Annotated in this window: 63 protein-coding genes, 1 tRNA gene and 1 riboswitch (2 of these 65 only partly in view); of the genes, 16 read left to right on the top strand and 48 right to left on the bottom strand. The window is 40.0% G+C overall.

The window, feature by feature from the left end; all coding sequences use genetic code 11:
* The 5 genes from ASC42_RS05760 to ASC42_RS05780 form a co-directional block, all read right to left on the bottom strand.
* Window positions 1–616 carry the 5' portion of a patatin-like phospholipase family protein gene (locus ASC42_RS05760; RefSeq protein WP_055440946.1) on the bottom strand. It extends 263 nt beyond the left edge of the window, so the window shows 616 of its 879 coding nt (coding positions 1–616); it begins with the start codon at window positions 614–616; the stop codon falls past the left edge of the window.
* 75 nt (window positions 617–691) lie between these two features.
* A complete protein-coding gene (gene mntR / locus ASC42_RS05765) occupies window positions 692–1,120 on the bottom strand; it encodes a transcriptional regulator MntR (RefSeq protein ID WP_004889573.1) in 429 nt (142 codons plus the stop codon).
* 69 nt (window positions 1,121–1,189) lie between these two features.
* A complete protein-coding gene (splB, locus tag ASC42_RS05770) occupies window positions 1,190–2,215 on the bottom strand; it encodes a spore photoproduct lyase (protein ID WP_055440947.1) in 1,026 nt (341 codons plus the stop codon).
* Window positions 2,216–2,321: 106 nt separating this feature from the next.
* A complete protein-coding gene (locus tag ASC42_RS05775) occupies window positions 2,322–4,883 on the bottom strand; it encodes a vitamin B12-dependent ribonucleotide reductase (protein ID WP_055440948.1) in 2,562 nt (853 codons plus the stop codon).
* Window positions 4,884–5,042: 159 nt separating this feature from the next.
* Window positions 5,043–5,879 carry a lipoate--protein ligase family protein gene (locus ASC42_RS05780; RefSeq protein ID WP_055440949.1) on the bottom strand — a complete coding sequence of 279 codons (837 nt, stop codon included), beginning with the start codon at window positions 5,877–5,879 and terminating at the stop codon, window positions 5,043–5,045.
* A 126-nt stretch (window positions 5,880–6,005) separates the two neighbouring features.
* On the opposite strand from ASC42_RS05780, the gene ASC42_RS05785 reads away from it, so the two are divergent.
* Entirely contained in the window at window positions 6,006–6,377 is a 372-nt protein-coding gene (locus tag ASC42_RS05785; RefSeq protein WP_032100032.1) for a rhodanese-like domain-containing protein, read from the top strand.
* 26 nt (window positions 6,378–6,403) lie between these two features.
* Here ASC42_RS05785 and gcvPB read toward each other — a convergent pair whose 3' ends face one another.
* The 3 genes from gcvPB to gcvT are packed head-to-tail and all read right to left on the bottom strand — an operon-like array spanning window position 6,404 to window position 10,309.
* A complete protein-coding gene (gene gcvPB, locus ASC42_RS05790; RefSeq protein ID WP_055440950.1) occupies window positions 6,404–7,858 on the bottom strand; it encodes an aminomethyl-transferring glycine dehydrogenase subunit GcvPB in 1,455 nt (484 codons plus the stop codon).
* Complete coding sequence (gene gcvPA, locus ASC42_RS05795) at window positions 7,851–9,197, bottom strand: aminomethyl-transferring glycine dehydrogenase subunit GcvPA (protein ID WP_055440951.1); 1,347 nt, start codon at window positions 9,195–9,197, stop codon at window positions 7,851–7,853. Before gcvPA ends, gcvPB begins: the two co-directional genes overlap by 8 nt.
* Before the next feature lie 17 nt (window positions 9,198–9,214).
* Window positions 9,215–10,309: a glycine cleavage system aminomethyltransferase GcvT gene (gene gcvT, locus ASC42_RS05800; RefSeq protein ID WP_055440952.1), complete on the bottom strand. Its 1,095-nt coding sequence runs from the start codon at window positions 10,307–10,309 to the stop codon at window positions 9,215–9,217.
* A gap of 143 nt (window positions 10,310–10,452) precedes the next feature.
* A riboswitch (glycine riboswitch) is annotated at window positions 10,453–10,541 on the bottom strand.
* Window positions 10,542–10,727: 186 nt separating this feature from the next.
* On the opposite strand from gcvT, the gene ASC42_RS05805 reads away from it, so the two are divergent.
* Window positions 10,728–12,371 (top strand): DEAD/DEAH box helicase, encoded by a 1,644-nt coding sequence (locus tag ASC42_RS05805; RefSeq protein WP_055440953.1) that lies wholly within the window; start codon window positions 10,728–10,730, stop codon window positions 12,369–12,371.
* A complete protein-coding gene (locus tag ASC42_RS05810; RefSeq protein ID WP_055440954.1) occupies window positions 12,358–13,128 on the top strand; it encodes a YqhG family protein in 771 nt (256 codons plus the stop codon). Before ASC42_RS05805 ends, ASC42_RS05810 begins: the two co-directional genes overlap by 14 nt.
* Window positions 13,129–13,142: 14 nt before the next feature.
* Here the strand turns inward: ASC42_RS05810 and ASC42_RS05815 are convergent, their stop codons facing one another.
* The 10 genes from ASC42_RS05815 to ASC42_RS05860 all read right to left on the bottom strand — a co-directional run bounded on the left by ASC42_RS05815 (window position 13,143) and on the right by ASC42_RS05860 (window position 18,283).
* The gene (locus tag ASC42_RS05815; RefSeq protein WP_055440955.1) at window positions 13,143–13,331 is read right to left on the bottom strand and encodes a YqzE family protein; all 189 of its coding nucleotides are present in this window, start codon (window positions 13,329–13,331) and stop codon (window positions 13,143–13,145) included.
* Window positions 13,332–13,357: 26 nt separating this feature from the next.
* Window positions 13,358–13,864: a shikimate kinase gene (locus ASC42_RS05820; protein ID WP_055440956.1), complete on the bottom strand. Its 507-nt coding sequence runs from the start codon at window positions 13,862–13,864 to the stop codon at window positions 13,358–13,360.
* A gap of 14 nt (window positions 13,865–13,878) precedes the next feature.
* Window positions 13,879–14,295, bottom strand: coding sequence for a competence type IV pilus minor pilin ComGG (comGG, locus tag ASC42_RS05825; protein WP_055440957.1), 417 nt, complete (start codon window positions 14,293–14,295; stop codon window positions 13,879–13,881).
* A complete protein-coding gene (comGF, locus tag ASC42_RS05830) occupies window positions 14,267–14,689 on the bottom strand; it encodes a competence type IV pilus minor pilin ComGF (protein WP_032100039.1) in 423 nt (140 codons plus the stop codon). Before comGF ends, comGG begins: the two co-directional genes overlap by 29 nt.
* The gene (gene comGE / locus ASC42_RS05835; protein WP_055440958.1) at window positions 14,686–14,994 is read right to left on the bottom strand and encodes a competence type IV pilus minor pilin ComGE; all 309 of its coding nucleotides are present in this window, start codon (window positions 14,992–14,994) and stop codon (window positions 14,686–14,688) included. The genes comGF and comGE overlap by 4 nt, the downstream gene beginning before the upstream one ends.
* A complete protein-coding gene (gene comGD / locus ASC42_RS05840; protein ID WP_032100040.1) occupies window positions 14,978–15,415 on the bottom strand; it encodes a competence type IV pilus minor pilin ComGD in 438 nt (145 codons plus the stop codon). Before comGD ends, comGE begins: the two co-directional genes overlap by 17 nt.
* The gene (comGC, locus tag ASC42_RS05845; protein ID WP_167338095.1) at window positions 15,408–15,710 is read right to left on the bottom strand and encodes a competence type IV pilus major pilin ComGC; all 303 of its coding nucleotides are present in this window, start codon (window positions 15,708–15,710) and stop codon (window positions 15,408–15,410) included. The genes comGD and comGC overlap by 8 nt, the downstream gene beginning before the upstream one ends.
* A 6-nt stretch (window positions 15,711–15,716) precedes the next feature.
* Window positions 15,717–16,748, bottom strand: coding sequence for a competence type IV pilus assembly protein ComGB (gene comGB / locus ASC42_RS05850; RefSeq protein WP_055440959.1), 1,032 nt, complete (start codon window positions 16,746–16,748; stop codon window positions 15,717–15,719).
* On the bottom strand, window positions 16,732–17,802 hold the full coding sequence (gene comGA, locus ASC42_RS05855) for a competence type IV pilus ATPase ComGA (protein ID WP_082435697.1): 1,071 nt from the start codon (window positions 17,800–17,802) through the stop codon (window positions 16,732–16,734). Before comGA ends, comGB begins: the two co-directional genes overlap by 17 nt.
* 109 nt (window positions 17,803–17,911) lie before the next feature.
* Window positions 17,912–18,283: a Spx/MgsR family RNA polymerase-binding regulatory protein gene (locus tag ASC42_RS05860; RefSeq protein ID WP_055440961.1), complete on the bottom strand. Its 372-nt coding sequence runs from the start codon at window positions 18,281–18,283 to the stop codon at window positions 17,912–17,914.
* 189 nt (window positions 18,284–18,472) lie between these two features.
* On the opposite strand from ASC42_RS05860, the gene ASC42_RS05865 reads away from it, so the two are divergent.
* Window positions 18,473–19,171, top strand: a complete 699-nt coding sequence (locus ASC42_RS05865) for a helix-turn-helix transcriptional regulator (RefSeq protein WP_055440962.1) — start codon at window positions 18,473–18,475, stop codon at window positions 19,169–19,171.
* A 69-nt stretch (window positions 19,172–19,240) separates the two neighbouring features.
* Complete coding sequence (locus ASC42_RS05870) at window positions 19,241–19,483, top strand: DUF2626 domain-containing protein (protein ID WP_004889537.1); 243 nt, start codon at window positions 19,241–19,243, stop codon at window positions 19,481–19,483.
* A gap of 30 nt (window positions 19,484–19,513) precedes the next feature.
* On the opposite strand, the gene ASC42_RS05875 is transcribed toward ASC42_RS05870, so the two are convergent.
* Window positions 19,514–20,617 (bottom strand): class I SAM-dependent methyltransferase, encoded by a 1,104-nt coding sequence (locus tag ASC42_RS05875; protein WP_055440963.1) that lies wholly within the window; start codon window positions 20,615–20,617, stop codon window positions 19,514–19,516.
* Window positions 20,618–20,731: 114 nt separating this feature from the next.
* A complete protein-coding gene (locus ASC42_RS05880; RefSeq protein WP_055440964.1) occupies window positions 20,732–21,364 on the bottom strand; it encodes an MBL fold metallo-hydrolase in 633 nt (210 codons plus the stop codon).
* 132 nt (window positions 21,365–21,496) lie between these two features.
* Between ASC42_RS05880 and ASC42_RS05885 the strand changes: the two genes are divergently transcribed.
* Window positions 21,497–21,682 (top strand): DUF2759 domain-containing protein, encoded by a 186-nt coding sequence (locus ASC42_RS05885; RefSeq protein WP_032100047.1) that lies wholly within the window; start codon window positions 21,497–21,499, stop codon window positions 21,680–21,682.
* Window positions 21,683–21,708: 26 nt separating this feature from the next.
* Here ASC42_RS05885 and ASC42_RS05890 read toward each other — a convergent pair whose 3' ends face one another.
* From ASC42_RS05890 to ASC42_RS05910, 5 genes are all read right to left on the bottom strand, one after another.
* Window positions 21,709–22,578 (bottom strand): M14 family metallopeptidase, encoded by an 870-nt coding sequence (locus ASC42_RS05890; RefSeq protein ID WP_055440965.1) that lies wholly within the window; start codon window positions 22,576–22,578, stop codon window positions 21,709–21,711.
* Between the two features lie 118 nt (window positions 22,579–22,696).
* The gene (locus tag ASC42_RS05895) at window positions 22,697–24,559 is read right to left on the bottom strand and encodes an LTA synthase family protein (protein WP_055440966.1); all 1,863 of its coding nucleotides are present in this window, start codon (window positions 24,557–24,559) and stop codon (window positions 22,697–22,699) included.
* 267 nt (window positions 24,560–24,826) lie between these two features.
* The gene (locus ASC42_RS05900; protein ID WP_055440967.1) at window positions 24,827–25,792 is read right to left on the bottom strand and encodes an ROK family glucokinase; all 966 of its coding nucleotides are present in this window, start codon (window positions 25,790–25,792) and stop codon (window positions 24,827–24,829) included.
* Between the two features lie 7 nt (window positions 25,793–25,799).
* Window positions 25,800–26,009 (bottom strand): YqgQ family protein, encoded by a 210-nt coding sequence (locus ASC42_RS05905; RefSeq protein ID WP_055440968.1) that lies wholly within the window; start codon window positions 26,007–26,009, stop codon window positions 25,800–25,802.
* A gap of 110 nt (window positions 26,010–26,119) precedes the next feature.
* The gene (locus ASC42_RS05910; RefSeq protein ID WP_055440969.1) at window positions 26,120–27,565 is read right to left on the bottom strand and encodes a spore germination protein; all 1,446 of its coding nucleotides are present in this window, start codon (window positions 27,563–27,565) and stop codon (window positions 26,120–26,122) included.
* Between the two features lie 121 nt (window positions 27,566–27,686).
* On the opposite strand from ASC42_RS05910, the gene ASC42_RS05915 reads away from it, so the two are divergent.
* Complete coding sequence (locus ASC42_RS05915) at window positions 27,687–28,547, top strand: hypothetical protein (protein WP_055440970.1); 861 nt, start codon at window positions 27,687–27,689, stop codon at window positions 28,545–28,547.
* On the opposite strand, the gene ASC42_RS05920 is transcribed toward ASC42_RS05915, so the two are convergent.
* The 6 genes from ASC42_RS05920 to ASC42_RS05945 form a co-directional block, all read right to left on the bottom strand.
* Complete coding sequence (locus tag ASC42_RS05920) at window positions 28,518–30,047, bottom strand: rhomboid family protein (RefSeq protein WP_072242676.1); 1,530 nt, start codon at window positions 30,045–30,047, stop codon at window positions 28,518–28,520. The two genes, ASC42_RS05915 and ASC42_RS05920, sit on opposite strands and share 30 nt — an antisense overlap.
* A gap of 59 nt (window positions 30,048–30,106) precedes the next feature.
* On the bottom strand, window positions 30,107–30,292 hold the full coding sequence (locus tag ASC42_RS05925) for a hypothetical protein (protein ID WP_055440972.1): 186 nt from the start codon (window positions 30,290–30,292) through the stop codon (window positions 30,107–30,109).
* 76 nt (window positions 30,293–30,368) lie between these two features.
* The gene (locus ASC42_RS05930; protein ID WP_055440973.1) at window positions 30,369–31,319 is read right to left on the bottom strand and encodes an L-lactate dehydrogenase; all 951 of its coding nucleotides are present in this window, start codon (window positions 31,317–31,319) and stop codon (window positions 30,369–30,371) included.
* Between the two features lie 157 nt (window positions 31,320–31,476).
* Window positions 31,477–32,049, bottom strand: a complete 573-nt coding sequence (locus tag ASC42_RS05935; protein ID WP_055440974.1) for a 5-formyltetrahydrofolate cyclo-ligase — start codon at window positions 32,047–32,049, stop codon at window positions 31,477–31,479.
* 54 nt (window positions 32,050–32,103) lie between these two features.
* Window positions 32,104–32,253, bottom strand: coding sequence for a 50S ribosomal protein L33 (gene rpmG / locus ASC42_RS05940; RefSeq protein ID WP_004889517.1), 150 nt, complete (start codon window positions 32,251–32,253; stop codon window positions 32,104–32,106).
* An 80-nt stretch (window positions 32,254–32,333) separates the two neighbouring features.
* Window positions 32,334–34,718 carry a sugar phosphate nucleotidyltransferase gene (locus ASC42_RS05945; RefSeq protein WP_055440975.1) on the bottom strand — a complete coding sequence of 795 codons (2,385 nt, stop codon included), beginning with the start codon at window positions 34,716–34,718 and terminating at the stop codon, window positions 32,334–32,336.
* 144 nt (window positions 34,719–34,862) lie between these two features.
* Here ASC42_RS05945 and ASC42_RS05950 point away from each other — a divergent pair, with 144 nt between their 5' ends.
* Both ASC42_RS05950 and ASC42_RS05955 read left to right on the top strand, forming a co-directional pair.
* Window positions 34,863–35,180 (top strand): hypothetical protein, encoded by a 318-nt coding sequence (locus ASC42_RS05950; protein WP_072242678.1) that lies wholly within the window; start codon window positions 34,863–34,865, stop codon window positions 35,178–35,180.
* A complete protein-coding gene (locus ASC42_RS05955) occupies window positions 35,177–35,593 on the top strand; it encodes an endolytic transglycosylase MltG (RefSeq protein ID WP_055440977.1) in 417 nt (138 codons plus the stop codon). Before ASC42_RS05950 ends, ASC42_RS05955 begins: the two co-directional genes overlap by 4 nt.
* Before the next feature lie 29 nt (window positions 35,594–35,622).
* Here ASC42_RS05955 and phoU read toward each other — a convergent pair whose 3' ends face one another.
* From phoU to ASC42_RS06000, 9 genes are all read right to left on the bottom strand, one after another.
* Window positions 35,623–36,282, bottom strand: a complete 660-nt coding sequence (gene phoU / locus ASC42_RS05960; RefSeq protein ID WP_055440978.1) for a phosphate signaling complex protein PhoU — start codon at window positions 36,280–36,282, stop codon at window positions 35,623–35,625.
* Between the two features lie 59 nt (window positions 36,283–36,341).
* Window positions 36,342–37,154, bottom strand: a complete 813-nt coding sequence (gene pstB, locus ASC42_RS05965) for a phosphate ABC transporter ATP-binding protein PstB (RefSeq protein WP_032100059.1) — start codon at window positions 37,152–37,154, stop codon at window positions 36,342–36,344.
* Between the two features lie 26 nt (window positions 37,155–37,180).
* Window positions 37,181–38,062 (bottom strand): phosphate ABC transporter permease PstA, encoded by an 882-nt coding sequence (gene pstA / locus ASC42_RS05970; RefSeq protein WP_055440979.1) that lies wholly within the window; start codon window positions 38,060–38,062, stop codon window positions 37,181–37,183.
* 2 nt (window positions 38,063–38,064) lie between these two features.
* A complete protein-coding gene (pstC, locus tag ASC42_RS05975; RefSeq protein WP_055440980.1) occupies window positions 38,065–39,015 on the bottom strand; it encodes a phosphate ABC transporter permease subunit PstC in 951 nt (316 codons plus the stop codon).
* 77 nt (window positions 39,016–39,092) lie between these two features.
* Complete coding sequence (locus ASC42_RS05980) at window positions 39,093–40,055, bottom strand: PstS family phosphate ABC transporter substrate-binding protein (RefSeq protein ID WP_055440981.1); 963 nt, start codon at window positions 40,053–40,055, stop codon at window positions 39,093–39,095.
* 115 nt (window positions 40,056–40,170) lie between these two features.
* Window positions 40,171–42,324, bottom strand: a complete 2,154-nt coding sequence (locus ASC42_RS05985; RefSeq protein WP_055440982.1) for a peptidoglycan D,D-transpeptidase FtsI family protein — start codon at window positions 42,322–42,324, stop codon at window positions 40,171–40,173.
* A 61-nt stretch (window positions 42,325–42,385) separates the two neighbouring features.
* Entirely contained in the window at window positions 42,386–43,600 is a 1,215-nt protein-coding gene (locus ASC42_RS05990) for an MFS transporter (RefSeq protein ID WP_055440983.1), read from the bottom strand.
* Between the two features lie 91 nt (window positions 43,601–43,691).
* Entirely contained in the window at window positions 43,692–44,300 is a 609-nt protein-coding gene (gene sodA, locus ASC42_RS05995) for a superoxide dismutase SodA (protein ID WP_055440984.1), read from the bottom strand.
* 167 nt (window positions 44,301–44,467) lie between these two features.
* Window positions 44,468–44,541: transfer RNA gene (locus tag ASC42_RS06000), tRNA-Ile, on the bottom strand.
* A gap of 129 nt (window positions 44,542–44,670) precedes the next feature.
* Here ASC42_RS06000 and ASC42_RS06005 point away from each other — a divergent pair.
* Window positions 44,671–45,444 carry a DUF1189 domain-containing protein gene (locus ASC42_RS06005; protein ID WP_055440985.1) on the top strand — a complete coding sequence of 258 codons (774 nt, stop codon included), beginning with the start codon at window positions 44,671–44,673 and terminating at the stop codon, window positions 45,442–45,444.
* 12 nt (window positions 45,445–45,456) lie between these two features.
* On the opposite strand, the gene ASC42_RS06010 is transcribed toward ASC42_RS06005, so the two are convergent.
* Window positions 45,457–47,199 (bottom strand): methyl-accepting chemotaxis protein, encoded by a 1,743-nt coding sequence (locus ASC42_RS06010; protein WP_055440986.1) that lies wholly within the window; start codon window positions 47,197–47,199, stop codon window positions 45,457–45,459.
* 162 nt (window positions 47,200–47,361) lie between these two features.
* On the opposite strand from ASC42_RS06010, the gene ASC42_RS06015 reads away from it, so the two are divergent.
* A complete protein-coding gene (locus ASC42_RS06015; protein WP_032100066.1) occupies window positions 47,362–47,673 on the top strand; it encodes a LysM peptidoglycan-binding domain-containing protein in 312 nt (103 codons plus the stop codon).
* A gap of 79 nt (window positions 47,674–47,752) precedes the next feature.
* A complete protein-coding gene (ispG, locus tag ASC42_RS06020) occupies window positions 47,753–48,847 on the top strand; it encodes a flavodoxin-dependent (E)-4-hydroxy-3-methylbut-2-enyl-diphosphate synthase (RefSeq protein ID WP_055440987.1) in 1,095 nt (364 codons plus the stop codon).
* Between the two features lie 22 nt (window positions 48,848–48,869).
* Here ispG and ASC42_RS06025 read toward each other — a convergent pair whose 3' ends face one another.
* Window positions 48,870–49,208 carry a hypothetical protein gene (locus ASC42_RS06025; protein ID WP_055440988.1) on the bottom strand — a complete coding sequence of 113 codons (339 nt, stop codon included), beginning with the start codon at window positions 49,206–49,208 and terminating at the stop codon, window positions 48,870–48,872.
* Window positions 49,209–49,338: 130 nt separating this feature from the next.
* Here ASC42_RS06025 and ASC42_RS06030 point away from each other — a divergent pair, with 130 nt between their 5' ends.
* Complete coding sequence (locus tag ASC42_RS06030) at window positions 49,339–49,914, top strand: hypothetical protein (RefSeq protein ID WP_055440989.1); 576 nt, start codon at window positions 49,339–49,341, stop codon at window positions 49,912–49,914.
* A 2-nt stretch (window positions 49,915–49,916) separates the two neighbouring features.
* Here the strand turns inward: ASC42_RS06030 and ASC42_RS06035 are convergent, their stop codons facing one another.
* Genes ASC42_RS06035 through ASC42_RS06050 form a run of 4 tightly spaced genes read right to left on the bottom strand, consistent with a single transcriptional unit; the run spans window position 49,917 to window position 52,904 of the window.
* Window positions 49,917–50,342 carry a Fur family transcriptional regulator gene (locus tag ASC42_RS06035; protein ID WP_032100070.1) on the bottom strand — a complete coding sequence of 142 codons (426 nt, stop codon included), beginning with the start codon at window positions 50,340–50,342 and terminating at the stop codon, window positions 49,917–49,919.
* 6 nt (window positions 50,343–50,348) lie between these two features.
* Window positions 50,349–51,182, bottom strand: a complete 834-nt coding sequence (locus tag ASC42_RS06040; RefSeq protein WP_055440990.1) for a metal ABC transporter permease — start codon at window positions 51,180–51,182, stop codon at window positions 50,349–50,351.
* A 14-nt stretch (window positions 51,183–51,196) separates the two neighbouring features.
* Window positions 51,197–51,952 (bottom strand): metal ABC transporter ATP-binding protein, encoded by a 756-nt coding sequence (locus ASC42_RS06045; RefSeq protein ID WP_055440991.1) that lies wholly within the window; start codon window positions 51,950–51,952, stop codon window positions 51,197–51,199.
* 58 nt (window positions 51,953–52,010) lie between these two features.
* Entirely contained in the window at window positions 52,011–52,904 is an 894-nt protein-coding gene (locus ASC42_RS06050; RefSeq protein ID WP_055440992.1) for a YitT family protein, read from the bottom strand.
* 66 nt (window positions 52,905–52,970) lie between these two features.
* On the opposite strand from ASC42_RS06050, the gene ASC42_RS06055 reads away from it, so the two are divergent.
* Complete coding sequence (locus ASC42_RS06055) at window positions 52,971–53,225, top strand: DUF2624 domain-containing protein (protein WP_055440993.1); 255 nt, start codon at window positions 52,971–52,973, stop codon at window positions 53,223–53,225.
* 23 nt (window positions 53,226–53,248) lie between these two features.
* On the opposite strand, the gene ASC42_RS06060 is transcribed toward ASC42_RS06055, so the two are convergent.
* The gene (locus ASC42_RS06060; protein WP_055440994.1) at window positions 53,249–54,136 is read right to left on the bottom strand and encodes a deoxyribonuclease IV; all 888 of its coding nucleotides are present in this window, start codon (window positions 54,134–54,136) and stop codon (window positions 53,249–53,251) included.
* 13 nt (window positions 54,137–54,149) lie between these two features.
* Entirely contained in the window at window positions 54,150–55,430 is a 1,281-nt protein-coding gene (locus tag ASC42_RS06065; RefSeq protein WP_055440995.1) for a DEAD/DEAH box helicase, read from the bottom strand.
* Window positions 55,431–55,597: 167 nt separating this feature from the next.
* On the opposite strand from ASC42_RS06065, the gene vrrA reads away from it, so the two are divergent.
* Together vrrA and ASC42_RS06075 are read left to right on the top strand one after the other, a co-directional pair.
* Complete coding sequence (gene vrrA / locus ASC42_RS06070) at window positions 55,598–56,056, top strand: VrrA/YqfQ family protein (RefSeq protein WP_055440996.1); 459 nt, start codon at window positions 55,598–55,600, stop codon at window positions 56,054–56,056.
* Between the two features lie 68 nt (window positions 56,057–56,124).
* Window positions 56,125–56,944 carry the 5' portion of a 4-hydroxy-3-methylbut-2-enyl diphosphate reductase gene (locus ASC42_RS06075; RefSeq protein ID WP_055440997.1) on the top strand. It continues 128 nt past the right edge of the window, so only the first 820 of its 948 coding nucleotides appear in the window; it begins with the start codon at window positions 56,125–56,127; the stop codon falls past the right edge of the window.

Genomic DNA, 56,944 nt, shown 5'->3' on the forward strand with positions numbered 1-56,944 from the left:
CGAGAACAGGCCTTTTTTTTCGCTCTTCATCAAATAAGAAAATCGGAAAATTGCTTAACAGCCCACCATCAACAACGATATGCTTCCCTTCGTCTGTCTTTAACCGTACAGGCTCAAAAAAATAAGGGATGCCGATGCTCATTCGGACTGCTTTTGCGACCGGAAAACGAAGAGGATCAATGCCGTATTTCGGTAAATCGTCTGGCAAAATAAGCATCGTTCCATTTGTTAAGTCAGAAGCAATAACGCGCAATCGTTCATGGGGTAAATCGGCAAATGTACGCACTCCTTTTGTACTGAGCTGTTCAGCTATCCATTGTTCAAGCTTTTCTCCTTTATACAGCCCCATTTTCCAATAAAGTAAAAGCCATTTTAACCACGCATACGGAATGATCGTACGTCGTTCATCGAGAAAATCCATTAAATTCATATCTTCCATCATGTCTATAATTTCCTTGCTTGTAAATCCCGACGCAATAAACGAAGCAATAAGCGCCCCTGCGCTCGTACCGGCAAGCCGTTTAAAACGAAAACCTTTTTCCTCGATGGCCTCGTATGCGCCAACCAATGCGAAACCTTTCACACCTCCACCGGAAAAGACACCATCAATCTCCATGCTCTTCCCTCCCTCGCCATATATGTATGAAAAACGGGAGAAATTGAGCATAAAAAAGCAAAAAAGAACAAGCGTTTATGCCTGTTCTTGCTCGTTTTGCCTTTGAATGTTGCGAAGCGCTTCAAGACGTGACCGATCTTCTTCAAAGTACTGTACTAAGTCACCAATACGATCAATCGCATTCCAGCTTAAATGATGTTCGATTCCCTCAACATCGCGATAAATGTTTTCTTCATCGACGCCAATCAGGCGCATAAATTGTTCCAGTAGCTCGTGGCGATACACAAGCCGCTTACCGATTTTTTTTCCTTTCGGAGTCAGTACGAGCCCTCGGTATTTTTCATATACTAAATATTCGTCTTTATCAAGCTTTTGAACCATTTTTGTCACAGAGGAGGGATGAACAGATAACGCTTCAGCAATATCCGATACGCGAGCGTATCCTTTTTCTTCGATCAATATATAAATTTGCTCAATATAATCTTCCATGCTTGGTGTTGGCATATATGTCCCTCCTAAACAAACATCCGCGATCATTATGATTATAACATGTTTACCAAGCATGACAACTATTTACGTAAAATATTCAATTGTGGCTTCGGGAAAAAATTGTGCAATATAGGAACAAATCGTGTCATTTAGCCGATTGGCTTCTTCATCTCGGTACACATATTTTCCGATCCCGTATCGTCCCCATTTATATTTTCGTTTTGTTTCATCAAGATCTAGTTTCGTCTTCGGATACCGTTTTTGAATGACTGTTTTCGCTGGTTTTGTGAAGCGATGTTGAATTAATTCAAACGTTACGCCAGTTAAATCGATATCTTGTAAATTCGCATGTAATCGTTCAAATAGTTCAAAATATCCTTCTTCCCAGCCGTCATGCATGTAAATGGGTGCAACGATAAAGCCGAACGGATAGCCAGCGCGTGCCACTTTCCGTGCCGCTTCCAACCGTCCATCAAACGAAGATGTCCCCGGTTCAAAATTTTGAATGACATAACGTGAATTGATGCTAAAACGAAAACGTGTTTTTCCGTTATGTTTCGCATCAAGCAGATGATCAACATGTTCATACTTTGTGACAAAGCGAAGGCGTCCATATTCGGTTGCACCAATAAATTCAATCGCTTTTTTTAACGCATGCGTCAAATGGTCGATGCCGACAATATCCGACGTACAAGCGGCCTCAAAACGCGTAATTTCCGGAGCACGTTCATCAATATATTTTTTCGCTTGGGCAAAAATATCCTCGAGATTGACGTACACACGAATGTAAGGTTTGCTTCCGAGCGTTGTTTGTAAATAACAATAATGACAATGACCCATGCATCCTGTCGCAAGTGGAATCGCATATTCTGCTGACGGTTTAGACGTATCAAACTTTAATGTACGGCGAACACCGACAACAAGTGTTGATTTTGCATTGCGGTATTGTTGCAGTTCGTTATCCCCCGGAATACCACGAACTTGGTTGTGGGATGTCGTTTCGCGAATGTCAATATGCATATGTTTAAATTTCTCATACAACTCTTGGCCAAGTGGATAACGGAGCGCTTCTGGCTCAAAATAAACGAGTTGCGGAATAAACGGCTTCATACAATCACCTCAATGTTAGTATGTTTGATTGTCACGAGGTGATGAAATACAATTTTTGTTATCATTCATAATGAAAAGGAACGGAGATTTCCCGTTCCTTTTTCCATCACAAACCACATTTTAATTGCGCACCGCAACTTGTACATGTGTTGCAGCCACCGATTTCTTCGACCGTTCCTTCGCGACATACCGGGCAAATGTTGCCGACTTCCGAACCGATCGTAACGTCTGTCGCCCGTAAATCTGGAATCGTTTCGACGATTGCAACTGCTCGTTTTTTCGGTTCTTCTGGAAGAAGCTCCAGTTGCTCTTCGATCGCACGTTCTTCCGCTTTTAATGTCAATACTTGCGCATCGCGGCTACCATCGACATATACTGTGCCACCTTTTGCGCCACCTCTCCATAATCGTTCGTACACTTTTTGCACTTGTTCGACCGTATAGCCACGAGGTGCGTTCACCGTTTTCGAAAGGCTAGAGTCAACCCAACGTTGAATAATGCATTGTACATCCGCATGCGCTTCTGGCGATAAATCCATCGCAGTTACAAACCAATGCGGTAAATTATTCGGATCCGCTTCTGGATGTTTGTCCAAATATTCTTGGACGATATCCGCCTTTACTTCAATAAATTTACCAAGACGTCCGCTTCGGTAGTAAGAGAAGGAAAAATATGGTTCAAGTCCTGTGGACACGCCGATCATGGTCCCTGTCGATCCAGTCGGAGCAACCGTTAACAAATGTGAGTTGCGAATACCATATTTTAAAATATGTTGTCGAATATCGTCTGGCATGTTTTTCATATAACCGGTATGAATAAACGCTTCGCGCAATTTCATCGTTTCTTCTTCTGTTTCACCAACTAAAAACGGAAAGCTCCCTTTTTCTTTTGCGAGTTCAATCGACGCACGATACGCTGTTGTCGCGATCGTTTGAAACAGCTCGTCCACTAACTGATTTCCTTCTTCCGAACCGTACTCTTTTTCACAATAAATAAGCAAATCCGCTAGTCCCATGACGCCAAGACCGACGCGGCGCTCCCCAAGCGCTTGCTTTTTATTTTCCTCAAGGAAGTATGGGGTTGCATCAATAACGTTATCTTGCATGCGGACACCGACTTCAACCGTCCGCTTTAATTTTTCATAATCGACAACTTTTTTTTCTTTATCGACCATATTCGCCAAATTAATCGCAGCTAAATTGCACACAGAATAAGGTGCGAGTGGTTGTTCTCCACACGGATTTGTTGCGACTACTTTTTGTCCGTACGCTCTTGCATTCGTCATGTCGTTGGCGTTGTCGATAAAGAAAATGCCCGGTTCGGCGGAATACGTTGCGCAAATGTTAATGAGCTTCCATAGCTCGCGCGCACGAATTTTACGATAGACGCGAACGCGATAGCCCATTTTCTCCCATTCGCGCACATCGCCGACTTCATGCCATTTTTCGTTATAAATGCGCATTTCTTCTTCCGAATACGTTTCAACATCTGGAAAACGCAACTCATACTCTTCATCTTTTTCTACCGCTTCCATAAACTCTTTCGTTAAACAAACAGAAATGTTCGCCCCTGTTAAAAAGTCCGGATTGTGCACGCTATACGTTCCGCCTGTCCGCAACTTTTCTTCCGCATCTTTAATTATTTTTTCCGTGAAACCACCGTAACCTGGGATGTTTTTGTAATTGACAATCCCTTGATACATCGCGCGTTCTTGTTCAGTAAGTGGCGTAAACTTTAATTTTTCTCTCGCTGCTTTTTGAATGCCTTCATCTTCTGTGTTTTCAAGCAAATAGCGAAAAATGCGCGGATTTTGCATTTTCGAAATAATGAATTCAATAATGTCCGGGTGCCAATCGGCTAGCATAATCATTTGAGCGCCACGGCGCGAGCCACCTTGTTCTACAAGATGGGTAAGTTTCGCAATGTCGTCTAGCCATGATACCGACCCGGACGATTTTCCGTTTACTCCACGCGCAAGTGTATTGCGTGGACGAAGAGTCGAACCGTTCGTTCCTACACCGCCACCGCGGCTCATAATTTCCATCACTTGCTTTCGATGTTCAGAAATGCCTTCGCGCGAATCTTTCACAAACGGCATAACGTAGCAGTTGAAGTACGTCACTTCCGTCCCAGAACCTGCGCCATACAATACGCGTCCAGCTGGAACAAAATTCAGGCTGACAAGCTGTTCATAAAATTTTTCAAACCACTCTCGTCGTTTTTCTTCTGTCTGCTCAACAGCGGCTAGCCCGGTTGCGTTCCGCTTCGCAATTTGTTCATAAAAAATTTCGAGTGGTTTTTCAATGACATCGAGGGAACGAACAACAATGCCTGTTTTCGCTTCCTCTCCTTCCAACACATGACGATATTCTTCTTCAACAAGCACGTGTGCTTTTTTATTTTCCCAGTCCAGTTCAACGACAAATCCAAGTCCACGCGCTGGAAACTTCGGATCTTCCTTCACGGTTAAAACGACAAAATCTCCGACGCTTAACGTCAACTTTTCCGTATCTTTAAACGAATAGCGATCGATCATCACTAAACGCGATACACCCTTATATGTAATGTGCATATCAGAAGTAATCGGGTGCACTTGTGGAAACAGGCGAATGTCTTCATTTAGTTTGTCCACATTCACCGTCATTTTTTCAGAAAACGCAACCGTCATTTTTACCTCTCCTCTACCAACATAATCTTACTACATTAAACTACCATATATCGACAACAAGAATCAATAAAAAAATCAATATGTAGTATGATTTTTTTAAAAACACATACTACATATTGATAATTAAGTCAAGCACTTTTTACTTGTCAAGAAAAAAATTTACCGTTTAAAATTCCATTCATCTGTTTCGTATTTGTTTTTCGCTAACTGCTGAACGTAAGCAAGCTCATCGTCTGTTAATTCATATCGTTCAAGCTGAATGTTTAAACCTTTTTCAAACCCTTTGAAAAACGCTTCTTTCGCCTCATCGATCGTAATTTTTCGATCAGTTAATTCATTCATTGCGACCGCTTTGTTTTTAAAGTTTTGTCGCAACCGCTCTTTTACTCGTTCATTCGGATACTTAAATAAGCGAAAAAGCATCTCTTCATCTAAGTCTAATAAAATCGAGCCATGTTGTAAAATGACACCTTTTTGCCGCGTTTGTGCACTACCGGCTACTTTTCTCCCTTCAACAACGAGCTCATACCAAGACGGTGCATCAAAACAAACAGCCGAGCGCGGATTTTTTAAATCCGCTTTTTCTTCTTCTGTTTTCGGCACTGCAAAATACGCATCAAGTCCGAGAAAGCGAAATCCTTCTAAAATGCCTTGCGAAATGACGCGATACGCCTCTGTCACCGTTTGTGGCATGTTTGGATGCGATTCAGACACGATGACGCTATACGTTAACTCTTGATCATGAAGCACACCGCGTCCACCTGTTGGACGTCTCACAAAACCAAGACCATATTTTTTGACCGCTTCCATATCAATTTCTTTTTCTACTTTTTGAAAATAGCCGATTGAAAGCGTCGGTGGATTCCAACCGTAAAAACGAATCGTTGGTGGAATTTTTCCTTCACTATGCCATTCTAACAACGCTTCATCAAGCGCCATATTAAACGCTGGGGAACAATTGCCTGAATCAATAAAACGCCATACTTCTTTTTCCATCTACCCCACCCTTTCCTCTATCATTTTATAGTGTAGCAAACACAATAAGTCAATGGAAAATGCTTTGCTTCTTGTCTAAAACATTTATATAATAGACATGGCAACGATGAAAAAAGGAGGGACACCATGACAATAGCTCTTATTATTCTCGGGGCAATTATTGTGTACGCGGTCATTACATACTTTTATCAGAAACGCATCGTTCAAACGCTGACAGAAGAAGAGTTTCGTGCAGGCTATCGCAAAGCACAGCTCATCGATGTTCGCGAACCCGATGAATACGCTGCCGGTCACATTTTAGGAGCACGTAATATTCCGCTTTCACAATTACGCTTGCGCATGAAAGAATTACGTAAAGATCAACCAATTTACTTATATTGCCAAAGCGGAATGCGCAGCAGTCGCGCTGCACAAATGTTGTATCGTAACGGCTACCGCGACTTATACCACTTAAAAGGCGGATTTAAAATGTGGACAGGAAAAGTGAAGAAAAAATAAGGTGCCAAGCAAAAACGCCTGGCACTTTATTTTTGATAACGCAAAATTGGTTTGCGAGCGGCCGTTGTTTCATCTAAGCGTCTCACAACCGTTGTATGTGGCGCTTCTTGAACGATTTCTGGCGTTTCCTCGGCTTCTTTCGCAATTTGAATCATCGCGTCAATAAACGCATCGAGCGTTTCTTTTGACTCGGTTTCCGTCGGCTCGATCATCATGCATTCTTCAACGATTAAAGGGAAGTAGATCGTTGGCGGATGGTAGCCGAAATCAAGCAAACGCTTTGCAATATCGAGCGTACGTACCCCTAATTTCTTTTGCCGCTTTCCTGATAACACAAATTCGTGTTTGCAATGGCGGTTGTATGGTAAGTCGTAATGTTCCGCTAAGCGACGCATCATGTAGTTAGCATTTAGTACCGCGTATTCTGTCACCGCTTTTAAGCCATCTGGACCCATCGAGCGAATATACGTATACGCGCGAACGTTAATGCCGAAGTTGCCATAAAACGGCTTCACACGCCCAATCGCTTGCGGTCTATCGTAGTCGAAATAGTAGCCGTTTTCCCCTTTTTCCACCGTCGGTTTCGGTAAATACGGAATGAGATCCGCCTTCACCCCAACAGGCCCCGAACCTGGACCACCGCCACCGTGTGGACCGGTAAACGTCTTATGAAGATTTAAATGAACGACGTCAAAGCCCATATCGCCAGGGCGAGCTTTACTTAACACCGCATTTAAGTTCGCGCCGTCATAGTACAGCTTTCCGCCTGCATGATGTACGATTTCTGCCATTTCTAGAATGTTTTCTTCAAAAAGACCGAGCGTATTTGGATTTGTAAGCATCAGCGCTGCCGTATCTGGGCCAACGACGCGACGTAAATCGTCTAAATCGACAAGCCCTTCTTCCGTCGATTTCACCGTCACCGTTTCAAAACCTGCCACCGTTGCCGACGCTGGATTTGTTCCATGCGCTGTATCTGGAACGATCACTTTCGTTCGATTGTAGTCGCCATTCGCTTCATGATAGGCGCGAATCATCATGAGCCCTGTCCATTCCCCATGCGCACCAGCGGCTGGCTGCAATGTCACCGCATCCATGCCGGTAATTTCTTTTAAATGCTCCTGTAAGTCATACATTAATTCAAGCGCCCCTTGCACTGTCTCTTCCGACTGAAGTGGATGAATGTGGGCAAATCCAGAAAAACGAGCAACGTTTTCGTTTATTTTTGGATTGTATTTCATTGTGCAAGATCCAAGCGGATAGAAGCCCGAATCGACCCCGTGATTGCGCTTTGATAACGCTGTATAATGACGCATAATGTCAAGCTCCGACACTTCTGGGAGTTCTGGTGCTTCTTTTCGAATGTAGTCAGTTGGGATGACTTGTGCAACATCGATAGCTGGCACGTCTAATTCCGGCAAGCTATATCCGATTCGCCCTGGCTTGCTTAATTCAAAAATAAGTGGTTGATCTTTATGCATGGCAATCCCCCAATTCTTTCACAAGCGTGTCGATTTCTTCTTTCGTGCGTAATTCCGTCACAGCAATTAACATACAGTTTTGTAGTTCTGGATCATCACGCCCGAGATCGTAGCCACCGATGATTCCTTTTTCTAACAGCTTTTTATTTACTTCCGCTACCGGCTTGTTCATGCGGACGACAAGTTCATTAAAAAACGGTCCCGTAAATACGACATGAAAACCATTGTTGACAAATGCCTCTTTTGCATAGTGTGCTTTTTGAATATTCATCGTCGCCATTTCTTTCACGCCATTTTTGCCGAGCGCTGTCATCGCCACAGATGCAGCAAGGGCGTTTAACGCTTGGTTGGAGCAAATATTCGATGTTGCTTTGTCGCGGCGAATGTGCTGTTCGCGCGCTTGTAATGTCAAGACGAAACCACGGCGACCTTCTTCGTCCGTCGTTTGTCCGACAAGACGTCCTGGAATTTTACGCATCAGTGCCGATTTCACCGCAAAATAACCGCAATGCGGACCGCCAAATTGCGTTGGAATACCAAATGGTTGAGCGTCACCAACAACGATATCTGCACCAAACTGTCCTGGTGGCGTTAATACCCCTAACGCGAGCGGATTGCTTGCGACAACGAACATTCCTTTATGCGCATGGGCAATTGGCTCCATCTCTTTTAGCGGTTCAATTTGTCCGAAAAAGTTTGGATATTGCACAATGACGCATGCGACATCTTCATCCATCTCTTTTTGCAGTGCATCCACATCCGTCACACCGTTTTTATACGGAATTTCTACGATTTCAAGCCCCGGACCTTTCGCGTACGTTTTCACGACGTCCCGATATTCAGGATGCACCGCATTTGATAATAACACCTTTTTCTTTTTCGTATGCGCCGCGCTTAATAACGCTGCTTCTGCTAGCGCTGTTCCACCGTCATACATCGATGAGTTCGCTACATCCATGCCTGTTAATTCACAAATCATCGTTTGGAATTCGAAAATCGCTTGAAGTTCCCCTTGCGAAATTTCTGGCTGATACGGTGTATATGCGGTGTAAAACTCCGAACGTGAAATGACGTGATCAACAATCGTCGGAATGTAATGGTCGTACACCCCCGCTCCTAAAAACGACGTGTACGTCTTCATATCCGCATTTTTCGCCGCTAGTGCCATCAACTCTTTCATTAACTCCGGTTCAGATTTTGCTGGTTTAATGTTGTACTCACCTTGAAAACGAACGCTTTCTGGAATATCAGCAAATAGTTCGTCAATCGATTGTACCCCGATCGTTTGTAACATTTGTTGCTTATCTTCTTCCGTCATTGGCAAATAACGATGAAGCATAACTCTCTCTCCTCACATTATTTTGTGCGCTTATAAAACGGTGTCGCCACCACTTTCGCCTTTAATCGCTTTCCACGAACATCTACTTCTACTTCTGTATCAAGTACCGAAAACGCAGGAGGAATAAGCGCCAATCCAATATTCTTTTTGAGCGTCGGTGATTGTGTCCCGGTCGTGACAACGCCAATTTGCTCATCGTTTCCATATACAGCATATCCGTGACGTGGGATACCTTTATCGATCATTTCGATTCCGACAAGTTTCCGCGGCGCTCCTTCTTCTTTTTGTTTTCTTAACACTTCTTTTCCGAAAAAGTCGACGTCTTTATTCGTTTTGACCGCAAAACCAAGCCCTGCTTCAATTGGCGTAATGTCTTTTGATAACTCTTGTCCATATAGTGGCAAGCACGCTTCAAAACGAAGTGTATCGCGTGCACCAAGTCCACACGGAAGTACCCCTTCTTCTTTTCCTGCCTCTAAAATGGCTCGCCAAAGCGTTTGGGCATCTTCTGCTCTACAATATAGCTCAAATCCATCTTCTCCTGTATATCCTGTCCGCGACACGAGCGTTTGAACCCCTGCCACATCGACGTGATCGGCAAAAGTGAAAAATTTCATTGCGGATAAATCGATCGTTGTTAATGGCTGTAATACTTTTTCCGCAAGTGGCCCTTGTAACGCCAGTTGTGCAATATCGTTTGATATATTGACAAGCTCGACATCACCAACGACATGCTCACATAGCCAAGCAAAATCTTTTTCAATATTTGCAGCATTTACGACAAGCAAATAATGGTCGTCTGCTTTTTTATAAATTAACAAATCATCAACCGTTCCGCCGTCTTCGTAACACATGAGCGTATATTGGGCGCGACCGTCTGTTAATTTCGAAACATCATTTGTCATCATTTTTTGTAAAAAAGCAAGACTATCTTTTCCTTTGACTTCAAACTCACCCATATGCGACACATCAAATAATCCTGCGCGCGTCCGTACCGCTTCATGTTCTTCTTTAATACTAGAAAATTGCACAGGCAACTCCCAACCGCCAAAATCAATCGTTTTTGCGCCATACTCTGCATACAGAGGAAATAGTGGCGTTCTTTGTAACATATGCTCCCCTCCTCGTTCATAAAAAAAGACAGACGACTCCCATATTGTCATATGGTAGTCTCTGTCCTTTCACCTGAAAGTTTCCCTACATTGCATAGGTGTCCTCGTGGGTGGTTCACGTCTGTGAACGCTCTCCAGAGCCGCGTCAAACAAGAGTTCTTTTGCCTGAGAGATTCGTGTTGCCACTTGCTCCTTCGGCGCTACATCTCGTAGTCTCTCCCCTTGTTCTCATCCGCCCGTATACAATTATCATTCTTGTGCCACACTACATGTAAACACGTAATGAAACAATTTTACAAACTTTCTTACGTTTTTTATTATCTTATAACTTCTCGTTTGTCGCAACACCTTTTTATAAATAAAATACGTAAATTTATTTCGTTTTAAATAAAAATGTTCGGAAAATGAGGGATACGTTATGAACGTCACAATGCATTGGGAGAGAAGTTGGAAGAATGAATTTGCCACACGTATCGAACGTGACGGTCCGTGGTCAAACTGGGAGTTGTATGAACTAGCGCTTGAAGCAACGAAAGCGTTAACCATCCCTCAGTTTGATGGGCTACAAGCTCCAAAACATTTGCCGCATATGACTATTTTACCCCATCAATATGACGTTGCTCGTCAAGTGGTTGAACAAATGAACGGAAAAGCCATTTTAGCTGATGAAGTCGGGCTAGGAAAGACGATTGAAGCAGGATTAATTTTAAAAGAATATATGATTCGTGGACTTGTGAAAAAGGCGCTTATTCTCGTTCCAGCTTCTCTCGTTTCACAATGGGTACAAGAATTAAATGAAAAATTTTTCATTCCCGCCGTTGCCCAAAAGAAAAGTTACGTATGGGAGCAGTGCGATGTGGTTGTTTCATCGATAGATACCGCGAAAAAACAACCACATCGGGACATCATTTATAGCCAATCATACGATATCGTTATTATTGATGAAGCACACAAGTTAAAAAACAATAAAACGAAAAATTATGAATTTGTTCAAGGGCTGAAAAAAAAGTTTTGTTTACTATTAACAGCAACGCCCATTCAAAATCGTGTCGAAGAAATTTTTCATCTCGTTTCCCTACTGAAACCAGGACATTTAGGGAATGCCGAACAATTTCAAAAAAGATACGGGAAATTGCGTACATTACACGATGACGTCCATTTAAAAGAGCTCATTCGCAAAGTAATGATTCGTCATCGTCGCCACGATACAGGAATTGAATGGACAAAGCGACACGTTGAAACGATTTTCATTGATTTTTCGGAAGCTGAGCGAAATGTATATGAAAAAATTCGACAGTTCAAATCTCCTTTGTTAGATACATCGCTGTCACATATGACGTTATTGCGTGAAATATGTAGCAGTAAAGAAGCGCTTTTCTGCACGCTAAAAAATATGCTTGAACGTCAACCTCATATTGAAGCAACAATTGGTACATTGTTACAAACAATGAATGACATTGCCGAACATACAAAAGCGAAAAAAGCGTTAGAGCTCATTCAAACCATAAACGATAAAGTCATTGTCTTTACAGAATATCGCGCCACACAGTTGTATTTGCAATGGTTTTTTAAACAGCATGGTGTCTCTTCCGTACCGTTTCGCGGTGGATTTAAACGAAGTAAAAAAGATTGGATGAAAGAACTATTTCAACATCGTGCTCAAGTGTTGATCGCTACAGAAGCAGGGGGGGAAGGAATTAACTTACAATTTTGCAATCATGTTATCAACTATGATTTGCCTTGGAACCCTATGCGTCTAGAACAGCGAATCGGACGCGTTCATCGTCTCGGCCAAACGAAAGATGTCCACATTTATAATTTTGTCGTGCGCAATACGGTCGAAGAACATATATTTACGTTACTGTACGAAAAAATTCGTCTATTTGAACGGGTGGTTGGTGAACTGGATGATATTTTAATGAAGCTACAATCTCCTGCATTTTCAAGCCATTTAGAACGCATGATTGCTCAGTCCAAAAGCGAAGGGGAATTAAAAATTAAAATGCAAAATTTTGTAGAAATTTTTATGAACATGGAGGATAGTGCGCATGCAGCAACATGATATTCAATCTTTTCTCGAACGTTTTTTTACAGCTACCCATTGCCATATTTTAGAACGTAGCGATGGACATATACGCGTTCAACTCACCGCCGAAATGGATAAACAATTAATGAATCGTCCATTTTATTGGCATTACATGGAACGCATCGGCGCTATAGGTGAACCATTGCAATTGTCGCTTATTACGAAACCATCAGCTACAAAAGAAGGAGAATATATTCATTTCGGTTCACCACGTCTTCACCAAATTTTTTCGATTGCTAAAATGAACGGTCGATTCATTCGCCTGTATGAGCAAGTATCCGAACGATCCGTCGCTCTTCATCCATGGCTTCATACGAACATATTGCTTTCATATGAGTGCGATCGAAAACAAGATCGCCTATTATCATTAGGCATCCATCTGATTAGTGGAACGATTGTTGAATCATTTTACAACGTGTTAAAAGAAAAACAATGGACAGCAACAGTACCTGATTATTGCTTTACCATTTCTCCACTGATTAAACCGCTCAGCGGATTGGGGCGAATCGAAGCTTTTGTTGAACGTCTAATCGCATCTGAAACGCATCATTGGGCGGATGAAGCACGAGCGCGTTGGAAAGAAGAATTAGCATTACTGAAACATTTTTACGAGGGCATCGAAGAAAAACAAGAAGAATATGAAAAAGAAAAAGAAGCATTGCGCCAAAGATATGAACCGAGAATTCATATGTCAGTCATCAATGGTGGATTGTTTTATTTACAAGCGAAATAAGGCTAACACAAGCCTTATTTTCGCTTAAATAAAAGGATAATAGCATACGGAATGACGCCGAACCAACGGTATAAAAACGGTTGCTTTTGTTGTTTTTTAAACTCCTTCTTTTGTTGCCTTTGTTTTTTCCGTTCGTCTTTCGGTTGATCTAAATATTTTACGACTTGTTCGGTCATAAATTTCACATAGTCGTTTCCTGCCATCGTTCATCACCTCGATACTAGTATCGTCAAATACGAGACGATTTAAGCATGAGGACAATGTTTTCTACAATGTCATCTACCGTGCGATTTGTTGTGTCAATTGTTATATGCGCTTCATGATACCACGGAAGCCTTTGTTCAAATAGCTGTTTCATTTTCTTTTGTTTATTTTCCATCAATAGCGGTCTGGTCGCATCATCACCTAACCGCTGAAGCAATTCATGTAACTCGCAATGCAAGTAAATGACGATCCCATGCTTGCGCATAAATTGACGATTTTCTTCTTGAATCACAATTCCGCCGCCTGTTGTGATGACGACATGTTCCGTTGGAAGCTTCTTTAATACTTCCCGCTCATACGCACGAAACGCCTCTTCCCCCTCTTCTGCAAAAATCGCCGCAATCGTTTTTCCGACTTGTTGTTCAATGTATGCATCTGTATCTATCACAGGTAGCTGCAACACTTCTCCTAACCGTTTTCCAACCGTCGTCTTTCCTGCTCCCATAAACCCTGTTAAGTAAATCGCTTTCATGTTCTCTCTCCTCTCTAGTACAGTTCTTTCCATGCCGATATGCTGTTCGTTAAGGAATGATACTGAAATTGAACGTCATAACGAAATTGTCTACTCGTTACACATGATACGGTTACAGACCACATCGTAGATCCGATTCGTGTTGCGTGATACGCTGCTTGTCCATGAACAAATAAAATTGTTTGGCTTAATGATGACACGTTTTCTGGTGCGTTGACAAGCGCTTGTTTCACATAAATGAGCGTATGTTTCATTAAATAATCCGCTTCATACCATTTCTTTTCTTCTTCAAAAAACTGTATTTCTGCATCGTACAATGTAACAGAATGAAGAAAAAGAGCACTAATCAATAATGCACACATAATGGTGAACGGAAAAATAACACCCTGTTCATTTTTTATGTTAACGAAAAAATGGGATAAACGCTTCATATAATTCTCCTTTATCCGTTAATACACGAATACGAATGCCTGTTTGTTCTTGTTCATACGATACTCGTTGAATAGATTGAAGCATGATTTCATGACCGGTAGCATTCACACGCCGCCGAATGATCGTTCCATATTTTTCGTACGTCACACGCTCACCTGTCCATTTATCGAATTGAATCGTCGTTCCGTATATACGAACGTCCTTCGATTCCCTTAGCTCAATTTTTGCTTGTTGAATAAAAACAAGCCATTCAAAATAGTGAAAGTTTCCATGCTTTACAGTATAATTCGAAGCTAAATGGAACGATGTGGTCAATAAAAATAAAATGATAAAGAAAACAGTAAGCGACATGAGTACTTCAACTAACGTAAATCCTTTTTCTTTTTGCATCATTGCAACAATGTCTCACATCTTTCTTTTGTTCGTTTCAACCTATCTTCCCAGCGAACACATCGCTTATTTGAACGTATAAATAATGAAAATGTATGTGCACCTCGTACAATGACCGTTTCGTTTTCAACGCGCTCGTTCATCATTGCCTCATATAAAATTTGATTGGCGATCGTTTCTACTTTTTTGTTTTCTCTTTCTATTAAAATCACCGTCCAATGAGCAACGATGACGGCGATTAAACCACTCCATAAACTAAGTGAAAAGAGCAGTTCAAAAAATGTAAAACCATTACAATTTTTGGACATACAATCTCCCTTTCCCTAATTGAAAAACTATTTTATATTTTTTCCCACCGTATGCGATAAGCAACGTTCCGGCCTTGTTGATATTACCATTTGGATAATAAAACAACGGTGGAGATAGTGTAGCCATTTGAAACTGGAAAGGAGATGGAAAGGAACGAGCGATCAGTTCCTTTCCAAACGTTCCTCCTTCTCTTACTTGATAGCGACACGTATCAAAATAAAACATAATAGCTACCGTCTTTTTCCGACTGATGGCGTATTGTTGCGCATATAACATATCGTTACTAAACTGTTCTAAAAAATATTGTAGTTGTCGTTCAGCTAACACTTGTTGAAGTGGTGGAACGGTAAAAATCGTAATGGTTGTCACAATAAAAAGAACGATTAACATTTCTACGAGCGTAAATCCTCGTTCATTCACTCTCTAAAACGTTCCCTTCATTCGTAATGACAATCGTTTTTCCGTTCGGACAACGATTGCTTTCAATATATTTTCCATCTACTAACTGTTGTACAGTCGGGATCGTTCCATGCTCCATTTCATATGCTTTCACCTGAGACTGAACCATTTTGATAAATGCTGAACATCCTTTATTGTTAATCATGCTGTTATGTTTTGTCACATTTGGGATTGTAATTAAAATTAAAATCGTGATCACCATTAACACAATTAACATCTCGATTAATGTAAATCCTTTCTCATTTCGCATATGCATCCCCCATCATATGTGATTTAACAATTGAAAAATAGGCCACAGCATAGCCATATACATAAGAACAACGAAAATGCCAATAAAACTAAGCAACAGTGGTTGAATGATATATACAATTTTTTTTAGACGGTTTTCAAGTTTTTGCAATGAAAACTGGCTGTAATGAAATAATTCTTGAACTAATTCTCCATTAGACTGACCGTGACGAATGACGAAAGGTAGTTCTTGTTCGTAATACTTCCGTTGCTGAACGATTTCATCCAACTTTTCGCCTGCACATAACTGCTGTTTCATGATTTTCGCTTCCTCTTTCAGTAGCGGAAGGTGGGATTGGTGTTCAAAAATTTGCAGCGCCTCATAAATAGATAACCCTCCTTTTAACAAATGACTTAATTGCAACGAAAATACTTGTGTATGGAAGGAAACGATCCATGAGCGCACGATTGGAATTTTCATGAACATATTCATTTTTTTATAAATAGGCCATGAACGAATGAAAAAAAAGTAAAACAATCCGAACAAAATGAGCATCGTGAACACAATAGAAAATATACGAGGAAGCCATACAGCAACAGAAAAAATGAAGGTAGAAAAAGCAGAGCGAGCATGAAACGAAGAAAGGAGATGGGAAAACTGCGGAGCTAACACTTGCTGAAATATGAAAAACATTGCCATACAAAAACTAAAAAGAAACAACGGGTAGCGTAACATACGCTTCACTTGCTCGACGTAACGTGCTCTCATTTGTCCGATCTCCCCGGCCTCAATAAATCCGTGAGCAAGTTGACCGTGTTGTTCAGCAAAAAACACATATCCTAAAAGATGAGAATGAAATTGCATGCGTGAAAAAACTTCATGAATGGGCACACCAGCTCGCAATGCATGCATACAATCATCTAAATCTTTTTGTTTTGCTGCAGATTGTTGAATTTGTAAAAACTCAATGGCTTGGGCAAGCGAATACCCTTTACTAAGCAATTTCCCTAATTGAATGAAAAACAAACTTTGCTCTTGTAACGACCAATTACAACGTCGCTTCATCTAACAACCAACTTTCGATGACACTCTCATGTAAAAAACCGAGCGCAATCCCTTTTTTAATAACATCTTTTAGCCGAGTGTACACGTATGTCGCTTGCTCTCCTTTTGCTGCTCGTATCGCTTGCGCCAGTTCACTTCCGTATAGTAATTCATAAACACCAGCTCGCCGAACAGGTCGGTACTGTCGGCAAAAAGATGAGCATTCTCCCGCACAGAACGGACATTTCAGTTGCACAAGACGTTGGGCTGTGACAGCAACTAACGTTTGCGCCATTTCTTGAAATGGTACACCAAACTCAAGAAGACGATAAATGGCTCCAACAGCATCTTTCGTATGCATCGTTGTCAGTACAAGATGTCCCGTAAGCGCTGCACGTACAGCTATTCGTGCAGTTTCGGCATCTCGAATTTCCCCTACCATAATCACATCTGGATCGTGGCGCAAAATTGCTTTTAACCCTGCAGCATACGTAATCCCAGCTTTTTCATTAACTTGTACTTGCAACACATCTTCCGCTCGCTTTTCAACCGGATCTTCTAATGTAATGACATTTCGTTGAAAATGATGGCGACATACGTTTAACAAACTGTATAGCGTCGTCGTTTTCCCAGATCCTGTTGGTCCCGTGAAAATAATAAGCCCATGGGAATAATTTAATAACGCGAGCAACTTTTTTACTGTTGAAGGAAATAGCGCGAGTTGTTTGAGCGGAAGAAATGAATGTAACGGAAGCAAGCGAATGACTAAACTTTCGTCATAAATGGTAGGCAATGTTGACAAACGAAGATGGACAGTTGCGTGGGCAATGTTCATTTCCATCGCTCCACTTTGTGGGCGGCGACGTTCACCAATGTCCATATCAGCCAGAAACTTAAAGTGTGCAAGCAAACGTTCGCACGTTTGTTTTGATAACACATTTTTTGTAACGAGCATCCCTCCTAATCGAAATTGAACAAGCGCATCTTGCTTACGCGGAACGATATGAATGTCAGAAGCTTGAAGAATGTAAGCATCTTCAATTAGTCGATCCGCCAACTGCTCGATTGTTTGCAATGCTATCCTCCTTTCTTTATTTTTCGCCTTCATTATTCAACATTTTTCGGCAAACTCCTTCTTCTTTCGTAAAAAAATTCAAAAAAAATATTCACCCATAGGGTGAACGTTACGAGACACAAACACGACGATATTTTTTTGCCATGTTTTTTAACGCTGACGGATTATAGCCGACAACGAGCCGTTTGCCGTCAGTGACGATTGGACGGCGAAGGAGACGAGGTTCTTTCACAAGCAGCTCAACAACTTTTGATAAAGGCCAGTCCTCCACATTTTCACCAAGTTGCTTAAATGACTGACTGCGTGTCGCTAAAATTTCATCGATCCCTTCCGTCGTTAACGATAATAAGTGCAATAATTCTTCATATGTCGGTGTTTCACGAAATAAATGACGCTCATGAAATTCAATATTGTTTGTACATAACCACTTTTTTGTTTTTCGACACGATGTACAACTTGGATACATGTATACAGTAAGCATAACAACACACTCCTTTCTCCATCCTTGTTACACATATTGTATAACTTTTGTTTAACATTTGTACAGTAATTTGTTTTAAAACTTTGTGAACGTTGCAAAAAGATAGGAATAAAGTTGTATATATGCATTTCCATTGTGAAAATACATGTATTATAATGTAAATGAATGAATCTATAGGAGTGAGACATAATGGATCAAGTATTAAAAATTACAAGCGTCCTTGCCGATCCGACTCGTTACGACATTTATCAGTATATCGCTCGAAAACATCAAGAAGTAACCGTTCAAGAAATCGCTGATGCTTTTCATATTCATCCGAACGTTGCTCGTCTTCATTTAACGAAGTTAGAAGATGTAAATATGCTTGTATCCGAAACAAAAAAAACAGGAAAAGGTGGAAGACCGAGCCGACTATACCGCCTGTCCGATGATGTCATCCAACTTCATTTTCCATTTCGCGATTACCAACTGTTATCAAAAATCGCTATCCAAGCGATGATGAAACTTGGAGACGCAGGGAAACAAGCGTTGTATGAAACAGGAAAGCTATTCGGACAAGAACTTGTACAACAGCACGTGCAATCGATGCAAGCACTTGAGCAGTTAAGCGTGGAAGAAAAAATGAACATTTTACAAAAAGCAGCCGAAGCCGCTGGATTTTATCCGACATTCCATTACAGTGAAAATCAAGGGAAAATTTATTTTGAAATTTTCAACTGCCCGTTTAAAGAACTTGCTTTTACGCATCCAGACTCGGTTTGCTATATGCATAACGCCTTTTTAAAAGGAATGCTAGAAGTGTTATTTACAAACGCTGAACTTGTGACAGAAGAAATTATGCCATCAGGATGTAATTCGTGCACGTATCAAGCCATTCTTAAAAAATAGAACGTTTACACAACCATTTCGATTACATTATAATAAGTAAGGGAAACGGTCAGAAAAGGAGGGATACGTATGGATCGTATGTTCCGCGTCTTGTCATTTTGGACAGGGATTTTTGCTGTCATGTTCTATCTTGGCCATATGCATACAACGTCATTATTGTTCCTCGGCCAAACAGGATTCTTTCTTTTGTTAAGCTACTTAAAATTAACAGAAAGAATGTACATTTACATTTTCGGTGCGTACTTAACGGTCTTTTTTGCCGGATTTACGTACTGGACAACATTTATGATGGTTCCTGGCATGGGCGAATAAGAAAAGCGATGAGCATACCTCATCGCTTTTTTATGTAAAAATAGGAATATTCATATTCTTTTGTTGCACCATCACTTGAAACGCTCTGCCGATATCACTCATCACTAGCGAACGAATGGCACGATTGTGTCGATGTTGCTCGGAAAACGGATTCGGATCATGATGAGCGATCAAATGATTCAAGATGCCCGCTTGCAATAAAAATTCATCTTGGCGCCATAAATGAGTAAATGTCCACCCTGCTTGTTCTCCGTAAAACCGTAACGCATCCCATTGAATATGGGTAGTGATATCCATCTCCCCTGGATAACGAAGCGGATTATCAATAAACTGATGACGATAATAACCACGCAAGCTGCCTTGTTTTCGTTCCGGATGTTTCCATTCTTCATCTGTATATCCATAGTCGACCGTAAAAATAATCGCCTGCTCAAGCGCTTGATCAAGCTGAAAGATAAATTTTTTCATCGCTAACGGAATTTCAAATCGTTGACCATCAACGAGCTGAATGTCTCGCTCTTCTAAATAGTGAACGATCTCCTCGTTTTCAAGTACATGACGTTGTTCAACAAGCTGATCGTCTTCTACTACAACGAAACATTCATATATTTGACCGTTTCTTTTCTCAATGACATGAACAGGAAACGCATCAAATAATTCGTTACTACATACAATACCAGAAAAAGGAGAAGAAAGTTCAGTAAAACTAGAGATGATACGTACGTGATCCATAAACGGAGCGAGTATTTCCGCTTGTTTTTCTCGATGATATGGACTTGTTTCAACAATTATATATTGTCCTTGTGAAAACGTTTGTGGCGATTGACGTTTCCATTGTTCTAAAACAGCATAAGCAAATCGACCTGTCCCTCCGCCGATTTCACATATAAGCGGCGGAACATCATATGTTTCTATGAAACGAATAAACACATCCGCGAATACATGCCCAACGATATGTCCTACGTTGCTCGTTGTAATAAAATCTCCTTCTCGTCCAATTTTTTCTTTTCGTCTCATATAATAGCCATACTGTTCATCATACAATGCCAATTCTATATATTGTGCATACGATAAACGTCTATTTCTCATTTTTTCTAACATTTTTTTATTCGCACCCTTTTTCACTATTGACATAGTGTTAAATTTGTTATATTGTTAATTTAGTAGCTTAACTATATCCCCTCCCATTATAGGAAATAAAACATCCCCCAAACCCCCTTCTCTGTATAGAGAAGGGAATTTTTTTGCTTAAAACCCGTTTAAAAATGGATTCGTGTCCATCTCTGCTCCTATCGTTGTTTCAAAACCATGCCCACATAAAACAACTGTTTCTTCAGGAAGAACGAGAAGTTTGCGATGTATACTTTGTAGCAATTGTTCGTAACTTCCCCCAGGTAAATCCGTACGACCTATACTTCCTGAAAATAGCACATCCCCTGATACGATTACTTGGGCGTCTTCGATATAGTATGACACACTGCCCGGCGAATGCCCTGGTGTTTCAAGCACTTGAATAGAAAAAGGACCAATCGTCAACATGTCCTCTCCTTCAAACAACACGTCAGCATCGTTTGTAGTAATCGCTTCCCCCATGAATAATAAAGATCCGTTTTTCATTGGATCAGTTAGCCAATGTTGTTCTTTTTTATGCACATACAGAGGAATAGACCAACGATTTCTTACGTCATCAACTGCCCCAATATGGTCAAAATGAGCATGTGTAAGCAAAACAGCTAGTGGCGTCCAACTGTTTGCTTCAATATGCTGAATAAGCTTTTCCCCTTCACTACCCGGATCAAAAATTAAACATGTCCCATTTTCATCGACAAGCACATACGCGTTTGTTTGCAACGGTCCTAAAGGAATTCGTTCCCACCTCATCACATTTCCTCGCTTTCCACATATATTCTATCTTTATTGTACACGAACAACATACGTTTTGCACCTCGACAAACGTAACAAAAACGATTACAATGGAAAAGGAAGAATCGGTATACATAAGGAGGGGAAGTTATGCCAACAGGGATTATTTTAGTTGTGATCTTTACGTTAGTCACGTTGCTTGCAGCTTACGGCGTAGTCCGTTCGTTGCGCGAAAAAAATTTCCTCGGCGTATTGTTCGGCATAGGAACAATTGCTGTATTCGGTTGGTTTACAATTATGACTGTTATTCATCACGGATATCCAGTTGCCCATTAAAAAGACGCCAACGTATTGGCGTCTTTTTACGTACGAGCAAGGGCAGTAACAAAAATGCCGATACTTTCGTTATAAATAGAAGGAAATTGCGAAAAAGGGAGCGGATTTACCCCTTCACCAAGTTCAATCGTATACCCACATCGCTTCCAATTGAAAATAAACCAATCACGATATCCAGCGTGACTGTCAATATATCGAACAGGTACATAACCACTCCATGTTGCAAACTCATTTACTTCTTCTTCCGCTTCAGGTGGTTCACATTGTTCATATCCCCAATAAATTTCTTTTCCTTGCGTATGAAATGCGAGCACTTTAAAAAAATTCCGTTCTTTTGTCAATGCTACCATCGCTTGCACTTCTGGTTCAGTTAGCGAAAAAAAACCAGGAAAATCACGCGGTGCAGGTGCTTTCGGAATTTTCCTTTCTTTCTCTACTTCCCACTTTACAGGAAATTGATTGTTTAAATCAACCCCTCGAATATTCGCTTTCCATTGTGAAAAATCTTCACTTCCCCCATTTATGCGCACCACTTCATCTTCATAATGTTGTGCCGCTTTTTTTCCATGTAACACAAGATCCACTCCATCTGGATTTACCATCGGAACAACGGATAAAGTTGTTTTTTCATATAATCGTTGTACATCATAGCCAAGAAGATGCTGCTTGTTCTGTAACGCTTGCACATAGTCACGAACAAGCGCCATCACAACTGCGGAAGTAATCCATTCGTTCGCGTGGAAAGATGCATTCATATGCACATATGTTTCACCTTCACCAATTTGTAATTCCACAATCGGTTTGTTTAATACACTTCTTCCGATTTCATGTATGCGAACAAGCGAATGATGTTGCAATTGATCAATATCATGCATCAATGTCGAAAAGTCGTACATTTCTCTCTCCTCCCTTACTTCATTGTATGAATGATGAATTTGTCCGTATGTATATTCTCCGTCAGGGGCTTTCACGAGCCCTTTGCATAAAAAAAGCTAGCCCTGTCGTCAGAGCTAGCTATTGTTTATTTTCCTGTTGTTTATTGTAGAAGCGCAACAAGTCTCCATATACAATTTTGTCAGAGTAATCAAGCTCTTGGCGCGCCTTTTCCATATATGGCTCACAGTAAGATCCATCGACTTCTGTTCCTGTTTTCTTATCGTAACATGCGTTTTTTGTGTATACGTAGTCTTTTGTTACGAAGCTACCGTCACGAAGAACGACAAAGTCAAGTTTATCTTTTGAGAATAAATCTTCACCAAAATGAATTTGATTGCGTGTATCAATACCAAGCAAGTGGAGCAATGTTGGTTTCACATCAATTTGTCCAGACACTTTTGAAATCACTTTCGGATGTTTATCGGTCACACCCGGAATATGGATGATCAATGGAACACGTTGTAATTGAACGTGGTCAAATGGTGTAATTTCATCCTTACCTAAATATTGAGCCATCGCTTTATTATGGTTTTCAGAAATACCGTAATGGTCTCCATACAGAATGATGATAGAGTTGTCATACAATCCTTCTTTTTTCAACTGCTCAATAAATACTTTCAACGCCTCATCCATATATCGAACCGTCGGGAAATAACGATTTAACGTCCGACTATTTGACGTATACTCCGGAACCATTTTATCTTCTTCGCCTAATTCAAATGGAAAGTGGTTCGTCAATGTAATAAATTTTGTATAAAATGGCTGTGGCAACGTTTTTAAATGTTGCACAGATTGCTCAAAAAACGGAATGTCTTTTAAACCCCAGCCAACTGAGTTTTCCTCTGTAATGGTATAGTCCGTCATCGAGAAGAAACGATCGTATTTCATTGATTGGTACATCACATCACGATTCCAAAAACTTTTATTATTTGCATGAAATACGGCTGAATAGTATCCATAGCTTTTCAATATTTCTGGCGTGGCGTTATACTCGTTTGTCGCATGCGTGAAAAAGACTGCACCACGGCCAAGCGGATATAACGAGTTTTCAATGATGAACTCCGCATCTGATGTTTTTCCTTGTCCTGTTTGATGGTAAAAGTTATCAAAGTAATAGCTTTGTTTAATAAAGTCGTTTAAAAACGGCGTAATTTCTTGCCCGTTCACCGTATTATTAATGACAAAGCTTTGTAAAGACTCCATCGAAACGACAATAACGTTACGCCCTTTTGCGATGCCAAACAATTGTTTGTTCGGTGCTTTTTCGTTCGCGTTAATGTAGTTTTGAATATCTGCTAATTCACTACTATCCGCTAATGCGCGTTGTGCTTTCGAACGTGACTGCAAAATAATATCATACACATGATAGTTGTATATCCCTAAGTTTTTAATTAACATTTCACGGTCAAACGTGCGCGTTAACAGCTCTGGCCGCTCTGTTTCCGCTAACCCTAGGTTAAATAAAGCAATGGCCACTGTCATAAGAAAATACGTGCGACGAAAACGTTTTGTCGCCGGCACATATTGAGCCATAGATACTTTTTTATACGCCATCCAAGCAATCAACACAACATCAAGGAAAAAGAAAATATCAGAAACGTTCATCAACTCAAATACGCTATTTCCTAAATCACCCATGTTGTTCGTTTGAAACAACACAGGAATGGTAATGAAGTCACTAAAAAAACGATAAAACATCACGTTCGCATACAAAACAAAAGAAACAATAAAACTTGTAATGACAATATAGCGATTACGTCTTTTCTCGCTCATAAATAAAGCGAGCCCAAAAATAAATAACAGGAAGCTTAATGGACTAATGAACAAAATAAACTCCTGCTTCCATGACTCAATTTTTATATCAAAACTATTTTTATACACTAAATATGTCTTCATCCATAAAAGTAATACCGTGAAAAAAACGAAACGGTAATTTTTCATATGTCTCCCTCCTTTAATCCATCCACATCCGATGCTTATTCTATGCTGTACGAGGTACATCCGTTTTTTTACATTTTTTTATCTTAACCAATGACAATATTAATACTTTCTTAACAAAAAAGCAACTGTTATCTTAAACTATAAACGATATAATAGACAAGTCGCGCATCCACATATGACTGTTTTACACCTTTTCTTACAAAAAGGCAAGACGTTTTTTACCGACAAATTTTCGACAAAAAAGACAGACGATCTCCTCGTCTGTCTTTATACGATATTTTCTTTCACTAACCATGCTCCACCGATTACACCAGCGTCATTTCCCAAGGTAGCGATGACAATGTCAGCAGCTTCAGCGACACGCGGGAACGCAAAACGTTTAAAATGACGAGCAACCGCTTGCGCTAACATGTCCCCTGCTTTTGATACCCCGCCACCGATGACGATTTTCTCTGGATTTAAACCGTTTGCTAAATTAGCGAGCGCTAAACCAAGATGAAAAGTCACTTCATCAACAATTTGTAGCGCTAACGTATCATTTTCTTTCGCGGCATCAAATACATCTTTCGCGGTGACGGTTCCGGACTTTTTCAAAACATCTTGTAAACAACTCGGTTCGTTCATTTGTTGTAAACGTTCTGCTGCAATACGAGCGATACCTGTCGCTGAAGCAATCGTCTCTAAACACCCTGTTTTGCCACAGTTACAAGATGCCCCTCCTTCTGGAATGGACGTGATATGACCAATTTCGCCACCGGCACCGTTCGTTCCATGAACGATTTGACCATTTACGATCACACCGCCACCAACACCTGTACCAAGCGTAACAAGAATTAAATTTTTCGCACCATCGCCTGCTCCTTTCCACATTTCTCCGATCGCTGCAATGTTCGCGTCGTTATCAACAACAACAGGAAGCCTTGTTTCCATTTCTAATCGATCTTTTAAAGGGTAGTTTTTCCACCCTAAATTTACCGCTTCATAAATGTCCCCTGTCGCCATATTAACAGGTCCAGGGGCACCAATTCCAATACCGATAAGTCGTTCTTTTGATTCATCTAATTCGCGCAACTTCTCATCAATGGCTTTGGCAATATGTGTTGTAATATGTTTCCCTTGTTCCGATTTGTCTGTTGGAATTTCCCATTTACAAATGATTTCCCCATACATATTTACAAACGCTAATTTGACTGTCGTTCCACCTAAATCTACACCAACTAACCATTGTTCCATTGTTCCTTCATCCCTTTTCTCTTTTTTCTCGTTCGATTTGTGCTTCATGACGTAAAATAAGAAGCGCCATTTGATAATCTTTTACGTCGACAAGCTGCGCTTGAAATAATTCTTTCAGTTCGTCTTCCATTAATTCTAAATCTGCAAGGCGATCACCGACATAAATAATCGTTCCGTATTTTTTTAATAATTGTTGTACATCATATACAGATTTCATTTTCTTCACCTGTCGTGTATAAGCGTTTTCAATTTACATATTTTAAATGTATAAGGAAAACAAAAGGTCGTCAAGAACTGAACAATGTCTTTGCGATATTTTTCACATTTTTACCGATCTGGATCTTTTGGATGTAAGACAGTTGGACGACGATTTTTCAATGGAATTGGGGAACGAATAAGTACATCGCGCATCCCACGATATGAAAATGGAATAAACGGCCATAAATACGGAACGCCAAACGATTGCATGCGTGCAAGCATGACTAACCATGCGGTAATGCCTACAACATAGCCAACAACACCAAATAACGCTGTTACAATCAGCAAAGCAAGGCGAACGAGCCGATTGGCCAATCCAAGCTCATAACTTGGTGTGGCAAACGTCCCAATAGTCGCCATCGCAAAATATAAAATGACTTCATTAGAAAATAGCCCCACTTCAACGGCGATCCCACCGATCATTAGTGCAGCAACAAGCCCAAGCGCTGTTGCTAAAGCAGATGGAGTGTGAATGGCTGCCATCCGTAACATATCTAGCCCAAACTCGATAAGTAAAATTTGTCCAAATAATGGAATATTACCTTCTGTTGATTTTGAGACAAATGATAAAGCGTGCGGCACGAGTTCGGGTTTTTTCATCCACATATACCAAAGCGGCAATAAAAAAATAGAAAGCCATACAGCAAGAAAGCGAACGAAGCGTAAATATGCACCAACAATCGGCTTATTTCGATATTCTTCTGCGTGTTGTAAATGATGCCAAAATGTTGCTGGTGTAATTAACACACTCGGAGATCCATCAACAAAAATAAGAACATGTCCTTCATATAAATGCGCTGCAGCCGTATCTGGCCTTTCTGTATAACGAACGACAGGATAAGGATTAAAATGCCTACCAGAAATGAATTCCTCTACTGTTTTTTCTCCCATTGGTAAACCGTCGGTATCAATTTTCGCCAATGATTGTTTCACTTCTTCGACAATCTCTGCATTGGCAATATCCTCAATATAACAAACACATACATCCGTTTTTGAACGACGACCAATTTGCATATATTCCATTCGTAATGAACGATCACGTACGCGCCGTCTTGTTAGCGCCGTATTAAATACAATTGTTTCTACATACCCATCACGTGCACCTCGAACAACTCGCTCCATGTCCGGCTCTTGAGGTCCACGCACAGGATATGTACGTGCATCAATTAAAATCGCTTTTGCCATTCCATCAACAAATAAAGCTGTCGGTCCTGCCAACACTCCATCAATGATACGTTCAAAATCGTCTGTTTGATCGAGTTCAACATACGGAAGATGCGTCCGTAACAATTTATCTAACGGTTGTTCATCTAACACATCGTCCGGCAATTCGGACAACAATTTCATTAAGTAATGGAGAATATCATCTTTGACAAATCCGTCAATCATAAATAAAGCCATATCTTTTCCTGCATAATGAACATCTAAATAAATAACGTCAAAACTTTTCCCTACTCCAAGCTTTGTTTTCATATATGAAACGTTTTCTGAAAGACGCGAAGATACGCGCTTCATTCCGATCACCTACCTTACATGGACTACCATCCATCTTTGACATATCGATATTCATTCATACATATTTCGGTTTGTATACACATACATTTTTTATAAATGTATGCTTGACCGGAGGAATGAGATGAAACGTTTCATATCGCTATTTATACTGCTATTCGTATTTATCGTCATCGTCCAAGTGTTTGAGCGGCCTGCTCGCGAGACGATTATGTTTTTTCCGATCGATCCGACCGTTCGCTTTACAACTGCCGAAACAAAATTATCACTACAATCCCAGAAAAAAGAAAACAATTATGTCGTCGATTGGATCGTCACTTCATCGCTCGATCGAACCGCTTACTTACGGCAAGATATTTCGTTATTGTTTGCTAATGGGAGGCTCATTTCCACGCAATCAAAATGGAAAGAGAATGGGAAAAACCTTATTCAACAAAAACGTCTCGAACAAAAAGGGAGCCGATTATTTCAAGCCATTTCATATCATCAAGGAGAGTTGCATAACGGTAACGATATTCGAAGCAGTCAGAAAATGAGTGGAGACACATTATATGTCATCGACTCATCTTTCGCCCCTCTTCAATCGTTTCGTAAACCAACGACAAATGAACAAAAAACATGGGCAAATACATTAAATAAACAAACGCAAACGATTGTAAACAAAGCTGCCAATGAAATGGACAAAATATTAAAAAAAGATGATTATTATCATTTGTATTTACCTGAGCTTGTTCAATATAATGAGCAACCATTTATGGATTTAACGACAAATGAGACGGAAGTGATGGTCGGAAACTTATGGGAAGGTTTGTACAAAAATTATTTTCTAGGCATAAAAAAACAGAACGGTTCGATTGAATCACCAATCGGTAGTACCGTTCCCCTCATTTTAATTAAAAAAGATTACAGTAAACTGTTTGTCGTGACAGAAACAGCAGATGGAGAGATCGTCATATTAAAACAACTGCTCGAGTTCACGAAATAATCGTTTATATTGTTCATCATTTGGATGAAGCTGCAGCGCACGTTCTGCAGCTTGTTTTGCTTGTTCATAATTTTTTTCTTCTGCATACAGTAAAGCTAAATAGTAAAATGCTTCATGAAAGCGGTCATTTTTCTGGAGCGCAGCATATAAATATTGTTTTGCACCGTCGTAATCTTTTTGTTGTATACGAATATAGGCACGTAAAAAATCTGCTTTATATGCTTCAGCATCTTGTTCATGAATGAGTGTTAACATGTGTTCTGCTTGGCCGTATTCTTGTTCATCAATATACTGCTTGGACAGCGCAAGAATGAGTGGTGCTTGATCTGCTGGTGGTCGTTGAAAACCGATATATAGGCAAATGAGCGTAACGACCGCTGTAAATAGAACAGCTAACCATTGTCCGAGACGAACACGTTCTTTTGGAAAATGGACGATGCTTGCAGCTAAAAATCCACCAATTAATCCACCAATATGGCCTGCGTTATCAATATTTGGAACAATGAGACCAAATGCTAAGTTAATCCCAATCACTGTTAATACATTCATTCCAATCGTTCGAAAAAACACATGCGGATACGCTTTTCCAAAGTAAAGCAAAGCGCCAAAACATCCAAAAATGGCACCGGACGCTCCCGCAGATACGGATGGTGAAAATAAAAAACTAGCGAGCGAGCCTGCAAAACCAGCAAAAAGATAAATAAATAAAAATCGAAACGAACCGTACAATTTTTCAACGAGCGGACCTAAATAATATAGCGCAAACGTGTTCATGAACAAGTGTAAAAAGCCAATATGCAAAACGATAGGAGTAAAAAAGCGCCACCATTCCCCTTGCAAAATAAGCGGGTTAAATTTTGCACCGTATTGAATGAGCGTTAACGTATTTGTACTTCCACCGTTCCATTCTAAAATAAAAAACATTACCATTTGCAAAGCAATAAATACATATGTAAATCTTGCTTTTCCACGTTCAAATATGCGACGCTCATTTTCGTACATGCGCTCTGCAAACGATAAAACATGTTGTTTAAATACTTGTAACTCATTTTGCAACATCGGGGAATCATCGGGTACATATATTTTCAATGCGTGTTGAAACAACATATGTAGTTCATGTAATATCGCGTACATATTGTTTTTGTGCATAACAAATGTTTGCATATGTACTCGTTCAGTCGTAAACGGACGATGAACATACCATTCCCAATCGTCAACAGGAGGATCCATCATGACGTATATGTTGACGACTTGCAGTTGGCGGCGAAATTGGCTTTTTCGCCATTCATCAACGGCAATGAGCGCACGTTGCATATCGTTTTTTAACGATATGCTCCAATCTATATCCGTTCGAACAAGACGAATGAGTGGCGCTTTTCGTTCACGTGTAGATTGCAACCAAACTTCTTGTTCATCAGGCGACATATAGACGATAGTATAGTTTTCCTGCAAAAACTGAAATATCATTTGCCAATATACAAAATCGAAGCGAATGCTCAACCTTTCCTCTCCCTTCGCTATCATACCCTTCTTTTACCACACTCTTTTACAAAGTGCAACTATTTGTACTTTTGTAAAAATAATGTGGGCATCAGGCGATGGCGAATAAACGGAATGGACATCCCCCATTGTACAACTCGCTTTTGAATGGCTTCTCGTTTCAATATTTCATTCAATAACCGATAACGAAAGCGGTAGAGAACAAGTCCTACCATCAACGTAAAGATGAATGTTTTTCCATTCAATATGATCACCCTCCTCATTGTTACCGTTCCCTTTTCTCGTTGAATTTATAAAAAGGTTGCCTCATCATGAGACAACCTATTGTAACCCAACGCGTTTCATTACATCTTTTAACACATTGGCAGAGTGAGTAAATTTTTCTTTTTCTTCTTCGTTCAATTGCAATTCGACGACTTCACGAATGCCGTTACGATTTACGATCGCTGGTACGCCAATGTACATATCGTTTTGACCATATTGTCCTTCTAAGTAAGCTGAGACAGTAAGAACGCTGTTTTCATTTTGTAAAATGGCTTTTGTTAAACGAACAAGTCCCATAGCAATGCCATAATATGTTGCGCCTTTTCGTTCAATAATTTGATACGCTGCATCACGTACATTCACAAAAATGTGATCTAAATCTTCTTGCTTATATTGTGGCTTCTCTTTCATCATATCAGCAATTGGACGGCAACCGATAAATGCATGACTCCAAACCGGTAACTCTGTATCGCCATGTTCCCCAATAATATACGCATGTACGTTACGTGTATCGACGTCGAAATATTCACCTAATAAATATCGGAAGCGCGCTGTATCTAAAATCGTTCCTGAACCGATGACGCGCTCTTTCGGTAATCCCGAAAACTTCCATGTTGCATATGTTAAAATGTCAACTGGATTTGTTGCGACGAGAAAGATGCCATTAAATCCACTCGCCATGACTTGATCAATAATGTTTTTGAAAATTTTCGTATTTTTCTCCACTAAATCTAATCGTGTTTCCCCTGGCTTTTGATTTGCCCCTGCTGTTAACACAACAATGTCTGCATCTTTGCAGTCTTCATAATTGCCAAACCAAATTTTTGTTGGGGACGGTGCAAACGGCATGCCGTGGTTTAAGTCCATCGCATCCCCTTCTGATTTTTCTTTATTAATGTCAATAAGAACGAGCTCTTCTGTCACCCCTTGATTTAAAAGAGCAAACGCATAACTCGAGCCGACAAAACCTGTCCCAACTAAAACAACACGATTCACTTTATTTGACATATTTCTTCCACCTTTCGTTTATATCATTTTACAATATGTGCATTGTTTATCTGTTTCACACTTACATTGTACACTGTTTCACAAAGTTTATGGGGCATGAATTATTAACATTTTGTTAATTTTTTCTCCTGTATAATATGAAAACGCTTATGCTGTTTTATGATTCGCTTTCACAAACAATTATTCCTTTATTCGTAATCATCTTTTGAACAGGAATGTCATGTTGTTCAATCGGCAACGTAGAAACAATTTGACAATCATATGCAAGTGAAAGGGTGTCGTTCGGAAAATCGACTAAATAACGATCGTAATATCCTCCACCGTAGCCAAGACGATACCCTTGCCGAACGAAAGCAAGACCTGGAACGAATAGCAAATCGATTTCATGTTTTTGTACTTCTCTCGTTTCTTCTACAATCGGTTCATATAAATCAAAAAAAGTACGTTCTATTTGTTGAAAACAATCAATTTCTCGAAATGTCATTTGTTTCGTTGCTACCTCGCATTTCGGAATTGCAACCTTTTTTCCTTCTTTCCAAGCGCGTTCAATAATACGTATTGTGTCTACTTCTATTTGTCGCGAAATCGTAATGCCAATCATATGAGCCTTTTTCCAACAATGTTGCTGAAATAATATGTCGTGAATGATTCTCTCTTTTTGCTTACGCTCTTCTTTTGTCATATGTAAAATGCGCTGTTTCATTTGTTGTCGCAATAATTTCTTATCCATTATCCTTCCCCCTCTTTCATAAAAAAATAAGCAGCAGGAAAAAAATCCTACTGCTTACTTCGTTTCACGATGAACTGTTGCTTTTTTGTCTCGTGGGCAATACTTTTTCAATTCAAGGCGCTCTGGGTTATTGCGCTTATTTTTTGTTGAAATATAGTTGCGTTCGCCGCATTCTGTGCACGCTAACGTAATATTTACACGCATCGTTCTTTCCCTCCAAACAAAAGTATTTTAATCACACCTTTCCATGATATCATTTTTCTTAAACAATTTCCATATCAATTTTATACGTTTTGATATTGCCGAATTTTCTTTATATAGTATTTTGTATATTCTTTTGCTTTTTGGGCATTCGTTGCTTGAGAATAAATGGTCAATGTCGGCTCATCTACTTTTGGTAAAATGAGTGTCCATGCTCCGTCTTCATGATACACTTTCATACCATCTGTAAAATCTACATGCTTGTCATACGATTCTTCTAACAATTTACGCATAACAGCCGCCCGTTCATCCCATGGGCAATAAACATCACGGCACGATAAATGAATTGTTGGAATGGACGATACAATGGTACGAAGCGAACAACGTTCCATAGACAACAAATGCAACAGTTGTACACATGCATACAGTCCATCAAAATAAAAATGAAACGGTTCATGATGATGTGCAAGTAAAAACTCCCGTCTCGTATCTTTAACATACACAATATCGCCATATAGCCGTTCTGCTAACGTGTGTAACACAGACGGTGCCCAAGCAGGAACTGCTACTTTTTTCGTTTCACTACATAAAAGAGACACTAATACATGCAATGAGATCATTTCTTCTTTCGTCAATGCGATCCCTTGCCCATCAAAAATACGAAAACGCTCCCCTGAATGGTCAAACACAATCGCAAACTGCGCTTGTTCATGATTTATTTGCTCCCGAATATGTTCATCATCGCAATTTTCTGTCCAAATGACTTCAATAGCAAACGACTGAAGTGTATGATGAATGATGTCCCGAAATAGAAGAGGGCTAGCGACGACAACTTTCCATTGCTCCGATGAAGAAAAAGCAATCCATTCACGCAATGCGCGAATATACATGTCATCATTTTCTTTTTCGTTCATTGCTCCACCCATTTCGATCGCCAACATGTAATGTTCATGTTCCATTTGTTGTGCGATAGCCCGTTCCATCGTTCGATCAATGGGAAATCCGTATTCATCATGTATGTCAATAATCACCTCACCATGTTCATTCATTGTGATAAATACTCCACCGTCATACCATTTGTGAGGAATGATATAACGAAAAGCAGGCAAATATCCTCCATCGTATATATTCGTGTACATACCATACATATGCAAACATTGAGCAAACAACGTCCCAAATGCTTTAGAAAACGGTTGATCGTCAAAGCCAATTAATATTCGACTTCCTTTTTCATGCAGACTACTATACGCCAAAGCCAGTTGTGTGATAAATAGCGGATGGGCATCGACATGTGCACGCATGCTTATCCCGTTTTGATGAAACAATACGTTCGGTCGTTTTCCCCCCCATACGACCGAATCTTTCACTTTTGTTTTTTCTGTAATTGTTTTATTCGGCCAAATTTTAACAGCGTGCTGTACTTTTACTTTATTTTCTAATTTACACTTTGCTCCAATGACCGCGTAATCAAATATTTCATTTTTTTTACCGATGTACACATCATTTGCCACAACAGCTCCTCGTAATTCACTATGTTCGTCAATATACACATCTGACCAAACAATCGATCGCTTTAACGATGCGTATTTGCTAACAACTGAACGTGGACCAACTACCGTGTATGATCCAATCGTTGCATGTGCATCGATACGCACATCATCTCCAAGAAGAAGCGGTCCTTCTAATTTTACCCCTTGTGCAACTTGAACTCGCTCGCCGACCCATACATCAGGAGCTATTTCTTTATAGTGAGAAGAAACGAAACGTTGCCGTAATAAATCGATATGTGTTTGATGATATTGTTCAATGACACCAATGTCAGACCAATATCCATCCGCTTGATAGCCATATATCGGGTACCCTTGTTGAATGAGATGTGGAAAAATATGTTGACTAAAGTCGTAAGGTGGATGTTCGGGCATGTAATTAAAAATTGCTGGATGGCAAATGTAAATACCTGTATTCACTAAATCGCTACATACTTCATTCCATTTTGGTTTTTCGACAAAATGAATGATTTTTCCGTTTCGATCTGTCACAATTCCACCGTATGAAAGAGGAGTCGCTTCGTGGTGCATAAGAACGGTAATCAATGCTTGTTTGGAGAAATGAAAATTTATCGCTTGTTGTAAATGAATGGTCGTCAACGTATCGGCACTAATGACAACAAACGTATCGTCTAAAAAAGACTGAGCATGTTTCACACTTCCTGCCGTTCCGAGTGGTGTCGCCTCTTCAAAATAATGAAGATGTACACCAAATCGTCGTCCATCCCCAAAATATTCAATAATTTCATCGCTTAAATATTGAACAGTTACAGCAATATCTGTAATTCCATATTGTTTTAACCATTCAATACTGTACTCCATTACAGGTTTATTCATCATTGGTACGATCGGCTTTGGAACATGACAAGTTAACGGGCGTAACCGTGTTCCTCTTCCCCCTGCCATAATGACCGCCTTCACAACGTATCCCCCCCAAGTGAAAGCACACTTTTTTCCATCATATCATGACAACTCTATGCGGACAATATACGAAAATTGTCGATTTTACATGAAAATGATGCATGATTGCTACATTCCTATGTATAATAAAGTGGGGTGACGAACATGATCGAATATACATTTATTGGGCTCGTTTCTTTTGCTATCATACTATTGTTGATTTCTTTTTTTCAAAAAGATCGTGTCAAAGAAGTAGAAGAACAAATCGAGCAGTTGACATTATCGACGATGCAACAATTATACGAAATAAAAAAGAGAGTCAAAGTGCTTGAAGAAGAATTGCTTGTCGGAATCGAGTCATTTTCAAATGAAGAGCAAATATGGTACTTATATAAACAAGGATGGACAAAAGAACAAATTGCTCGTAAGCTTAACATGTCGATAGATGAGGTGAATATCATGATCGCGAGGAATAATCAATGAAAAGAACAACACGTGCATTTGCGGCTGGGATGTTGTTCGCTACAACAACACTGGCTATCGTTCATTATATAACTGATGAACAGCGACAAAACGATGCCATCAGCCAGAAACAATATGAACAGCTCATTACGGAACGAAATGAACTAGCTGAAAAACTAGAAAAATTAAAAAATGAAATGAGAAAAGCAACTCCATCTCAAAAAGAAACGTACATTTATACGTTGACAATCGCTAAAGGTGAAGCAAGTCGAGACATTGCTAGACGGCTTGAGCAAGCCCATATTATTGATAATGCTCAATCATTTTTAACGTATCTTGATACACATCACTTAACGCGTGCACTGCGCCCAGGAACGTATGTTGTCACAAGCGACATGTCATATGAACAAATCGCACGAAACATAACAAAATAAGGATGTCCAACGTCGGACATCCTTTTGCTTTAATCGTTTAAATCATAATGTTTTCCCTTCACTAAATAAAACACGTTTTCAGCAATGTTTGTCGCATGGTCGGCAATACGCTCGATGTAACGTGCTGTGAACGACAGTTGCGTAATTTGCGACATCGCATCTGGATGTGCTTTAGTGCGCTCTAGCAACTCCCGAATCGTTTCACCGTACAAGCGATCGACTTCATCATCCATGTCGGCTACTTTTTTAGCCACGATGACATCTTCTTCGTAATACGCTTTTAACGTTAACGAAAGCATATTGACTGCCATTTCATGCATTTTTTCTAACTTATTTAATGACATAACAAACGGCTGTTCCCCAATTCGAATGGCTGATTTTGCGATATTAACAGCAAAGTCTGCCATCCGCTCAACGTCCGTTGCAATTTTAATGGCGACAATAATTCGGCGCAAATCGATTGCAACTGGTTGTTGTTTCGCAATTAGTAAAATGGCGAAGTCGTTAATTTCTTCATCAAGTAAATCAATTTTTGTATCGTTTTCAAGCACTTGCAATGCTAAATCGTTATTTTTTGTTTTTAACGCTTCAAACGACTGAGTTAAGGCAATTTCCGTCAAACTTCCCAGTTGTAATAATTGATCTCGCAACGTTTGTAAGTCGTAATCAAATTTTTCACGTACAGACATATTCACTCCCCCTTTTTATCATTTTGAAAAAATCGTGCGAGCGCACCCGCACGATTTTTTTATCCAAATCGACCTGTAATGTAGTCTTCTGTTCGTTTGTCATCTGGATTTGAGAATAGTTTATCTGTGTCGCTATATTCGATGACTTCACCATTTAAGAAAAATGCTGTTTTATCAGAAATACGCGCCGCCTGTTGCATGTTATGTGTAACGATAATAATACTGTAGTTTTTCTTTAACTCTTGCACAAGTTCTTCTACTTTTAATGTTGAAATGGGGTCAAGGGCAGATGTCGGTTCATCCATTAAAATAACATCTGGCTCAATTGCTAAACAGCGCGCAATACATAAGCGTTGTTGTTGTCCTCCAGACAGTCCATATGCATTCGTATGCAAGCGGTCTTTTACCTCATCCCAAATCGCAGCACCACGTAAGCTTCTTTCAACGATCTCGTCTAAAATTTTCTTATCACGAATACCATGAATACGCGGACCGTATGCCACGTTATCATAAATTGATTTCGGGAACGGATTTGGCTTTTGGAATACCATGCCAACTTGTGTACGCAATTCTTCGACACGGTACGATTTATCAAAAATATTGCGACCACGATACGTAATTTCCCCAGATGTACGTACGCTTGGCACAAGCTCAATCATTCGGTTCAACGTTTTAATATACGTTGATTTTCCGCAACCTGACGGACCGATAATAGCTGTGACTTCATTTTCGTAAATATCTAAGTCAATATTTTTTAACGCGTGATGTTCCCCGTACCATAAATTTAAGTTTTTCGTCCGATACACAACATTTTTTTCGCTTCGTTCTTCAACTTGTTTATTTTTACGTTCTTTCACAACTGTTAATTCCATTAGTAAGTTCCCCTTTCAACGCGCAATTAATAACGTTTTTGAAACTTGTTGCGAATGAAAATGGCAATCGAGTTCATAAAGATTAGCACAACGAGCAATACGACGATTCCTGCTGCCGCTACGTTTTGGAAATCCGCTTGTGGACGTGACGTCCAGTTGTAAATTTGCATCGGCATTACAGTAAATGTGTCCAAAATACCGCGTGGCAAATATGCTAAAAACGTTGGGATACCTAAAACAACAAGCGGTGCCGTTTCACCAATGGCACGAGATAAAGCTAAAATGCTACCTGTCAAAATACCAGGAATCGCTGCTGGAAGAACGATGCGATAAATCGTCTGCCATTTCGTTGCTCCCATACCATACGATGCTTCTCGCAATTGATTTGGCACGGCGCGAATGGCCTCTTGTGCTGCAACGACGATGACAGGTAAAACGAGCAAACTCATTGTTAAACCTGCTGCAAGAATGCTACGACCTAAATTCAGTTCACGAACGAAAATAGTCAAACCAAGCAACCCGAATACGATAGAAGGAACACCTGCTAAGTTGGAAATGTTCGTTTGAATAAAATCAGTAAAACGATTTTTTTTAGCATACTCCTCTAAATAAATTGCTGTTCCCACTCCAAGAATGAGAGAAACAGGCGCAACGATAACCATCAACCATAGTGACCCAACTAATCCCGCTTTAATTCCTGCGTTCTCTGGACGACGGGATGGAAAGTTGTTTAAAAAGTCGAGATTTAGCCAGCCAATTGCTTGAGTGAGTATCCGATATAGAAGCACAATGAGAACAATAAGCCCAAACAATGTTGCTAAGAAAAATAAAAACTTTAGCACGTTATTGCGTAATAGGCGGCCGTTCATATGTTGAACGACACGTTGCTTATCAATTAATTTTCCCATGATTAATACTCCTCCCTAAAGCGACGAGAAATGTATTGTGCGAGTAAGTTCATGGCTAATGTAAACAAAAACAGCGTCATACCGACCGCATAAATACTGTAATAAACCGTCGTGCCGTATCCAGCATCCCCTGTTGTTACTTGGACAATATATGCCGTTAACGTTTGAATCGACTTCGTTACATCAAACGTAAAGACAGGAGATGAACCACCCGCTACTGCTACAATCATCGTTTCGCCGACAGCACGAGAAATTGCCAGCATAAATGACGCCGCAATACCTGACGTCGCTGCAGGAAGGACGACTTTTAGAGCTACTTCTAACTTTGTTGAACCGAGACCAAGCGCTCCTTCACGAATGGAGTTTGGCACGGAACTCATCGCATCTTCAGATAAAGAAGCAACCATCGGAATAATCATGATACCCATAACAAGCCCTGGACTTAACGCGTTAAAAATCCCTAAATTTGGAATGAATTTTTGCAAAAGAGGTGTAACAAACGTTAATGCGAAAAATCCGTATACAATCGTCGGAATGCCTGCCAACACTTCTAATATCGGTTTTAATATTTTTCGTGCTTTCTCAGACGCATACTCACTCAAGTAAATCGCTGAAGCTAAACCGATTGGAATCGCAACAACCATCGCAATCGCTGTTGTTAACAGCGTTCCTGTCACAAGCGGTGCCACACCAAACGAGCCTGTTTTTTCATCCCACGGAAGCCATTCTTTGCTCGTTAAAAATTCAACAATAGATACTCGTTCAAAGAAAATAAACGTTTCAAATAACAATGTAAATAAAATACCGATTGTCGTTAAAACAGAAATGGTTGCTGTCAATAGTAACAATTTTGGCATTAACCATTCAACAAACTGCTGTCCGCTTTGCTTTTTTTTATTCTCTTTAATCATGTCACGGACAGAATATGAACGATTCCCGTCTGTCATCGCCATAATATGAAAACCCCTTTCCAATTTCATGGCAAGATGAGAAGCAACGATGCCATCGCTTCTCATCTCTTTATGTCTTGTTATTTCAATTCTTCAAGCTTTTTCAATTGCTCATCGTACTTTTCTTTTGGAAGCGCTACGTAACCAACTTCTTCAGCAAACTCTGCACCGTTCTCTAGCAAAAATTTCGCAAAATCATACACTTGCGCTTTTTCTTTTAACGCTTTTACGCTCGCATACGTAAATAACGGACGAGATAATGGTGCATATTCACCGCTTTGGATCGTTTCATGTGTTGGCTCAACCGGACCATTTCCGTTATCAATTGGTACAGCTTTTAATTTATCTTTATTTTCAATGTAGTATGCGAATCCAAAGTAACCAAGCGCATTTTTATCTCCGGCAATCCCTTGAACAAGGACGTTATCATCTTCAGATAATTGTGCTGTTTTGTTCAACGGTTGTCCATCTAAAATAACTTCATCAAAGTAGTCAAACGTACCTGAGTCATGTCCTGGTGAGAATAATTTAATTTCTTCATTTGGCCATTCTGGACGAATATCTGACCACTTGACTTTGTCATCTCCGTTCACTGCACCAGATGTAAAAATTTTCTTTAACTCATCGACTGTTAAATAATCAACCCAATCGTTATCTTTATGCACTAAAACGGAAAGACCATCGAATGCAATTTGAAACTCTTCAAATTGAATGCCGTTTTGCTCAGCTGCTTTCTTTTCTTCTTCTTTAATTGGACGAGAAGCGTTTGAAAAGTCTGTTTCGCCTTTCGTAAACTTTTCAAATCCGCCACCTGTTCCGGACAAACCAACAGACACTTTCACATCTGGTTGTTCACCCGCATATGCTTCAGCGGCAGCCTCAACAATTGGATAAACAGTAGAAGATCCATCAACAACAACGTTACCACTTAATGCTTCGCCACCATCTTCACCGCCTTGTTGAGCGCCGCCACCACATGCTGTTGTAAATGCTAATACAGCGCTTGTCATTCCTGCGAGTGCAAACCATTTGTTTTTCTTCATCTTTTGATTTCCCCCTACTTTTTTTCAGTAATTTTTGCTTCACGAATTATAGAATAATGGACACGTATTAAATTCGTTTTAAACAAATGTTAAGCTTTTGTAAATTCGCTTTCTTCTATCTTTCCATTGTTTCCTCACCATTATTCAACGATTCAGTAGAAGATGGTTGTCCTAATTGGCGCTGTTTTTTTAATTCAAAATATGCATCTAAAATTTTTCTTCCGATGTAGTTATTGATCGGATAATGGTTTTTTGCATTTTGGTATACCCAAGGCACAACGACGGCAAACGCCACTTCTGGGTTGTTGTAAGGGGCAAACCCAACTAACGTCAAATTGTACGTTGGCGTCATCCGTCTTGATTTGATCGGTCCATCGTAAAACGCCTGTGCGGTTCCTGTTTTTCCTGCTGGATCATAAGGAGCATTTGCAAAAAAGGCACGCGCTGTTCCGTTTGAACCATGCATGACACGATAAAATCCTTCACGTACACGTTCAATGTACTCAGTTTTCATATCTACTCGGTTTAATACTTTCGGTTCAAACGAATAAATGACGTTTCCCATTTGATTTTTCTCGCTAATTGGCTCACGAATTTCTTTCACAACGTGCGGTTGAATGCGATATCCACCGTTAGCAATCGTTGAAACGTATTGTGCCATTTGAATTGGTGTATATACGTCAAACTGTCCAATAGCTAAGTCAAGCAAGTGTCCTGGAAGCGTACTTTGTCCAGGCCATCCAATAATTTCTCCAGGTAAATCAATCCCTGTTTTCACTCCTAAACCGAACTGATTAAAGTATCGTCGCATAATCGAAAATGCTTCTTTTTTAATCGGTAGCGCTTGATGTGGACGATACGTAGAGCCAGCAATCGCAATTGCCGTCTTAAACATGTAAACGTTCGACGACATTTCAAGTGCTTTTAAATCGTTCATCGGTCCTGGGCGAATACCGCTATGCGACTTTTTCGTCGGTGTTCCTTTAATATATAACGGTTCATCAATGAGTACCGTACCGGGATGGATAACACCGGTTTGAAACCCTGTTAATACAGTAGCTCCCTTTACTGCTGAACCCATCGCATACGCTGATGTAATCGTTCCAAGAGCATAATCTTTTAATACTACTTTCCCATTTTCATCACGTGTGTACCGTTTTCCGGCTAACGATAAAATTTCTCCCGTATTCGGATCCATCATCACGACAAAAGCACGATCGAGCAATTCCGTTCCACCGCGACGTTTCATTGTCATTAATTCTTCTTCAATAATTTTCTCGACACGTTGTTGTAATTCCATATCGATCGTTAATACAATGTCTTTGCCTCGTTGTCCTTGTGACATTTCAATCGTTTCAATAATATTTCCTGCTTTATCGGTCACATTTTTAATTTTTGCCTTTTGCCCGCGCAACACATCTTCATATTGAGCTTCAATGTAACTTTTTCCTACACGATCATTTCGGTTATAATCGCGCGCCAAATAATAATCAAGCTTTTCACGTGGCAATCCTTCTTCTGACGATGTAATATTTCCGAGCACTGTACGAAATGTATCGCCAAATGCATAATGACGATTCCAATCTGTTGTGACATCTACACCAGGCAGTTCTTCTAAATGTTCGCTAACAACCGCATACTCTTCATCCGTTACGCCGTTATTTTTAATCATTTGTGGTGTCAAAGCGTATCCGCTATTCATTTCCCGAAAAATAGCAACAACTTCAAGTTCCTTTTCCTTAATCATTTTTACATCTTCTTCTGTAATACGTTCAAGTTGCAGCCGATAAATATCTTTATCTTTTAACTTTTTAGCGCGAAACTGTTTCCATTCTTTTTCTGTAATTTTTTCTTTTGCTTTTTCCTCATTCGTTAAAATCCAATAGTCTTTTATGTCCCGTTCTGTTACACGATCCGTCGGCTTTTCAATGTATATCGCTAACTTTTTCGCTACTTCAATCATTTCAGAAGGTTTTGTTGTCTGCGTACGCGTATACGTAATTGCATGAAGAGGTTCATTGTCAACAACAACTTGATAGTTTCGGTCATAAATTTTCCCACGTGGCGCCGGTGTATTGACAGTGACGTTTTCCGTACGCTCTACTTCCTTGCGATATTGCTCACCGTAAACGATTTGAATCACACCTAATCGTAAAATAAGTGCAGAAAATAGTAAAAAAACAGCAAAAAACAATACATTTAATCGAAATGGCAACTGCGTTCGTTTTTTCTTTTTCTTTGCCTTTTGAGCTTGTTGTATTTGCTTCAAAACGAGCGAGCACCTCCTTTACTTGCTCCTTCCTCATTGTAAAAGAAACGCTCGCAAATTTCTACATTGAAAGTTGAATACGTCGAACAAAAAAATAAATAATGAAATGACCTGTCCCAACAATTAACATTAATGATGGAATGGCTTCTTTTGCGTCAAATAGCGTAATGGTTAATAAAAACAATAACACAGACGTTGCACGTCCACCGTTCAAAAACAATTCCCGCATGACAATATATTCAATTCGCCACTCTTTCGCCTGATTGCTTTGTCCAATCACGTCAAACGTAAGCGACAAATATGGAACAAGTAAAATCGGATAGCCGATCGCAATAAGTGCCCCATATATCATCAGCTTTGTGTACGATAAATCAAAAACGAGTAAAAAGACAGAGGCATATAACAATAAGCCACCAAATAAAATAGCGCGCAACCGCCATTGTCGTTTTATATATTTAGACGCAAACGAGTACGTCATAAACGAAACAATCGCGTTAATCAATCCAAATACACCAAGCGCTTTTTCTGTTCCGGTCGCCATAAATAAAAAAATGGAAACAATAAACACAAACGTTCCTTCCCGAAACCCTTGAAAAAAATGGGCATTCGTAATCATTCTCCAGTTTTTATTTTTCTTTCTTTCATCATACACGGGGCGAAGCGCAAAGCGTCCTGACGAGCCTCGCCGATGTAAAAAAAAGCTAAGTATAACAGCAACAAGAAACAAACACAAGGAAGCTAAAAAAATCGCCATATATCCGGTAAACTTCTCACTTGAAGCAATAACCCAGCCTGCTAGCGGTGGGCCAATCATTCCAGCCACAGACGTCATCGCTCCAAGCAATCCATTAAATAAATCACGTGTGCTCGGTTCAGTAATTTCAAATGTTAATACGTTAAATGCGAGCCAATAAAAGCCGTAACCAACACCGAGCAACCCGCCAAGTAAAAACAAATGGTTCATCGCTTTATTTCCGCTAAATAATACAACTAAAAAAAAGAGAGCTAAAAACGTAACGCCCATGCGTAAAACGATGACGCGATCAATCTTTTTTGCAATTTGCCCAGCAACAATAAACGCCAATGGCTGCCATGTAACGATCGCTAAATTGTACACACCTAGAGCATGAAAACTGTTCACTTTTTTCCAAACATATACGTTCACAAACGTATTCGACAAAGCGATGCTTAAAGAATACAATCCACCAATCGCCAACAAAAGAAACAATTGTCGATGCGCGCGAATGTGCGCGATGATCCGTTTCCATCTGTTCATAAGCAAACTTCCTTTCTTGACAAGTAGTTTGCCTACTCTTTTATAGCGATATACAAAAAGAGCCCGACAAAATTTGTCGAGCTCTTCATCATTATTTTGCCGCCGCGTAACGTTTCGCTACTTCATCCCAGTTGACAACATTCCAAAATGCTGAAATATAATCTGGACGGCGGTTTTGATATTTTAAGTAATATGCATGCTCCCATACGTCTAATCCTAAAATTGGTGTTTTACCTTCCATTAATGGTGTATCTTGGTTCGGTGTGCTTGTTACTTCAAGTTGGCCGTTATGGACGACAAGCCATGCCCAACCCGAACCGAAGCGCGTAGCGGCAGCTTTTGAAAATTCTTCTTTAAACTTTTCGAAGCTACCGAATGTGTTGTTAATCGCTTCAGCTAATTCGCCTGTTGGTTCACCGCCACCATTTGGTGAAAGAATAGTCCAAAAGAGCGAATGGTTTGCATGCCCGCCTCCGTTGTTACGAACAGCTGTACGGATGTTTTCTGGTACTGCGTCTAAATGGGCCATTAACTCTTCAATTGTTTTGTTTTGCAATTCTGGATGCCCTTCAAGCGCTGCGTTTAAGTTTGTTACATACGCGTTATGATGTTTTGTGTGATGAATGTTCATTGTTTCCTTATCAATATGTGGTTCTAACGCGTCGTAAGCATAAGGCAATTGTGGTAATTCAAATGCCATACTTCATTCCTCCTCATTTATTATGTAATTGTTCACAAATGAAACCGATAAATTATATTTAGAAACAGAAAAGTTTCATAAGTGAACCTACTTTAAGAGTACCAAAATAAAACGAATGTTTCAAATTATTTGCAAAAAAACCTCGCTAATTTACTTAGCGAGGCAAATGGACCCTGCAGGACTCGAACCTGCGACCAGACGGTTATGAGCCGTCCGCTCTAACCAGCTGAGCTAAGGGTCCGCTATATCCGATGGTAATTTTATCAAAAAAGATACATATCGTCAATACATGTTACACTTGAAACAAAATGGTTGTGTAGCGAACATAAAAAGAAGTAGAATGAGAAATGATGATGCGTAAAGGATGTGAATGATGATGTGGAAACGATTATTACAAAGTCTTTATTCTCCTGTACATATTGCTCGCTTTCGCTTTCATCCGATCGGAAAGGCGATTAGTTACGTGTTCTTTTTATCGCTTATTGCGACGTTGCCGATTGCTATTTACTTTACGATAAGTATAAACAAAATGATTGGCTCAACGCATCAACTATTGACCGAAGAACTTCCTCCTTTTGAAGTCGTTGATGGCATATTGATAGCTAATGAAGAAGAACCAATTGAGATTATACGTCCTGACGTGACGATGTTATTGGATAGCACAGGTGCACTAACAACAGATGATGTAGCACGCTATACAAATGCAGTGGCGTTTTTAAAAGAAGAATTTGCACTTGTGGCAAATGGACACGTTCAATCATATCCGTATAGTGTCATGCAAGTGGAGCGTTTTACAAACAAAGATGTATATGAATTTACGAGCACGCTACAATCGTTACTCCCTATCGTCATTGCGCTATCGTTTTTTGTTTTATACTTTTTCACATGTACGAGCAAATTTCTTTACGTTACCGTCCTAGCATTTATCGGTCTTATTTTTCGCGGCACGTTAAATAAACGTGGCTCATATCGCCACATGTGGAGCCTTTCCGCTTACTCCATCACCCTAGCAACGATCTTTTTTACCGTTATGGAAGCATTACAAATTGTCGTTCCATACGCTGTCGCGTTAGATTGGTTCGTTTCTATCACCATTTTGTTTGTTTCCATTAAAGAACTTCCTTCTGTGAAAGAAGCAGGCTGATGAGCCTGCTTCTCACAATTTAAATGCTGTAGTTAGTGTAGATAGCGATTGAGATAATTCGTTTAATCGTTCACCAACACGATACAGGTCGTTCATTTGCTTTGTTTGATCATACGAGACCGACATCATTTCTTCCGCGCTTGCTAACGTTTGTTGAGCAACCGAAGCAAACGCCACTGTGACTGTTTCGATCATAGGCAATAATTGCTGAAACTGCTCTAATTCACTTTCCATTTGTGCCACGTTGCGATTGACACGCTGAATCTCTTTTAATAAATGGTCAAACGAACGCTTCGCTTCATTTGCAGAAGCCAACTGATGCTGTAAATGCGTCACCATCCCTTGAAACTGGTTAGTCGCATGAATCGATACTTCTTCCATCGCAAAAATGGATGACGTAATTTCTTCCGTTGCTTTTGAAGCATGTTCCGCAAGTTTTCTCACTTCTGTAGCGACAACTGCAAATCCTTTTCCTGCTTCACCAGCGCGAGCGGCTTCAATAGTTGCATTGAGCGCCAACAACTTCGTTTGCTCGGCAATTTGACGAATGACATCGACAACTTTTGTAATTGACATAGAATGATGTTTCACACTTTGAATCGTATCATTTACTTCTTTAAATTGCTCAGCAAATGAATGAATATCAGCAATTAAATGCGCCAGTCGCTTTTCTCCACCTTTCGATGATTCATTCATATCGGTCGCACTTGCTGAAATGTTTTGTACACTTGCTAACACATGTTGCATCCTCTTTTTCATCTCATCCACGTGATGAATGCTTTCATCTGAAGCATTTGCCGTTTCTTCTGCTCCTTGCCTTACAGTTGTAATAGCTGATATGAGTTGATCGTTTGATTCAATGACATGTTCAGAGACGTGCTCTAAGTCCCCTCCTGTGATAGCTAACTGTTTTGTTGTTTCGTTCATTTCACGAATGACCGTTTTCATGCTCGTCAACATCCGTTGAAAACTACGCGCAAGCGAATCGATCTCCGGCGTCGTCGAATACATATGTTCGTCAACCGTTAAATCTCCTCGCGATAATCGGCTCATTGCATGGCGAAGTTGAGCAATCGGCTTCGTTAATCCACTAACTAACCATCTAATCATAAGTGTTGCAACGATAACGCTAATTACAATGGCCATGAGTGTTAGATTGGCGAGTTGTTGAATAGGTTGCATAAACTGTTCATCAGGTACAGCTACAACGTATGTTCCTTTTAACTCTTGAATCGTTTTATACGCAAATGTATATGTACGTCTGTTCCACTCCAAATGCGACACACCATTTTTTTGCTTCGCAATCGTTTTTTGGATCGATGTCGGTACATGGAGTTTCTCATTCCGCTCAAATGTTTTGACTTTCTCATCTCGAATTAAAAATATATCTACACTTAGACCATCTTGCATAAGTTCTGCTTTTTGCTGTTTAATCGCAGAACGTAAACTTTTTTCAAATAGTTGTTCATTTCCTGCATGAATATACATAAGATTACGTGTCACTTCAAACATCATCGTCGCTTCTCTTTCCAGACGGTTTTCAATCGCTTTTACCGTCGCTTCTTTCGCTTGATGATAAGCAATCATCCCAACAATGCTCAACGAAGTAATTAAAACGCTAAAAAATAAAATGAATAAACGGTTTTGTAAACTAATTTTTAATAACCATTTTTTTACTTTCGGTGATAGCTGAGCATGAAATGTTCCTATATGCGTTTTTATATTTTTCAATGGCTGCTTCATTTGTGCACGCACGACACATCCCCCCTTCGACAAATACAGACAAAGAATACCAAAAAAATATAAATGTTACGTTAAGTGAATGTTAAGTGATGTAAAGGGAATGTAATTTTTACTCATATCTCATAGGGACAAGCCATATGAATAAAGAAAGAAGAAATATAGGTGGGAAATGGAATGAAAAACATGTTTATATTTCTTATCTTCATTGCTATATGTGCGATTGCTTACCATGATCTAACAGACGGAACGATTCATATGATTCGTTCGCAAACAACGGACAAACAAACGAACGATTTACCGTATCGTGAAGTAACCGTCCAACGCGGCGATACACTCCTGTCCATTATCGAGCGTGAAATAAATGGACAATTACCTGTGCCGATTGATAAACTCATCGCTGATTTTCAAGCATTAAATCCACATGTAAACGCCCATTCACTTCAAATTGGAAAAACATATCGCATTCCACAATATAAACGGAAATAGCAAAAACATTGTCAACAAATGAGAAACATTGCTACAATAAAAAATGATTTGATCAATACGTTAAAGGAGCGATTAGCGCGTGAGTGAAATCATTCATCGTTCAAAAACCCGTCCTGTTCGTGTAGGAAATATTACAATTGGCGGGAACAATGAAGTTGTCATTCAAAGTATGACGACAACAAAAACACATGATGTCGATGCAACTGTTGCCCAAATTCATCGACTTGAAGAAGCTGGATGCCAAATCGTTCGCGTTGCTTGCCCAGATGAAAGAGCAGCAGATGCGATTGCTGAAATAAAAAAGCGCATTAATATTCCACTCGTTGTTGATATTCATTTTGACTATCGCCTTGCTTTAAAAGCGATTGAAAACGGGGCCGATAAAATTCGCATTAACCCAGGAAACATCGGCAAGCGCGAAAAAGTCGAAGCTGTTGTCAAAGCCGCAAAAGAGCGTGGCGTACCGATTCGCATCGGGGTGAACGCCGGTTCGCTTGAAAAGCGCATTTTAGAAAAATACGGGTATCCTACTGCAGACGGAATGGTCGAAAGTGCTTTGCATCATATCCGTATTTTAGAAGACCTTGATTTTCAAGATATTATCGTGTCATTGAAAGCTTCCGATGTTCGTTTAGCGATTGAAGCATACGAAAAAGCGGCTCGCGCATTCGACTATCCGCTACACCTTGGCATTACAGAATCGGGTACGTTATTTGCGGGAACGGTAAAAAGTGCCGCCGGACTCGGCGCCATTTTAAGTAAAGGGATTGGTAACACGGTGCGTATATCCCTTAGCGCTGATCCTGTCGAAGAAGTAAAAGTGGCTCGCGAGTTGTTGAAAGCATTCGGTCTTGCTGCGAACGCTGCAACATTAATTTCTTGTCCAACATGCGGACGAATTGAAATTGACTTAATTAGCATTGCAAATGAAATTGAAGAGTATATTGCCCAAATTAAAGCACCAATTAAAGTAGCGGTTCTCGGCTGCGCAGTAAACGGACCTGGAGAAGCGCGTGAAGCTGACATTGGTATTGCAGGGGCTCGCGGAGAAGGATTATTGTTCCGACACGGAAAAATTGTCCGCAAAGTACCTGAAGAAACGATGGTCGAAGAATTGAAAAAAGAAATTGATAAATTAGCGGAAGAATATGCATTGAAAGGAAAGCAAAAATAAGAGGGGGGTATTCCCCTCTTATTTACAAAAATCGGACGAAAAAGCTTAAAATAATGGAAACAGCACCAATTCCAATCGCCCAAGCACCTAACGTTTCTGCTCCTCGACGGCGGGCGATAAATCCGAAAATAATGCCAGCTGCTCCCATAATGACTGGCATAAGAAAAAGGGAAACAACCGATAAAGCAAGCGCAAGCCACCCTACGCCACGACCGTTTTCTTCATGCCTTACCTCTCGATCAGAAAATCGAATCGGCTCAGCAATTTCACCTGCTGTTTCTTCCATAAAATCTTGCTCAATATTTGGGACTGTATCTATTCGTGTATTGTCATACGTTTGACGTTGACGTTCATGGTCCATGACAATTCCCTCGCTTTCGTAAAATGAGGAGCACTATTATTATGCAATAAGCGATACGTCATTATAGATGTTACTTTATGTCAATGTTATAATGGGCAAGAAACACCCATCATAGAAAGGATGAACAAACATGAGCAAGCAACGATTCGGCATCGATATTGACGGAACTGTTACATGTCCAAGCACATTTATCCCATACTTAAACAAGTCGTTCCAAAAAAATTTAACACTCGATGATATTACCGATTACGATTTAGTCCCTTTTTTAGATACGACGGAAGAAAAATTAAATGAATGGATGGAACGATATGAACCAATCATTTATAGTGAGGCCCCTCTGGCGAATGGAGCGTTAGAGGTCATTAATAGCTGGAAAGATGAGTATGAGCTATATTACATTAGTGCACGAGGTCGCCACTTATATGAAGTCACAGAAAAATGGTTTCAACAATACGGTGTTCATTATCATCATATTGAGCTGATCGGTTCGCACAATAAAATTGAAGCCGTAAAAAAATATAAAATCGACATTTTTTTTGAAGATAAATACGATAACGCTTGCGACATTGCGGAACAATGCCTCATTCCCGTCATTTTATTTGATACCCCGTACAATCGTGGTTCACTACCAGAAGGCGTCATTCGTGTGTACAATTGGCATGAGGCGAAACACCAAGTAGAAAAATTACTTACAACAACAAGCTGACATTACACGTCAGCTTGTTGTTGGCACATCGGGCACGTTCCGTACACTTCAAATTTATGTCCTGATATAGTGTATCCTTGTAAATCTTCCATTAATTCGTTCATCGGACAAGTCACAAGCTCTTTCGTTTTACCACACGACATGCAAATAAAATGATGATGGTGATGGTGCATATTACATGTAAACCGAAAGTGCTTTTCCCCAGATAGCTCCGTCATTTCTAAAATTCCGAGTTCAACAAATAGTGCCAAGTTGCGATAAACCGTATCAAAACTTAGTCCCGGATACCTCTCTTTCATCACATCCAGCACATCTTTTGCAGTTAAATATTTATCTGTTTTTGCGAACAACTCAAGCATTTCTTCGCGCTTTCCTGTATACTTAAATCCCTTCTCTTTCATTAACCGTAGCGCTTCAGAAACGTTCACGCTTTGTCATCCTCTCTTCCATTTTTTCCACATGATCGCCCCAATTAATATACAAACTGCTAATAAAACGATCGTTCCACCAGGAGCTAAATTCAAATAATAAGAAAGAAACAATCCGACAATAACTGCAAGCTCCCCGAATATAACCGACAACCATAGCGCTTGTTTAAATCCTTTCGCTATTCGAATGCTTGCAGCAACAGGAAGCGTCATGAGTGACGAAACAAGCAAAATGCCGACAATGCGCATCGACGCAGCAATGACAAGAGCTACTAACACAATGAAAACAAAATGGAGCGATTTTACTTTCACTCCCGATGCTTGCGCATATTCTTCGTCAAATGATAAAATAAACCACTCTTTATAAAACAGAAAAATGACAGTAAGCACGATGAAAAAGATGATGCTAATCGTCCATACGTCCGTCGTGCTGACTGCACTGATGCTTCCAAATAAATATGAAAACAAATCGGTATTAAAGCCATCCGCAAGTGAAATAAAAATGACACTTAAACCGATGCCTCCTGATAAAATGATCGGAATCGCTAATTCTTGATAATGCTTATATACCGTACGCAACTTTTCAATAAATAACGAACCTACAACAGAAAATGCCATCCCAATATAAATCGGGTTTAATGTCGCAAACGTTAAAAATTTTTTTTGTACAAGTAAGCTGGCTGCAATTCCCGCAAGTGTTACGTGGCTTAATGCATCAGCAATAAGCGATAGCCTTCTGACGACAATGAACACACCTAAAAGAGGGGCGATAAATCCGATCAATATACCAACAATAAACGCGTTTTGTAAAAACTCATATTGAAACAATGCCTCTAGCATATCCCCTCTCCTTTCTATGCGTGATCGTGAGCAAGTAAATGAAGATGATGCCCGTAAAACGATGCTAAATCTTCTGTTTTCAGCTGAGCAAACTGTTGCACACTGCCATGGAAATGTAAATGTTTGTTTAAACATGCGACATGTGTCACTTTTTCTGTAATCGTTCCAATATCGTGTGTCACAAGGAGTAATGTCATGCGATGTTGCTTATTTAACCGCTCAAGCATGTCGTAAAAACTTTGTACATGATGCACATCGACCCCGACAGTCGGTTCATCTAAAATTAAAAACTCCGGTTGCGACACGATGGCACGAGCGATAAATACACGCTGTTGTTGACCGCCCGAAAGTTCCCCGATATTACGACGAATAAACGGACCCATGCCAACCGCATCGATCGCTTCATATACCGATCTTTCATCACGTTTGTCTAATCGTCGAAATAAACCTAACTTTCCTGTTAAACCGCTTGCGACAACTTCATACACGGTCGCAGGAAATCCAGTATTAAAACTATTTGCTTTTTGAGATACAAAACCGATTTTATGCCAATCTTTAAACTGCTCAATTGGTGTGCCAAATAAAAAAATTTGGCCTGTTTGTGGTTTTAGCAACCGTAAAATACATTTTAACAATGTCGATTTTCCTGAGCCATTTGGCCCAACTAAACCGACGAACGCACCTTTTGGAATGTGAAAATTGATATGTTGCAATACATCTTCATCATCATATCGAAATGATACGTTCTCAACACGTAAAATATCGTCCATTGTTTGACCACCTTAATTCAAAATGATTCCGATTCATAGTATAGCGCATTTATTGTCATTAATGAATAGCAGACTTGAATTTCGCTCCGCGTACTTCTTGCGTATTCATAATGGTAATAAAAGCATTGGGATCAATTTCGTATACAATCGACTTCAGCTTTGTCACTTCTAAGCGAGTAACGACAGCATAAATGACTTCTTTTTGCTCGTCCGTATATCCGCCTTTCCCCATCAACTTCGTTGTCCCACGTCCGAGTCGATTTAAAATCGCATCTGATACTTCTTCATAACGGTCCGATACGATCCATACTGCTTTTGTTTCATCTAACCCTTGAATGACTGTATCAATTGTCTTGAAAGCGATATAATAAGTTAGAACAGAGTACATCGCCTGTTTCGGTCCGAATACAAACGCAGCCCAAGTAAAAATAAAAACGTTTGTAAACATAACAAATTCACCAACGGAAAACGGTAATTTTTTCGTCATTAAAATTCCTAAAATTTCTGTCCCATCTAGTGAGCCACCATGGCGAATGACAAGTCCCACGCCTGCACCAAGAATAGCCCCGCCAAACACTGTCGCTAAAATGGAATCTGTTGTAAATGGAGATACATGGTGAAATAACCGTTCCATAACAGCTAACACAACGATGGAATACAAGGAGGAAAGCATAAACGTTTTTCCGATTTGTTTATAACCAAAATACATAAATGGTGTATTCAACAAAATAACAAGTGTAGCAAAGTTCAACCATGTGTAATTTGGAAGAATGCGATCAAGAATAAGGGAAATACCAATTACCCCACCATCAATAATTTCATTTGGCACTAAAAACAGCTCAATGGATAACGCTGCGAGCGTTGCACCAATTGTCATCATTACAACACGATACAACAAATGACCAACCGTCTCTTTTTTATGTTGTCTTTTCACTCCAATCTCCCCTTTCATCTATTTCATTATATCATTGCACATCTTCCTTTTCTTGTTCATATCGTAAACAAGGAGGGATGTGACGTGAACGTATATCATAAAATCGTTCAACATAAAATGAAATCCATCACCGCAAACGAGTTAATGACGTATGCAAAAGAATATAACGTTTCGCTTTCTCCAAAAGATGCGGAAACGATTATTCAAATGATGCGCGAAAAGACGATTGATGTGTTTAATGAACAAGCAAGAAAAAACTGGATTCGCGAACTCGCCCATCGCACATCACCACAACTCGCTAAACAAGCCAATGATTTCATTCGCCAATTTATACAGTAAGAAGGCTGCCTAGAGACAGCCTTCTACTTAACCATTTTTTCGCGAACGTCCGGATCAAACTGTTGTGCACGCAACATGGCAATTTCAAATTTATATGGTGGCCTCGCAGATGCTTTCTCACCGACATATGGCGTTTCTAAAATCTTCGGCACATGCATAAGCTGCGGATGATGCACAATGTAATTTAATGCGTCAAAACCGATATGACCGAAACCGATATTTTCATGACGGTCTTTGCGGCTTCCACACGGATTTTTACTATCATTAATATGCAATACTTTGAGACGGTCAAGCCCAATGATGCGATCAAATTGCTCTAATACGCCGTCAAAATCATTCACAATATCGTACCCTGCATCGTGCGTATGACACGTATCAAAGCAGACAGACAACTTATCGTTATGTGTCACACCGTCAATGATTTTCGCTAACTCTTCAAAACGACTGCCACATTCCGATCCTTTTCCTGCCATCGTTTCTAACGCAACTTGTACTTGTTGGTCAGTTGTCATCACTTCATTTAATCCTTCAATAATTTTTTCAATTCCTGCTTCAATGCCTGCCCCAACGTGCGCTCCCGGATGAAGGACAAGCTGCTTGGCACCAATCGCTTCCGTTCGTTCAATTTCCGAACGTAAAAAAGAAACGCCTAGAGAAAATGTATCGGCATTCATTGTATTACCGATATTAATGATATACGGAGCATGTACGACGATTTCATCAATCCCATGTTCTTTCATATGGGCACGTCCTTTATCAATGTTTAGTTCTTCGATTGGTTTCCGTCTCGTGTTTTGTGGTGCTCCCGTATAAATCATAAACGTATTTGCCCCATACGATACCGCTTCTTTACTCGCAGCTAGCAGCATCTCTTTTCCGCTCATCGATACGTGTGAACCAATTTTTAACACACTCTTCTCTCCCTTATTTCTTTTTCGCTCTTTGTTTTTGTAATTGTTCTCGCAATTTTTTCTTATATCCCGGCTTTACTTTCTTTTGTTTTTTCGCTATTTTTTCAACGAGTTGTTTTACTTCATCAACTTTTTTCTCTTTTTTCCGTCCGTTCCATGCATCAAGTTCGATCCATTCGCCGTGGCGCAAATCACGATGGAGAAAATGAATGCCTTTCTTTTCTAACTTGACTAGCGCATGTTGATCTGATGACTCATAAATCGTTGCAGCAATGCCGGCATAACCTGCACGTCCTGTTCGACCAGTGCGATGAACATAAAAATCTACGTCTGACGGCAATTCATAGTTAATGACGTGGCTGACTCCCTCAATATCAATTCCACGCGCCGCTAAATCCGTTGCAACAATATATTGAAATTGCAAATCACGAATCGCTTTCATCATTTTTTTCCGTTCACGTGGCGTTAAATCTCCATGTAGCACGCCTACTTTTAATCCTTTATCAATTAAACCGTTTGCTACTTCGTCAGCTGCTTTTCTCGTATTTACAAACACGATAGCTAAATATGGGTTGTAGGCAACCAATATATCATGTAACAGTTGCAAACGATCACGATGACGAAACGGAATTAAAATGTGTTCAATCGTTGATGCTGCGACTTGTTTTGGTGCGATATGAATATGAGTCGGATTCTCCATATACTTTTTCAAAAACGGCTTTAACTTTTCTGGAATTGTTGCAGAAAAAACTAACATTTGTAAATCTTTAGGCATACGGCCTGCGATGCGATCAACATCTGCAATAAACCCCATATCGAGCATAACATCTGCTTCGTCAACGACGAGCATGCGGGCTGTATGGACAAATAACGCTTGTTCGCGAACGAGATCATCAATGCGCCCCGGTGTACCAATGACAAGATGAGGCTGTGTTTTCAGTTTTTCAATCGACCGTAACTTATCCGTTCCGCCAACAAAACATCGGGCTGTAATGCGGTGATCATTCGGACAAAATTTTACAATTTTTAATACCTCATGATAAATTTGTGTTGCCAATTCACGCGTTGGTGCAGTAATTACCGCTTGTACTTCGTCTACACGCGGATCAATACGCTGAATGATCGGCAATAAATAAGCATGTGTCTTCCCTGTTCCTGTTTGCGACTGGCCAATGACACTTTCGCCACGCAACACAGCAGGAATGACACGCTCTTGAATAGGTGTCGGCTTATGAAACTTTAAATGTTGAATCGCCTCTATAATAAACGGATGAAACGGAAAACGTTCAAACATCGTTTCTCATCCCCTTTCTCATTCAATAAAAAATAGACCAGTTACATATTATATACGAACATAAACCGTTCATTCAACTATATGAGCTTTCTTGCATATCGTAATATAGATGTAATATAGATAAAATGAGCAAAAAGCTTTACCATGTAAAGAAAGGAGGAACTTCATTGCGACGTCCATTTATGTTTCCACCTTCACGTCCACCGATGCCAATGTGGCAACAACCAATGATGCGACAAGCACAAGGAGGCATGTTTTCGCGATTGTTCGGTAGCCAACTTCCTACACAAGCATTTGGTGCTGGTGGAGCATTGCCGAGTATTGATTCAATGTTAACAAATGTACAAAAAATGTTAAACATGGTTCAAACGATTACACCGATGGTACAACAATACGGCCCACTCATTAAAAGCGTGCCATCGATGATGCGGATTTTTCGTGAACTAAAACAAACTGACAATACAAACGAAACAACTAAAACGTCAAATGAAATAAGTGCGGCAACAACCGAAAAACAAACTGAACAGCAGTCATCGAAAAAACAACGTCCTGTTCCAACAGCAAAAGAACGAAAACAAGAAAAAACGTATGAAAAAGGGAAATCCATTCCAAAACTATATATTTAACTTTTGTATGTTCGCTCCTTCTTTTATATAATGAATACGACAAACACGCCAAGAAGGAGCGATCCATTATGAAAGTCATTAAAATTACGCCACGCGGATATTGTTACGGAGTCGTTGATGCGATGGTTATCGCCCGCAACGCCGCGCTCGATCCGACGTTACCAAGACCGATCTACATTTTAGGCATGATCGTTCATAATAAACATGTAACCGATGCATTCGCTGAAGAAGGAATTATTACGCTTGACGGCCCGAATCGACTTGAAATTTTAGAAAGTATCGATCGTGGCACAGTCATTTTTACTGCCCACGGTGTTTCACCTGAGGTGAAACAGCGCGCAAAAGAGAAAGGGCTTGTTACAATTGATGCCACATGCCCAGATGTCACGAAAACACATGATTTAATTCGCGAAAAAGTAGCGAACGGCTATGAAGTCATTTACATCGGAAAAAAAGGACATCCTGAACCTGAAGGAGCAATTGGCGTTGCACCACATGCTGTTCATTTAATTGAAAAACTTGAAGATGTAGAACAACTGAATATTCAATCGAAACACATTATTGTGACAAACCAAACGACGATGAGTCAATGGGACGTGGCACATATTATGGAAAAAGTAAGAGAAAAATATCCGCATGTCGAAATGCACCGCGAAATTTGCTTAGCAACACAAGTACGGCAAGAAGCGGTTGCTGAACAAGCAAAAGAAGCGGATGTAACGATCGTTGTTGGTGATCCAAGAAGCAATAATTCCAATCGACTTGCACAAGTATCTGAAGAAATTGCCGGAACGAAGGCATATCGTGTTGCAGACGTGACTGAAATCGACATCGAATGGATTAAAGACGCCAAAAAAGTCGCAGTGACTGCCGGAGCATCTACACCAA

It is taken from the genome of Anoxybacillus suryakundensis, assembly GCF_001418025.1.
GTDB classification, from domain to species: Bacteria; Bacillota; Bacilli; order Bacillales; family Anoxybacillaceae; genus Anoxybacillus; species Anoxybacillus tengchongensis.

What these genes read in the sequence shown, in the direction of transcription:
- mntR (WP_004889573.1), bottom strand. Translation starts at nt 1,120, where the DNA reads ATGCCAACACCAAGCATGGAAGATTATATTGAGCAAATTTATATATTG.
- splB (WP_055440947.1), bottom strand. Translation starts at nt 2,215, where the DNA reads ATGAAGCCGTTTATTCCGCAACTCGTTTATTTTGAGCCAGAAGCGCTC.
- ASC42_RS05775 (WP_055440948.1), bottom strand. Translation starts at nt 4,883, where the DNA reads ATGACGGTTGCGTTTTCTGAAAAAATGACGGTGAATGTGGACAAACTA.
- ASC42_RS05780 (WP_055440949.1), bottom strand. Translation starts at nt 5,879, where the DNA reads ATGGAAAAAGAAGTATGGCGTTTTATTGATTCAGGCAATTGTTCCCCA.
- ASC42_RS05785 (WP_032100032.1), top strand. Translation starts at nt 6,006, where the DNA reads ATGACAATAGCTCTTATTATTCTCGGGGCAATTATTGTGTACGCGGTC.
- gcvPB (WP_055440950.1), bottom strand. Translation starts at nt 7,858, where the DNA reads ATGCATAAAGATCAACCACTTATTTTTGAATTAAGCAAGCCAGGGCGA.
- gcvPA (WP_055440951.1), bottom strand. Translation starts at nt 9,197, where the DNA reads ATGCTTCATCGTTATTTGCCAATGACGGAAGAAGATAAGCAACAAATG.
- gcvT (WP_055440952.1), bottom strand. Translation starts at nt 10,309, where the DNA reads ATGTTACAAAGAACGCCACTATTTCCTCTGTATGCAGAGTATGGCGCA.
- ASC42_RS05805 (WP_055440953.1), top strand. Translation starts at nt 10,728, where the DNA reads ATGAACGTCACAATGCATTGGGAGAGAAGTTGGAAGAATGAATTTGCC.
- ASC42_RS05810 (WP_055440954.1), top strand. Translation starts at nt 12,358, where the DNA reads ATGCAGCAACATGATATTCAATCTTTTCTCGAACGTTTTTTTACAGCT.
- ASC42_RS05815 (WP_055440955.1), bottom strand. Translation starts at nt 13,331, where the DNA reads ATGGCAGGAAACGACTATGTGAAATTTATGACCGAACAAGTCGTAAAA.
- ASC42_RS05820 (WP_055440956.1), bottom strand. Translation starts at nt 13,864, where the DNA reads ATGAAAGCGATTTACTTAACAGGGTTTATGGGAGCAGGAAAGACGACG.
- comGG (WP_055440957.1), bottom strand. Translation starts at nt 14,295, where the DNA reads ATGAAGCGTTTATCCCATTTTTTCGTTAACATAAAAAATGAACAGGGT.
- comGF (WP_032100039.1), bottom strand. Translation starts at nt 14,689, where the DNA reads ATGATGCAAAAAGAAAAAGGATTTACGTTAGTTGAAGTACTCATGTCG.
- comGE (WP_055440958.1), bottom strand. Translation starts at nt 14,994, where the DNA reads ATGTCCAAAAATTGTAATGGTTTTACATTTTTTGAACTGCTCTTTTCA.
- comGC (WP_167338095.1), bottom strand. Translation starts at nt 15,710, where the DNA reads ATGCATATGCGAAATGAGAAAGGATTTACATTAATCGAGATGTTAATT.
- comGB (WP_055440959.1), bottom strand. Translation starts at nt 16,748, where the DNA reads ATGAAGCGACGTTGTAATTGGTCGTTACAAGAGCAAAGTTTGTTTTTC.
- ASC42_RS05860 (WP_055440961.1), bottom strand. Translation starts at nt 18,283, where the DNA reads ATGCTTACTGTATACATGTATCCAAGTTGTACATCGTGTCGAAAAACA.
- ASC42_RS05865 (WP_055440962.1), top strand. Translation starts at nt 18,473, where the DNA reads ATGGATCAAGTATTAAAAATTACAAGCGTCCTTGCCGATCCGACTCGT.
- ASC42_RS05870 (WP_004889537.1), top strand. Translation starts at nt 19,241, where the DNA reads ATGGATCGTATGTTCCGCGTCTTGTCATTTTGGACAGGGATTTTTGCT.
- ASC42_RS05875 (WP_055440963.1), bottom strand. Translation starts at nt 20,617, where the DNA reads ATGTCAATAGTGAAAAAGGGTGCGAATAAAAAAATGTTAGAAAAAATG.
- ASC42_RS05880 (WP_055440964.1), bottom strand. Translation starts at nt 21,364, where the DNA reads ATGAGGTGGGAACGAATTCCTTTAGGACCGTTGCAAACAAACGCGTAT.
- ASC42_RS05885 (WP_032100047.1), top strand. Translation starts at nt 21,497, where the DNA reads ATGCCAACAGGGATTATTTTAGTTGTGATCTTTACGTTAGTCACGTTG.
- ASC42_RS05890 (WP_055440965.1), bottom strand. Translation starts at nt 22,578, where the DNA reads ATGTACGACTTTTCGACATTGATGCATGATATTGATCAATTGCAACAT.
- ASC42_RS05895 (WP_055440966.1), bottom strand. Translation starts at nt 24,559, where the DNA reads ATGAAAAATTACCGTTTCGTTTTTTTCACGGTATTACTTTTATGGATG.
- ASC42_RS05900 (WP_055440967.1), bottom strand. Translation starts at nt 25,792, where the DNA reads ATGGAACAATGGTTAGTTGGTGTAGATTTAGGTGGAACGACAGTCAAA.
- ASC42_RS05905 (WP_055440968.1), bottom strand. Translation starts at nt 26,009, where the DNA reads ATGAAATCTGTATATGATGTACAACAATTATTAAAAAAATACGGAACG.
- ASC42_RS05910 (WP_055440969.1), bottom strand. Translation starts at nt 27,565, where the DNA reads ATGAAGCGCGTATCTTCGCGTCTTTCAGAAAACGTTTCATATATGAAA.
- ASC42_RS05915 (WP_055440970.1), top strand. Translation starts at nt 27,687, where the DNA reads ATGAAACGTTTCATATCGCTATTTATACTGCTATTCGTATTTATCGTC.
- ASC42_RS05930 (WP_055440973.1), bottom strand. Translation starts at nt 31,319, where the DNA reads ATGTCAAATAAAGTGAATCGTGTTGTTTTAGTTGGGACAGGTTTTGTC.
- ASC42_RS05935 (WP_055440974.1), bottom strand. Translation starts at nt 32,049, where the DNA reads ATGGATAAGAAATTATTGCGACAACAAATGAAACAGCGCATTTTACAT.
- rpmG (WP_004889517.1), bottom strand. Translation starts at nt 32,253, where the DNA reads ATGCGTGTAAATATTACGTTAGCGTGCACAGAATGCGGCGAACGCAAC.
- ASC42_RS05950 (WP_072242678.1), top strand. Translation starts at nt 34,863, where the DNA reads ATGATCGAATATACATTTATTGGGCTCGTTTCTTTTGCTATCATACTA.
- ASC42_RS05955 (WP_055440977.1), top strand. Translation starts at nt 35,177, where the DNA reads ATGAAAAGAACAACACGTGCATTTGCGGCTGGGATGTTGTTCGCTACA.
- phoU (WP_055440978.1), bottom strand. Translation starts at nt 36,282, where the DNA reads ATGTCTGTACGTGAAAAATTTGATTACGACTTACAAACGTTGCGAGAT.
- pstB (WP_032100059.1), bottom strand. Translation starts at nt 37,154, where the DNA reads ATGGAATTAACAGTTGTGAAAGAACGTAAAAATAAACAAGTTGAAGAA.
- pstA (WP_055440979.1), bottom strand. Translation starts at nt 38,062, where the DNA reads ATGGGAAAATTAATTGATAAGCAACGTGTCGTTCAACATATGAACGGC.
- pstC (WP_055440980.1), bottom strand. Translation starts at nt 39,015, where the DNA reads ATGGCGATGACAGACGGGAATCGTTCATATTCTGTCCGTGACATGATT.
- ASC42_RS05980 (WP_055440981.1), bottom strand. Translation starts at nt 40,055, where the DNA reads ATGAAGAAAAACAAATGGTTTGCACTCGCAGGAATGACAAGCGCTGTA.
- ASC42_RS05990 (WP_055440983.1), bottom strand. Translation starts at nt 43,600, where the DNA reads ATGAACAGATGGAAACGGATCATCGCGCACATTCGCGCGCATCGACAA.
- sodA (WP_055440984.1), bottom strand. Translation starts at nt 44,300, where the DNA reads ATGGCATTTGAATTACCACAATTGCCTTATGCTTACGACGCGTTAGAA.
- ASC42_RS06005 (WP_055440985.1), top strand. Translation starts at nt 44,671, where the DNA reads ATGATGATGTGGAAACGATTATTACAAAGTCTTTATTCTCCTGTACAT.
- ASC42_RS06015 (WP_032100066.1), top strand. Translation starts at nt 47,362, where the DNA reads ATGAAAAACATGTTTATATTTCTTATCTTCATTGCTATATGTGCGATT.
- ASC42_RS06025 (WP_055440988.1), bottom strand. Translation starts at nt 49,208, where the DNA reads ATGGACCATGAACGTCAACGTCAAACGTATGACAATACACGAATAGAT.
- ASC42_RS06030 (WP_055440989.1), top strand. Translation starts at nt 49,339, where the DNA reads ATGAGCAAGCAACGATTCGGCATCGATATTGACGGAACTGTTACATGT.
- ASC42_RS06040 (WP_055440990.1), bottom strand. Translation starts at nt 51,182, where the DNA reads ATGCTAGAGGCATTGTTTCAATATGAGTTTTTACAAAACGCGTTTATT.
- ASC42_RS06045 (WP_055440991.1), bottom strand. Translation starts at nt 51,952, where the DNA reads ATGGACGATATTTTACGTGTTGAGAACGTATCATTTCGATATGATGAT.
- ASC42_RS06050 (WP_055440992.1), bottom strand. Translation starts at nt 52,904, where the DNA reads ATGAAAGGGGAGATTGGAGTGAAAAGACAACATAAAAAAGAGACGGTT.
- ASC42_RS06065 (WP_055440995.1), bottom strand. Translation starts at nt 55,430, where the DNA reads ATGTTTGAACGTTTTCCGTTTCATCCGTTTATTATAGAGGCGATTCAA.